This is a genomic window from Gordonia sp. QH-12, assembly GCF_001578675.1.
GTDB classification, from domain to species: domain Bacteria; phylum Actinomycetota; class Actinomycetes; order Mycobacteriales; family Mycobacteriaceae; genus Gordonia; species Gordonia sihwensis.
In genome coordinates, this window is the sequence record NZ_KQ969300.1 from 1 (window position 1) to 57,311 (window position 57,311).

A 57,311-nucleotide genomic window follows, 5' to 3' on the forward strand; every position below is an offset into this window, starting at 1 on the left:
TCCGGATTCAACCCGACGGCAGCCTCGGCCAACTCCGCCTCCGCGCGGGCTTTGACTTCCGGTGAGATGCAGCCGGGCACTTTCGCCAGCACCGCGGAGATCACCAGTGCGTGTTCTGCGCCGACGGTCCCGGCCGCCACTGCCGCGGCGGTGGCGGGCTTCCGTGGCGGCAGCGTTTCACCTTGGAAGTTGGAGAACTCGCCGATGGTCTCGGCCATCCGCAGCCGTCGGCCGGCCTCGCGGGTTCCCAGCCGCAGCCCTTGTGACAGGTATTGGTGTGGCTTCAGGTAGCCGGCGGTGCGGTGCGCGTTGCGGTCGGAGACCTCCACCAACAATCTGGACGAAACGCCGTCCCAGCGTCGCCGGATGCGTTCGGCGGTCTGTGTGTGCGCCAACAGGTCCGGTTCGGTCTCCGGCGACAGGGAGGTCTCGGCGAGTTTGACCGCCGCGGCATCGATCAGGGCGAGTAGTTCGGCGGGCCGCGCCGGCAGCGCGCCGGTGGCGACGACAGTGGCGATCGAATCGGTGATCGGATCGGTCATCGCTGTCACCTCCCCCGAGTGTTTCAGCTGTTCACACCATGTTTTCTTGACCTACCAGAACTCTACCAACGGGGTATGACATTGATGATGGTTGGTAGTTCCACGACGGTCGTGACTCCGGGTACGACTGACTCCCTGCTGGGTTGTCCACGAATTGGTCTGTCCGGTCGGTGTGGGGCGTCGAATGTTCACGAGCGGCGGTGGCCATGACCTGATCAGGAGCTTGGCCGGTTGCCTAACCGATGTCTTGTCTGACCGCCGCCGCCCGCCGAGCGCCGTCGCAGTCATCACCTCGGTCGGCGGCGAGCCGGCCGAGGCGAGAGTTCCCGGCGACCTCGGCCGGGTACCGGGCGGTGACTTCGTGCCTCGATGGTCACGACGTCAGTGCCGTCGGGGTGGAATGCACCAGCAGCTACGGGCGGGGAATCACCAGCGTGCTCCAGGCGGCAGGGCTGTCGGTGGCCGAAGTGTACGGCGGCGGCAAGGACAAGAAACGAATCAAGGGGCAAGTCCGACCCGCTTGATGCTGTCGCCGCGGCCCGCGCGGTCCTGGCCGGCGACGGTATCGCGATCCCGAAGGACGAACGCACCAACATGGTCCGCGCCCTGCATCTGACGCAGCGCGGCGCCGGTCCCCGCATCTTCGGGGAAGACCTCGCGTCATCGAGGTCTCCGTGACCTCGGCCCGCGACTCATCCGGCAGCAGCAGTGCCGAACATTCCGGCCGACCCGAGCACGCGCGCGATGTCCATCTCAATCACGACGCGGCGGGGATTCGGCTTCGGAGTCCGGTAGCGAGCCGCGTACCGTGCCTCGGCGTCGGCCACGGAGACCGGATCGCGGCGGACGGTCACCGGACCCTCGAGGGTCAGCCACCGTGGGCCGTCCACGTGCGTCAGCGCCGCGTATCCGCCCCGATCGGCGTTGCGCACCTTCTGCGAGCCCTCGAAGGTGATCACCCGTGCCTTCTGCGCGTCGCCGTCGAAGGTGAAGCCGACTGCCACCACATGCGGCGTTCCGTCGGCTCGGGTGGTCGCCAGCGTCGCGAGGTGGTACTCGGACAGCATCTGGGCGGCTTCGGCGGACAGTTCGGCGACGGTTCGGCTCATGGTCCCCACGGTATCGGCGACGTCGCGCCGTCATCGACCCGGCCGCGTCGCGGTCCGGCAGCACCGGCGATACTGGTCCGGTGGGAACGATCGTGGTCTTCGGTGGACGCAGCGAGATAGGGGTGGCGACGGCGGCGCGCCTGGCCGAGGGAAATCGCGTGGTCCTCGCCGCGCGCCGACCCGACGACCTGGCCGGTGAGACGCAGACATTGCTGTCGGCGGGCGCGACCGCGGTCGACACCGTGGCGTTCGACGCCGACGACATCGCCTCGCATACCGCACTCGTCGAATCGCTGTTCCGCGACGGTGCCCGGGTGGACGTCGCGATCGTGGCGTTCGGGATTCTCGGCGACGCGGCCCGGTCGGAGACCGATGTGGCCCACGCCTTGCAGATCGCCCACACCGACTACTACGCGCAGATAAGCGTGATGACTCCTCTCGCGGTGGCCCTGCGACGCCAGGGGTCGGGCACGATCATCGTGTTCTCGTCGGTCGCCGGTGTCCGCGTGCGCCGCGCGAACTACGTGTACGGCTCCACCAAGGCCGGGCTCGACGGCTTCGCGAGCGGGCTGGCCGACGCGCTGCACGGTTCCGGCGTCCGCCTCCTCCTCGCGCGGCCCGGATTCGTGGTCGGTGCGATGACACGCGAGCTGATGGCCTCCGGAGTCGAGCCCGCTCCCTTCGCCAGGACCGCGGATCAGGTCGCCGACGCCGTCGCCAAGGCCTATCGCAAGGGAAGAGGCGAGGTGTGGATCCCCGGTGTGCTCCGGCCCATCTTCTTCGGCATGCGCCTGCTTCCCCGCCCCGTCTGGCGGAGGCTGCCGCGATGACGGGAGAGTCCGAGGCGAAGCAGCCCGCCCGCTTCGTCGTGGTGGGAATCGGAGCCGACGGATGGAGCGGACTGAGCGCCCGCGCCCGAGCAGCGCTGGACGAGGCGACGACGGTGTACGGTTCGGCGCGCCAACTCGACCTGGTCGCCGAACACCTCACCGCGGACACCGTGCCCTGGCGTTCGCCGATGTCCGAGCACCTGCGCGAAGTGCTGCGCGACAGTTCGGCACATGGCACGATTCACGTGCTGGCCAGCGGTGATCCGATGTTCCACGGCATCGGCTCCACCATCGTCCGACAGGTCGGTCGCGACCGCGTCACCATCGTCCCGGCACCGTCGAGCGTCTCGCTCGCGGCCGCCGAACTGGGCTGGGACCTGGCATCCACCACCATCGTCAGCACAGTCACCGCACCCGCCTCGGCGGTGGTTCCCGAACTCGGCGACGGCATCCGCCTTCTGGTCCTGTCCAGAGACGGCTCCACACCGGCCGAAATCGCGGAGCTGTGCCGGGCGCACGGGTACGGCTGGACCACGATGAGTGTGCTCGAGAATCTCGGAGCCGCGACGCAGGCCGTCCGGACCGGACTGGCTCGCTCATGGGACGACCGCCCGTGCGCGCCACTGAACATCACCGCGCTCGACTGTGTGGGCCCGAGTTCGTCGCACTGCCCGGGACTGCCCGACGAGGCGTACGAGCACGACGGCCAGCTGACGAAACAGACCGTGCGGGCACTCTCTGTCTCGGCCCTGGCTCCCGCCGCCGGACAACTGCTGTGGGACGTCGGCGCGGGCGCCGGAAGCATCGGTATCGAGTGGCTGCGGTGCACGCGCGACGGCCGGGCCGTCGCCTTCGAGGCCGACCGGCTCCGGGCCGCCGCCCTGCGACGCAATGCCGAGAAGCTCGGCGTCGGTCACCGGCTCACGCTGGCCGGCGCGGTGCCCGAGGCGCTGGCCGGAGCCGCCGACCCCGACGCGGTCTTCCTCGGGGGCGGCGTCGACCGCGACGTCCTCGACACCGCCTGGGATGCGCTGATGCCTGGCGGACGCATCGTCGGAAACGCGGTCGCGATCGAGACCCAGCACTTGTTCATCGACGCGCAGGAGCGGTACGGGGGGAGCCTCACCCGCCTGTCCGTGGAACGTGCCGCACCACTGGGCCGCCTCACGGCGTGGCGACCCGCTCTGCCGATCGTCCAATGGGTCGCGGTGAAAGACGACGCCGCGCGGGAGGACACATGACCGTCTACTTCATCGGCGCCGGCCCGGGGGCCGCCGACCTCATCACGGTTCGCGGCGCCGAGATCCTCAGTCGATGCACGGTGTGCCTGTACGCGGGATCGCTGGTGCCGGACGAACTCCTCGGTCGTCTGCCCGACGGTGCCGAGATCGTGAACACCGCGCGAATGCCGTTGACGGAGATCCTGAGCAGACTCGCACGCGCCGACGCCGCCGGTCACGACGTGGCCCGACTCCACTCCGGCGATCTCGCCCTGTACTCGGCGTTGACCGAGCAGCAGCGCGGTCTGCGCGAACTGGGCATCGCCTACGAACTGATTCCCGGGGTGCCCGCGTTCGCGGCGGCGGCGGCCGCCCTCGACACTGAGCTCACCGTCCCGGGAGTGGGGCAGAGTCTGATGGTGACGCGCGTCTCGACGCTCTCGACCGATATGCCGCCGGGGGAGGACCTCGGTTCCCTGGCTCGCAGCGGCGTCACTCTCGCCCTCCACCTCGCCGCACACCGCACCGAGCAGATCGTCGCCGAACTGGCGCCGCACTACGGCGCCGACTGCCCGACGGCGACGGTCGCGTACGCCTCGCGCCCCGATCAGCGGATCGTGCGCTGCCGGCTCGACGAACTGCCCGCGGAACTGTCGGCGGCGCGCATCACCAAGACCGCCGTGATCTTCGTCGGGCGCGTCTTGGACGCCCGGACGCATCCCGCCGGCACCGACAGCTATCTCTACTCGCATGCCCGGATGACGAAGCTGCGTGAGGACCGCCATGCCTGAGCCGTCCGTGCTGATCCTGGGCGGAACCGGCGAGGCGCGCGAACTCGCACGCCTGCTCGATGAGTCCGGTGTTCCGGTCGTCACCTCCCTCGCGGGCAGAGTCGCCGATCCGCGTCTGCCGGTCGGTGGGGTGCGCGTCGGCGGCTTCGGCGGCGTCGACGGTCTCGCCGCGTGGATCGGCGAGGCCGCAATAACCGCGATCGTCGACGCGACGCACCCGTTCGCCGCCAGAATCACGCCGAACGCCGTCGCGGCGGCGGAACGGACCGGGGTCGGATATCTGCGCCTCGCACGACCGCCGTGGTCACCCGGGGCCGGCGAGCGCTGGACGCGCGTGCCCGACATCGCCGCCGCCGCGACCGCGGTCGCCGAGAGGGGCGGGAGCCGGGTATTCCTCACCACCGGAAGACAGGACGTGTCCGAGTTCGCGGAGATCGACGACGCGTGGTTCCTGATTCGGGTGGTGGATCCGCCCGAGGGGCCGCTGCCGCCGCATCACCGGGTTCTCCGCTCCCGCGGCCCGTACCGTCTCGCCGATGAGACGGCGCTGCTGCGCGAGCACCGCATCGACGTGCTGGTCACGAAGAACAGCGGGGGAGAGATGACCGTCGCCAAACTCCGCGCCGCCGCGCGGCTCGGTGTCGAGGTGATCGTCGTCGACCGTCCCGCGGAACCCGACGGGATCGCGCGCGTCGACACCCCGAGCGAGGCCCTCGACTGGCTGTCCGGGCCGGCCGGCCGAGGAGAGATCCGCTAGGCGTAGCGCCGCGGGGTGTACACGAGGTCGCCGCCCGGCCTGCGGGCGAGGGTGGTCATCGACGAGCCGATGATCAACAGCGTGCGCATGTCGACTGTCGCCGGATCGAAGTCCGCGGCCGTGGTCACCGTCAGGCGCTGTCCCGGGCCGCCCACGTCACGGCCCGCGATCACCACGCGGTCGGCCGGAACCAGTTCGGTCAGGAGTTCCTTGAGACGTTTGATCTGCTCCACGCGTTTCGGCGACGCCGGATTGTAGATCGCGATCACCAGGTCGGCGGCGATCGCGTGCCGGAGCCGCTCCTCGATGACCGATCCGGGCTTGAGCAGGTTCGACAGGGAGATCACGGCGAAGTCGTGGCCGATCGGCGCACCGACAGCGGCCGCCACCGCGTGCGCGGCGCTCACCCCCGGCGTCACTCGCACCGGCACATGCGCCCACCGTTCCTCCGCAGCAGCCTCCGCCACCGCAGTCGCCATGGCGAACACCCCCGGATCGCCCGACGACACGACGGCCACCCTGGCGCCGCGCGAGGCCAGGTCGAGGGCGAACTCCGCGCGTTCGGCCTCGACTCGATTGTCACTGGCGTGGACCCGCTGTCCGGGGCGCGCCACCACCCGGTTCAGGTAGGTCTTGTATCCGACGAAATCGGTCGCCGCCGCCAACTCCGCGGCCACCTGCGGCGTCGTCTGGTCCACCGGTCCGGGACCGAGGCCGACCACCACCACTTCACCGCGCGGACGGTCGCCTCCCGCGGCGAGCGGATTGTTGCGTCGCCCGGGTACCACGATCAGGGAGAAATAGGGCACCGACGACGGGTCGACGTCGGCCACGCGCTCCACGCGCTGGCGGTCGGTGGACGCCCTTTCGACGTACCAGGCCTCGTCGAGACGCCCGGCGGCGGCCAGAGCGTCGCGCACCTTCACGAAGGTGCGGCCGAGTTTCATGATCGCCAAGGCCTCGCCGGACCGGAAATGCGCGATCAGCTCGCCGGCCTCGGCGGTTCCGGGCAGGACCGTCAGCGTCTCCTCGCCTTCGACGAGCGGGATGCCGAGCGCCGCGGACGCCGCATTCACCGACGTCACCCCGGGAATGATCTGCGCCTCGAACCGGTCGACGAGCCGCTTGTGCATGTGCATGTACGAGCTGAAGAACAGCGGGTCGCCCTCGGCGAGCAGCGCCACATCGCGTCCGGCGGCCAGGTGCCCGGCGAGGAGTTCGGCACTCTCGGCGTAGAAGTCGGCCATCGCGCCCGCGTAGCCGCCGGGATGATCGGTGGTCTCCACGGTGAGCGGGTACATCAGCCGTTCTTCGATCTGGCCTTCGCGCAGATACGGTTCCGCGACCGAGCGGGCAATCGAATTACCGTGCCGTGCACAGTGATACGCGATCACGTCGGCCTCGCCGATGATCCGCGCAGCCTTCACCGTCACCAGTTCGGAGTCGCCCGGCCCCAGGCCGACACCCCACAGTTTTCCGTTCACAGCGGAGTCCGCTCCCGTCGTCGACATCACCGGACCGCTCATTCCGCCGTGCTCGCGAGAGCGTTGACCGCGGCCGCGGTGATCGCCGAGCCGCCGCGTCGGCCGGTGACGGTGATGAACTCCAGATCAGTGCGTTCGGCGAGCGCCGCACATGATTCGGCGGCCCCGACGAAGCCCACCGGTGCGCCGACGATCGCGGCCGGACGAGGCCAGCCCTGGTCGATCAGGTCGAGGAGCGCGAACAACGCGGTGGGAGCGTTGCCGATCGCGACCACGGCGCGGTCCAGGTCGTCGCGCCAGTACTGCAGCGCCGCGGCGGTCCGAGTGTTGCCGATCCGCTCGGCGAGATCGGCGATCCCCGGCTCCTTGAGGTGACAGCGGACCGCATTGTCGGCGGGAAGCCGCAGCCGCGTGATACCCGACGCGACCATGTTGGTGTCGCAGAGGATCGGCCCGCCCGCTGCCAAGGCGGCGCGAGCGGCCGTCACCACTCCCGGGGTCGCCACCACGTCGTCGGTGAGGTCGGTCTGTCCGGACGCGTGGATCATCCGGACCACCACCGGCTCGAGGTCGGCGGGAAAGCCCGTCAGATCGGATTCGGCGCGGATCATGGCAAACGACTGACGGTAGATCTCGGCTCCGTCGCGGACATACTCGGTCATGGTGTGCCCAAGATTACGCACCCGAGGCGGCGGCGGTGGACCCGGTACGGCCCCGCGCCGTGCCGGTGAGAATCAGCCGCCCGGGACGCGACGGTCGGTGCGGTAGCCGTCGCCCGTGGCGATCCGCCGGACGTGCGGACCGTTCGGGGATCCGCACCCGCGGTCGCAGCCGAGCCAATGCTCGCGTTCGCGACCGGGCGCCGCATCCGGGGCACCGAGGTGCGCGAGCAGGTCGCCGCGGACGTCGGCATGCGACCGACCGCATCCGGGCGAGCCGGTGCATGCGCTGAATCTCGTCCACGGACTGGCCGAATCGAAGATGAACCCGAGCGGGGCGAGCACGCGCACCACGGTCTCGGCCACGGCCTCGGTGAGGTCGGGAATCAGGATCTCGCGCTCGGGCGTGATGAGGATCGGCGTGCCGATGGCGGCGGCGAACTGCGCCTGCCGTGCCGAGAGCCGGCCGAACTCGGTGACGGCACCGAGCAGCACCCGTCCGTCCGATTGCTCGAACCATCCGACGATGGGCTCTCGGACGTCCGGCCGGCCGCCATTCGCGGAGGCCGCGGCTTCGGTCGGTGCCAGACGCCCGAAGCCCGCCACGGCGTCCGACACCGCAGCGCGGGCCCGATCGTCGAGTTCCCGGATCCGCCACTCGTCGGCACGGTGCTCGTGGAACGACGCCGCGGCGGCGACCATCGCGGCGGGCAGTTCGGGCAGCGGCACCACCCGGCCGGTCGGGACGCCGCCGAGATGGATCGCCGCCTCGTCGGGACTCACGGCCGCGCCGAGCACGTCGACGTCGCGGACCGTGACGTCACCGCGGCCGTCGTCGAAGCCGAACCAGAACCGGCCCGAGAGGTCGCGGGTCCACTGATGCCGATGCAGTTCGGCCTCCAGTTCGCGAGCAGCGGGCCGGACATCGGCCAGACCGCCGATCCGACCGCTCAGAGGCGACACCACGATGTTCCGGACGCGGTCGTGAGCCCGGTCGGTGGCGAGTCCGGCCGCCAGGATGCGGTCGGCGAAGGCGTCCACGCGGTCGTCGGCGATCCCGCGCACCTGCAGGTTCGCGCGGACGGTGATCTCGATGTGGCCGTCGCCGAACTCCTCGGCGGCCAGGGCCAGCGCCTCCAGCGCGGCCGGTTCCACCTGCCCGCCCGACAACCGGATCCGGGCCAGCCGGCCGTCGTCGGCCGGATGGGTGCGGAAGACGCCGGGACAGCGGTCGGCGGGTTTGTTCACCCCTCCAGGATATGGCCTACAGTGAAGCCCAGCCTGCCCGCGCGGAAGCCGGTTCGAGTCCGGCACGGTCGCGCCACTGTGTGGGACACCGCCCGCCACTGCCGGCGTGTGTCCTGAGTCAGACCCGCAGCGTCAGGCGACCTTCGGTCCACCGGGCCGATGTGACCGTACGACGCCGGGCGCGCACTCCCGGCGAGGAGTATCACCGTGATCACCCTGTTCTCCACTTCCGACACCGACCTGCGCACGGCCGCCACCTGCGGTGCCGACTTCCGGGTCGCGAATCCGGCCCGCACGCTGATCGACGATCTGCCCGGCCTGCTCGACGGCGCCGACCTGGTGGTCGTCCGGCTGCTCGGCGGAAAGCAGGTGTGGGAGGACGGGCTGGCAGCGGTCCTCGCCGGCCGGGCGCCGGTGGTCGTGCTGTCGGGGGAGCACAATCCGGATCCGGATCTGATGGCACTGTCGACGGTGCCGGCCGGCGTCGCCGCGCAGGCGCACGCGTACTTCGTGGCCGGCGGCCGCGAGAACCTCCTCGCGGTGCACAACTTCCTCTCCGACACCGTGCTGCTCACCGGGCTCGGCTTCGACAGCCCGACGCAGACACCGGACTGGGGGGTACTCGAGCGGCCGGCGGCCGCCGTCCCGGACGACGCGCCCGCGGTGGCGGTGCTGTACTACCGCGCCCAGCATCTCGCGGGCAACACCGACTACGTCGCCGCCCTCTGCGATGCGATCGAGGCCCACGGGGCCCGCGCCACCGGAGTCTTCTGCGCCTCCCTGCGCAGCGCACCCGATGAACTGATCGAGCATTTCGCCGAATACGACGCGCTCGTGGTGACGGTGCTGGCCGCGGGCGGGTCGACGCCGGCGCTCGCCTCGGCCGGCGGCGACGACGAATCCTGGAACGTCGAGCGCCTCGCCGCGCTCGACATCCCGATCCTGCAGGGGCTCTGCTCCACCAGTTCCCGGTCCGACTGGGCAGCCAACGACGACGGTCTGACCCCACTCGACGTCGCCAGCCAGGTGGCCGTGCCCGAGTTCGACGGCCGCATCATCACCGCACCCTTCTCCTTCAAGGAATTCGACGACAACGGGCTCCCGTTCTACGCACCCGACCCCGAACGATGCGCGCGCGTCGCCGGCATCGCCGTCGCCCATGCGCGGCTGCGGCACGTGACACCGGCGGAGAAGAAGGTGGCCCTGCTGCTGTCGGCGTACCCCACCAAGCACGCCCGCATCGGCAACGCGGTCGGTCTCGACACACCGCGCAGCCTGGTCGGAGTGCTGCGCGCCCTCCGGGATGCGGGCTACGACATCGGTCCGGCCGGCGGCGACGCGGCCGTCCCGGGCTTGGGATCACGGCCCGACGACGACGATCCGGACGCCCTGATGCACGCGCTGATCGACGCCGGCGGGCAGGACGCCGACTGGCTCACCGAGGAGGCGCTCGCGGCGAACCCGATCCGCGTCGGCGCCGCCGACTACTCGCGGTGGTTCCAGACGCTGCCGGAGCAGTTGCGCTCCGACGTCGTCGAGCACTGGGGTCCGCCTCCGGGCGAACTGTTCGTGGACCGCTCTCACGACCCCGACGGCGAGATCGTGATCGCTGCGATGGTCTTCGGGAACATCGTGCTGCTGGTGCAGCCGCCCCGCGGGTTCGGTGAGAACCCGGTCGCGATCTACCACGATCCGGACCTTCCGCCCTCGCACCACTATCTCGCCAGCTACCGGTGGCTCGCGTCGCGACCCGATCGGGACGGCTGGGGCTTCGGAGCCGACGCCGTGGTGCACATCGGAAAACACGGCAATCTGGAGTGGCTGCCCGGCAAGATGGTGGCGCTCTCGGCCGATTGCGGCACCGACGCGGCGCTGGGCGATCTGCCGCTGATCTACCCGTTCCTCGTCAACGACCCCGGCGAGGGAACGCAGGCCAAGCGGCGCGCGCACGCGGTCCTGGTGGATCACCTCATCCCGCCGATGGCGCGAGCCGAGACGTACGGCGACATCAACCGTCTCGAGCAACTGCTCGACGAGCACGCCAACATCTCGGCGCTCGACCCGGCCAAACTCCCCGCCATCCGGCAACAGATCTGGACACTGCTGACCGCGGCCAAGATGGACCAGGACCTCGGGCTCTCCGAGCGGCCCGACGAGGACGTCTTCGACGACATGCTGCTGCACGTGGACGGATGGCTCTGCGAGATCAAGGACGCCTCCATCCGCGACGGCCTGCACGTCCTCGGGCAGGCGCCAGACGGCGAGATGGAGATCGACCTCGTGCTCGCGATGCTGCGCGCCCGCCAGCTCTGGGGCGGCTCGCAGACGCTGCCCGGACTGCGCGAGGCCCTCGGACTCACCGAGAACGCCTCGGCGCGCGGGGAGGTCGACCGAGTGGAGGCGACAGCCAGGCGATTGGTCAGCACCTGCGCCGAGGGGGGCTGGACCCCCGAGGCCGTCGCGGCCGCGGCCGACGGCCAACCCGACGACGTGCACCGGATCCTGGCCTTCGCCGGGGACGAGGTGATCCCGCGACTGCGCCAGACCACGTGCGAGACGGACCGGGTCCTGCATGCGCTCGCCGGCGGGTTCATCCCGGCCGGTCCGAGCGGATCGCCGCTGCGAGGCCTGATCAACGTGCTCCCCACGGGTCGCAACTTCTACTCCGTCGACCCGAAGGCCGTCCCGTCGCAGCTGGCCGCCGAGACCGGTCGGGCGATGGCTGATTCGCTTCTCGAACGCTATCTCGCCGACCACGGCGAGTACCCGGAGTCCGTCGGGCTCTCGGTGTGGGGGACCAGCGCCATGCGTACCTCCGGCGACGACATCGGGGAGGTCCTGGCGCTGCTGGGCGTCACGCCGGTGTGGGACGAGGGCTCGCGCCGCGTGGTCGATCTGGAGCTCGTGCCGCTCGCCGAACTCGGCCGCCCGAGGATCGACGTGACGGTGCGGATCTCCGGCTTCTTCCGCGACGCGTTCTCCCACGTCGTGGCGATGATGGACGATGCCGTGCAGCTCGCGGCCGACGCCGACGAGCCGGACGAGCAGAATTACGTCGCCGCGCACGCTCGGGCCGCGATCGCCGAACACGGGGACGCCCGCCGCGCCACCACGCGCGTCTTCGGCTCGCGGCCCGGCACGTACGGCGCCGGCCTGTTGCAGCTCATCGACTCCAAGCAGTGGCGCACCGACGAGGACTTGGCCGCGGTCTACACCGAGTGGGGCGGCTATGCCTACGGCCGCGGTCTCGACGGAGTCGCCGCCGTCGAGGACATGCGGGCCGCGTACCGACGCATCGCGGTGGCGGCGAAGAACACCGACACCCGCGAACACGACATCGCCGATTCGGACGACTACTTCCAGTACCACGGCGGGATGGTCGCCACCGTGCGGGCGCTCACCGGCACCGCACCGGAGGCCTACATCGGCGATTCCACGCGCCCGGACTCGGTACGCACCCGCACCCTGCACGAAGAGACCTCCCGCGTGTTCCGCGCTCGGGTGGTCAACCCGCGCTGGCTCGCGGCAATGCGCAGGCACGGATACAAGGGGGCCTTCGAGATGGCCGCCACCGTCGACTACCTCTTCGGATACGACGCCACCACCGATGTGGTGGCCGACTGGATGTACCAGCAGCTCACCGAGCAGTACGTGCTCGACGAGACCAACCGCGAGTTCCTCGATGCGGCCAACCCCTGGGCCCTGCACGGCATCACCGAAAGGCTTCTCGAGGCGGTGGAGCGGAAGATGTGGCACGAGCCACCCGCCGACATGCTGACCGAACTCCGCCGCGTGTACCTCGAAGCCGAGGGCGACATCGAGGCGCGCTCGGAACAGGAGTGAGCCGCCTGCGCCGAGGTCGCTGAGCAGCGGGGGAGCAAAACCGGGTCCTCGTTCGTTGAACTCTGTGTGAGCGCCGGTGACTGCACCGGCGCAGAGAGGACCTGACATGCGATACCTGTTCGTCGGCTATGTGATCGCCGAGATCGCGGCCTTCTGGGCGATGGCGCACTTCCTCGGATTCGCCTGGGCATTCCTCATCACCGTGCTCGCCGCCGGCGTGGGGTTCGCGGTGCTCGGGCGCCGAGCCCGCACCTTGGGCACCGACATGCGCAAGGCGATGCGGAACGAGATCGGCGCGGGCCGCCCGATCACCGACTCCGCTCTGTTCGCGGTCACCGCCACGCTCATGATCCTTCCCGGGATCGTGTCGACGATCGTCGGACTGTTGCTGATGACTCCGCCGGCGCGCCGCCTGCTGCGACCGGTGGTCGCCGCCACCGCTGCCCGCAGAGCCACGGCGATGGCCGGCCGGATGACGGTGATCGACCTCGGGGGCCGGCCCGCCGGCGGCCGAGGCTTCGGGTTCGGCGGGCACGGTTACGTCGACGGGACGGTCGAAGGCGTGGTCGTGGACACCACGGTGCGCAACCCGGACGGCTCGGTTCACGCCGACCTACCGTCGCTGCCGCCGACCCGCCGCGACTGAGTAGTCCGTCACCTTGGCGAACCGCGACCGGCGCGGCAGAAGACCCGTCTGGGAGAATGACGGCGTGACGACGCAGCTGCTCCTCGGAGGCATGGTCTACTCCTCGCCGGCGGTACCCGACGCCACCGCGATGGCGGTGACCGACGGGACGGTCGTATGGGTAGGGACCGACGACGTCGGCCGGGCCCTGCACCCGGACGCGCACGTGATCGATCTGCAGGGACGGTTCGTCAGCCCCGCGTTCGTCGACTGCCATGTTCATCTCACCGACACCGGCATCGCGCTCGGCGGCCTCAACCTGTCCGGAGCCGCCAGCCGCTCGGAATGCCTGCGGATGCTGGCCGAGTACCTCTCCGAGCACGATGAGGACCTCGTCTGGGGGCTCGGCTGGGACGCATCGGCGTGGTCGAGTGACGAGCCGGGCCAGGACTCGCCGCCGACCACGTCCGACCTCGACGCCGTCGCCGGCGGCCGCGCCGTGTACCTCGCCCGGATCGATGAGCATTCGGCCGCGGCGTCGTCGGGGCTGCGCCGCCTGGTTCCGGGACTCGAGTCCGAGCACGGGTACTCGCCCGAACAGCCGCTCGTCGCGGACGCGCACCACCGGGTCCGCACCACAGCGCGCAATCTGATCGGTGCCACCGCGCGCAGGCGCGCCCAGTTGCGGGCCCTCGACCACGCGGCCGCCCGCGGTGTGGTCGCCGTCCACGAGAACGGCGGCCCCGACATCAGCGGGCTCGACGACTTCCGGTCGCTCGCCGACCTCGACCACGGGGTCGGCGTGCGGCGGTACTGGGGCGAGGCGGCGTCGTGCGTCGACGAGGTGCGGCACATCCTCGACCGCACCGGGGCCGATGCCATCGGCGGCGACCTGTTCGTCGACGGCGCGCTCGGCTCCCACACCGCCTGGCTGTGCGAGCCCTACAGCGACTGGTCGAGCACCAGCGGTGTCAGCTACCTCTCCGAGCAGGTGATCCTCGATCACCTGCGCGCCACCACCGAGGCCCGCGTGCAGGCCGGCTTCCACATGATCGGTGACGCCGCCGCGGCCGCCGTCGCTCAGGCGATGGAGGTGTTGGCGGCCGAACTCGGCACACCGGCCCTGGCGCGGTGCGTTCACCGTCTCGAACACGCGGAGATGGTCACCCGCGCCCAGGCCGAGATCTTCGCCCGGTGCGGCGCCGTCGCGAGCATGCAGCCGCTGTTCGACGCCGCATGGGGAGGCACCGAGGATCTGTACGCCACGCGCCTCGGCGATCGGGGTACCGGGTTGAACGATTTCGCGATGCTGGCGAAGGCCGGAGTGTCCCTCGCCTTCTCCAGCGACTCCCCGGTGTGCGACATCGACCCGTGGTCCACCGTCCGGGCCGCGGCGCACCATCGCACGGCCTCGAGTTCGATCTCGCCGCGCGCCGCCTTCGCGGCGTGCACCCGGGGCGGCTGGCGCGCCGGCGGGGTCAACGACGGCCTCACCGGAACGCTGGTCCCCGGTGCGCCCGCGCACTACGCCGTGTGGGAGGTGGACGAACTCGTGGTCGCAGCGGCCACCGAGAACGTGCAGCGGTGGTCCACCGATCCGCGCTCGCGGGTGCCGGCCCTGCCGGATGTGGCACCGGGAGCTCGACTGCCCGAGTGCGTCGAGACCGTCGCCGGAGGCCGGACCATCTTCCGTCGCGCGTGACCGCCGTCCGTTGGTGGCAGCGGGTCCCGGTCGCCGCGGCGGCCGGCGGCCTGATGTACGCGTCGTTTCCGCCTCTGCACCATGTGTGGTGGCTGGCGCCCGTCTCACTGGGGCTGCTGTACGCCGTCATGACGGTCGGCCGCCCGTCGGTGAAGAGCTGCGCTGGGTCCGGCTTCGTCTTCGGCCTCGCCTTCTTCGTCCCGCTGCTGCCGTGGATCGGGGAGTACGTCGGACCACTGCCGTGGCTCGCGCTCGCCGCCGTGATGGCCGGCTATCTCGCGCTCTTCGGCGCTCTTGCGGCGGTCACCATGCGGCTGCGCGCGCGGCCGCTGTGGTTCGCACTCAGCTGGGTCACCGTCGAAGCCGTCCGCTCCGCCTTCCCCTTCGGGGGCTTTCCCTGGGGGCGTACCGCCTTCAGCCAGGTGGACGGCTGGTACCTGCCGCTCACGTCGGTGATCGGCGTTCCCGGCGTCGCCTTCGTGATCGCGCTCACCGGGGCCTCCGCGGTGGAGGTCATCGGCAGGCTCCTGCATCGACCGACCAGGACCGCCCGATCGGCGGGTGCCGCTCTGGCGATCGCGGCGGTGGTCGTGCCCCTGGCCGCCGGTGCGGCGCTGTCGCGCATCGGAAGCCCGCTGACGTCGCCGGCCGGCACCAGCGACATCGCCGCCGTGCAGGGAAACGTGCCGAGACTGGGCCTCGATTTCGACACCCAGCGCCGCGCCGTCCTCGACAATCACGTCCGGGAGACGCTCGGGCTCGCCGCCGAGATCGACTCCGGCCGGCGCAGCAGGCCCGACCTGGTGCTGTGGCCGGAGAACGCGGCCGACGCGCCTCCGACGGTGTACCGGGACTCCGCCGAGAGCATCCGGGCGGCCGTCACGGCGGTGGGCGCCCCGGTGGCCTTCGGCACCTGGATTCCCCTCGACGGCGGCGGCACCACCAATACCGTGCTGCTCTGGGGCGAACACGGCGGATTCGCCGACGACCAGCCCTCGGGACGGTACGACAAGCACATCGTCCAGCCCTTCGGCGAATACCTCCCGTGGCGCAGCTTCTTCCGGATCTTCTCGTCGTACGCCGATCGAGCCGGCGACTTCCGGCCGGGCACGGGACCCGCGGTCCTCACCGCGCACACCCGTCACGGAGACGTGGTGATGGGCGTGTCGACCTGCTGGGAGGTGGCTTTCGACCGCGCACCCGCGCAATCGGTTCGCGAAGGCGCACAGATCCTGTTCGTGCCGACCAACAATGCGACCTTCGGCAAGACCGACATGACCTACCAGCAGCTGGCGATGTCGCAGGTCCGTGCCGTGGAGACGGGTCGCAGCGTCGTCGTGGCGGCCACCAGCGGAGTCAGCGCGCTCATCGCGCCGGACGGTTCGCTGATCGCCGAGAGCGAGATCTTCACACCCGACGTCCTGCAGGCCCGCATGGAGTTGCGGTCCGGGCAGACCCTCGCCGTCAGGCTCGGCCCCTGGCCGCAGCGGCTCGCGATCCTCGCCACGGTGGTGGCATTTTTGTACGCGCTGCGCGGACGCATTAGCCTCGATGTGTTCGCCGGTCGGAGGGGACCGGCCACGAAGAAGGAGCACGATGGCCAGCAGGCAACCTGAATCGCGCATCGTCGGGGCGAACGGCGAGGGCGCCCTCGTGGTGATCCCGACCTTCAACGAGCGCGAGAACCTGCCACACATCGTCGGTCGCCTGTTGACCGCTCAGCAGGGCATTCACGTGCTGGTGGTCGACGACTCCAGCCCGGACGGCACGGGCGAGGTCGCCGACCGGCTCGCAGCGGACGACCCGGCGGCCCGCATTCACGTCATGCATCGCACCGTCAAGGACGGTCTGGGCAAGGCCTATCTGGCCGGATTCGCGTGGGGTCTGGAGCGTGACTACGCGGTCATCGTCGAGATGGACGCCGACGGCAGTCACGCTCCCGAGCAGTTGTTCCGGCTGCTGGAGGGCATCAATGAGGGCGCCGACCTGGTGATCGGTTCGCGATACGTTCCCGGCGGCGAGCTGGTGAACTGGCCCAAGCGCCGCGAGCTCCTCTCCAAGGGCGCCAACACGTATGCGCGGCTGGCGCTCGGCGCCAAGGTCAAAGACATCACCGCCGGTTACCGCGCTTTCCGCCGAGAGGTGCTGGAGAAGATCGGTCTCGATCAGGTGGAGTCGGCGGGCTACTGCTTCCAGATCGACCTCGCGTGGCGCTCGCTGCAGAACGGCTTCACGATCCGTGAGGTGCCGATCACCTTCACCGAACGCGAGATCGGCGAGTCGAAGATGGACGGCGGCGTGATCGCGGAATCGTTCCTCAACGTCGCCCGGTGGGGAATCCGCGGCCGCCTCGACAGGCTCCGCGGACGCTAGTATTCGGCACGGGCTCGCACCCGGAAACGAATCAGCCCCCGGAGAATCGATTTCTCCGGGGGCTGACGTCGTATTGCGTCGCGGTTATGCCGAGCCGCCGCGCCGGCGCTGCTTGAGCAGGTCCAGACGCTCGGCCAGCAGCACCTCGAGTTCCTCTTCGGAGCGGCGCTCCAGGAGCATGTCCCAGTGCGTGCGCGGCGGCTTGCCCTTCTTCTCCTCGGGCACGCCGCCTTCGAGGAGCTTGCCCTCCATGCCGTTCTTGCACGGCCACGTCGCGGGGATCTCCGCATCGTCGGCGAACGGGATGTCGAAGATCTCACCGTTGTCGGTGCGGTACTGGACGAGCCGACGCGGCGCGAGGTCGTGATCACGGTCGGTCTCGTAGCTCACCGCCCCGAGCCGGCTACCACGCAGGACTCGATCAGCCATGAAGTCTTCCTCTCAAACGGTCGGGTGACGGTGTCCATTCTACGCGGTCCACGACGTGGACGGCGTTCCACGGTACCGTCGTGATGTGTCCGAATCCCCGGCTCCCGAAAGCCCTGCGAACGAACCGCAGTCTCGTCGCCGCCCGTACGCATGCGCCTGGTGCGGTCGTCAGATGGTGGATTCGGAGCGGGGGCGCAGACGCAAGTACTGCAAGCGGTCGTGCCGGCAGCGCGCCTACGAACAGAGAACGCTCCTCGAGGGCACCTCTATTCCCGAGGATGCGATCATCCTCAGCCACGCGGAGGCCGAAGACCTCGGAGACCGGATGTTCGCGCTCCGCTGCGCTGCGGAGGACTTGTCGACCGCACTCGGGGAGAAGGCCGATCGTCAGACGCTGACCGACCTGGCCGCCGAGGTCCTGCGGCTGGCGAGTGAGGCCGAACGGTTGCGTTGATCGCCGGCTGCCGAGCCGGGAGAGGCAGGTCACGGACTTCCGGAGCCGGCGGCGCGCGCGAACGCCGTTAAGATCGTCAGAGTGAACGACGAACGGCGCGACGACTCGGCCCCCGACGTCGTCTCCGTGCGTCCTCTTCACCGGGCGGGGGAACTGCTCGCGCGCACCGATGAGAGCCAGGCGGCTGTTCGGGCCGCTCAGATCGCGCGCAGGCTCGCGCCGGTGGACGGCCGACTCCCGTCCGGCGACCGCACCTCCGACCGGGTCGCCCGCCTCCTCAACGACGTGCGGCCCGACCGTCCCAGCGCGATCCGGGAACTCGGTCTGGCCTCGGTGGCCGTCTGGCAGTCGCTCATCGAACGCAGACGCCCCGACCCGGCCGGTCCGATCCCGGCCACGATTCTCTTCACCGACCTCGTCGGCTTCTCGTCCTGGGCGCTGCGCGCCGGAGACGACCAGGTGCTGGAGTTGTTGACCGCCGTCAACGCTGCGTGCGAGGAGGTGATCAGGGCGCACGGCGGCCAGGTGGTGAAAACGCTCGGCGACGGCACGATGGCAGTCTTCCTCGATCCGGGGGAGGCTATCGCCGCAGCTCACGAGGCGGTGGGTGCGGTGAGCGCGATCGTAGTCGGCGGCTTCCGGCCGGCTCTGCGCGCCGGGCTGCACACCGGCACCCCGCGAGCGGTCGGTTCGGATTTCCTCGGTGTGGACGTGAACATCGCGGCGCGGGTCTGCGATGCGGCGGGCGGTGGCGAGGTGTATGCGAGCGAGTCCGCCCTCGACCAGCTCGATCCCGATGACTATGTGCTCCGCCGCAAGCGGTTCAAGGCCAAGGGCGTACCGCGCGAACTCCAGGTGTTCCGCGTCGTTCCGCGGTACTGACGATGCCCTTCGACGACGACGAGCTGGAAGAGTTCTACCGGCGCATCGAATCGCGGACCGCGGCGGCGAATGCGCGTCCGCGCAAGCGCAGGCGCCAGGTGCCCCGCGTGCAGTTCGCCTGTCCGACGCCGGAGAAGATCGCCTATCCGTCGCAGGCGGCGGTGACCGGCGCGATCCTGGCGGTGGCTCGCAACTCTCGAGGTCGCCCCAGCCTTCGGTCATACGAATGTGTGTGCGGCGCATGGCATCTCACGAGTGCCATACCCCGCCCGCCGGGCAGCCGGTGATCCGGGTGCCCGGCGACGGCGTCACTGCCCGCGGAAGTTCGGCGGACGCTTCTCGAAGACGGCGGTGACCGCCTCGGTGAGATCGTCGCTCGGCAGGAAGGCCGCGTTCCACGCCGCGACGTAGCGGAGGCTGTCGTCGACGCGCGCGCTCCGGCTGTGATCGAGGACATCCTTGACGCCCTGCACTACGAGGGGAGCGTTGGCCGCGATCTCGGCCGCGATCCCCCGCGCGGCGGCAAGGGTGGCGTCCTTGTCGTCGTACACGTCGCTGACGAGACCGATCTTCTCTGCGCGAGCGGCATCGATGTCCTTGCCGGTCAGCGCGAGTTCACGGGTGTGACCTTCGCCGATGATCAGCGGCAGCCGGGCGAGCGAGCCCATGTCCGCGACGATGGCGACCTTGACTTCGCGCACGCTGAACTTCGCGTCGGCGCTGGCCACCCGGATGTCGGCGGCGCTGATCAGGTCGACGGCACCGCCGATGCACCAGCCCGAGATCGCGGCGACGACCGGCTTGCGGCAGTCGGCGACGGCGTCGATGGCCCGCTGCATGCGCTTGATGGTGTGGTGGAACTCAGTGCGCGGACCGGCCTTCGCATCCGGGGCCAGCACCTTGCCGAAGTCGCCCATCATCGCGGGCAGGTCGAGGCCGAACGAGAAGTGCTTGCCCGATCCGGAGAGCACCACTGCGCGCACATCCGGGTCCGCGTCGATCGCCTCGAACAGCGGGGCGGACTCGGCCCAGAAGTCGGGGCCCTGAGCGTTGCCCTTGCTGGGGCCGATGAGCGTCACCTCGGCGACGTGATCGGCGACGGTCACCTCGAACGCCTTGTAGGGATGCGTCCGGTATGCGGGGGAGTCCGTGAGAGTCTTGTCCTGAGTCACGGACCCGATGCTACCCACCCGGGGTTACTCATGAGTAACCCCGGGTGGATCCGGCAGTCGTCAGTCGCGATGCAGCCGCGGCAGCAGTTCGGCGGTCTTCTGATCGGTCCACCCTTCGGGGGTGAGGATCGCTGCCCACGCCGTCGGGATCTCTCGCAGATAGTTGTGACCGTGTCCGTCTGGGACGTCGACGGCCACCGCCATATCGGCGGCGACCTGCAGGAAGGTGACGAACGGGATCCAGTTCACCGCTGAGAGCACGTCGGAGCCACGGGGCTCCTTGAGCCAGTCGGGCTTGTTGAGCACGAGATCCGGATTCCACCACGAGATGGGATCGGACGCGTGCTGTAGGTAGACGATGCGACCGCGGTCCCATTCCACACCGGCCGGGCGGTCGAGGTCCTTGGCCGTGTTGATGAATCGGACCTGCTCACCGTCATTGAAGATCGGCAGCACTTCCGGGGTACCGGCGTCACGGTCGGCGGTGGTGTCCACCCACGTCTGGTTGCTGAACGTGGGGCCGGTCAGCAGGGCGCCGTCGGTCCGGGCGCTCATCGTCGCGACAGAGCCGAACGGGGCCTCGGCGCCGAACGATCCGAGGCTCTCGCCGAAGACCACGACCTTGGGCCGTTGCGCCTCGGGGATACGCCGCACCAGCCGGTCGACCGCCTCGAACAGCGCGCGTCCGGCCTGGCGCGCGCGCTCCTGGTCGACGAGGAACGAGAGCCAGCTCGGCAGCATCGAATACTGCATGGACACCATCGCGGTGTCGCCGTTGTACATGTACTCCAGGGAGTCGAGGTTGGCCTGATTGACCCAGCCGGTGCCCGTCGACCCAGCGATGCCGATCAGTTTGCGCTGCAGACCGCCCGTCCGGACCAGTTCCTGGGCCGCCAGTTCAGCGCTGTCTTGGATCGAGTCCGCCGAATCGAGCCCGGCGTAGACCCGGATGGGTTCTTTCGCCGGCGCCTTGTTGAACGCCTCGAGTTCGGCGACCGTCGGGCCGGTCGAGACGAAGGTGCGACCCATGCGGCCCAGGCTCGCCCAGCTGACCACCGACTCCGGTCCGCCGGAACGCAGTGTGGAGGTCGGGGGAGCCGAATCGGGATTGGTCTCATTGTTCAGCGCCGCGAAGGAGTTGTTCAACGCCGACATGCCGTAGTCGGCGACCGCGCCGTTGAGGATCAGGACGCTCACGACGACCATCACCGTCGCCGCGGTGATCCCGGCGATCCGGGGTGGGATGCGCCGGCTCATGCGGCGCGCGAGCATCCGCAGCAGCGCACCCCACGCCTGCCCGACGCCGAGCAGGACCCCGAAGACCACCACCGCCACCACCACGATGATCGGGTACGCGGTCCAGTTGAGGTGTTCCACGCCCATCAGGTCACGCAGTTCCTCCTGCCAGCGGTGATACCAGTAGAGCATGAAGACGGTGCCTGCGAGGAAGACGATCGTGAGTCCCACCCACCACCATCCGCGCGGACGCGGCCAGGGTTCTCGACGGGACACCAGGTATCGAGCCAGCCATGTGAAGAAGGCTCCGATCGCGTAGCCGATCGCGGCGGCAGCGGCGCTGACGAGGCCTTGGAACAGGGGTCCGCGCGGCAGCAGCGACGGTGTCACCGACAGCCACAGCAGGACCGTCGCGACGACCAGACCGCCATACGACAATCGTCTGGAGTACCGCGACCACAGACGCACCACGGCGTTCGGAGACGAGGCGTCCGATTCCGCATCGCCGGCGTGCGCGGCGTCGGCGCGGGTCTCTTCGACGGCGTCGGCTTCGGTCGCAGGCGGCGCGTCGGTCGGTTCTTCAGCGGCCATGAGCCTGCCTTCCATGTGCCTGATGTGACCCCTCACTTTAGAAGCAGGAGTGCCGAGATCGCGTGTGCCACGATGGTTTCGTGAACTCGATCCCTGATCCGCTGTCCATCGCCGACGTCCACGTGAGCCTGCCGGTGGCCGATCTCGACGCCGCGTCGCGGATGTACGACCTTCTCCTGGGTGAATCCGAGGGGCTGCGCTGGGCGGCGTCGAATGCGACGGTCGCACTCCGGGACGGGCGGACCGACGCCGACGCGCACGCCGTCGAACCGACGGTCGACTTGACTGTCGCCGATTACGACGGTGCCGCAGCGCTCCTGCGTCGGCGGGGCCTGACCCTGGACGATACGGACGGCGCTGCGGCGATCGTCGGCGCCTCGCCGCTGCGCATCACCGCCGGCCCGCAGGTCCGGCCCACCGGCCGGATGCTCGACCACATCGTCCTCACCGCGCCCGATGCCGACCGGGCCGTCGCGCTCCTCGGCGGCCGGCTCGGGATCAACCTGCGCCTCGTCCGCGAGCTCGGCGACGGGATGTGCCAGCTCTTCTTCCGGACACGCACCGTCGTGATCGAGGTCGTCGCCGGAGCCCCGGACGCCGGCGACCGCCTCGGACTCATGGGACTGGCCTGGCGCACCGACGACATCGTCGCCGAACGGCATCGCCTGGCGGGCGCCGGCCTCGAAGTCAGCGATGTCCGCACCGGCCGCAAGGGAGGCACTCGCGTATGCACCGTCCGGGAACCGGCACTGGGCACGGCCACCCTGCTCATCGAGCAGTAGGCATCGCGCAGTAGTCAGCCAGCAGCAGCGACTTCCGCGCCGAAGGCTCAGTCCGCTTCGAGCGCGGACACGCGGTGCCACCGGCTCCGGTAGAAGACCAGCGGATCGACAGTCGGGTCACCGGAATGTCGATCGACGGCGAGCACCGCGATCACATGGTCGCCCGCGGTGACGATCTGCCGCGGCCGGGTGACGAACACTGCGGCGGCTCCGTCGAGCAGAACGGCGCCGCCGGCCTCACGGCGCCAACCAAGACCGTCGAATCTGCGCGGAGCCGCTCGACGGAAGGCGTCGGCCACCGGCGGCTGGTCCGCGGCGAGCACGCTCACTCCCCACTGCGGCACAGCCGAGAGCCGCGGGAGCGTGGTCGACGTCGCAGCGATGTTGACCGACACCAACGGCGGGTCCAGTGACACCGAGGTGAACGAACTCGCGATCAGGCCGAACGGTCCGTCCGCATCGACGGCGGCCACGGTGACCAACCCGGTGGGGTAGCGGGCCATGGTTGCCCGCAACGTCGGCTCGGTTTCGAACGCGGTGGTCATCACCAGAGTCCTCCCCGCGGCGTCAGTGTGCGGCCGTCAGAAAAGGCGCGGCAGCGACGCGTCCGGGACTGTTTCCCGGCACCGCGAACAGACCGCGCAGCACCAACTGCGGTATCACGCCTTCCCCGAACCAGTACAGCTCTTCCAAGTGCGGGTAACCCGACAGGACGAACTCATCGATGCCCAGCGCGGCGTACTCGGCGATGCGGTCGGCCACCTCGGCATGACTGCCCACTAGCGCGGTGCCCGCGCCTCCGCGCACCAAACCGACACCCGCCCATAGGTTCTCGGCCACTTCCAGAGCCCGCGGATCGCGCCACGATCCGTCACCGCGGTGGGCGGCGTGCAGATCGCGCATCGCCGCCTGTCCCGCCGACTCGCTGCGTGCCAGGCCCTCCTGGGCGGCGCGAACGGTGTCCTCGTCGAGCGCTGCGAGCAGGCCGGCTGCCGCGGTCCACGCCTCGTCCGCGGTGTCCCGGGAGATGACGTGCAGCCGAATGCCGAATCGCACCGTTCGGCCCCGCTGCGCGGCGAGGCCGCGGATCCAGTCGATCTTCGCCGCCACCGCCGCTGGCGGCTCGCCCCAGGTCAGGTAGACGTCACTGTGCCGCGCGGCGACGGGACCGGCCTCGGGAGAGGATCCGCCGAAGTAGATCGGGATCTCCTCTGCGGGCAGCCGATGCAGCGCTGCGTCGTCGACCTGCAGGTGCCTGCCGCGGTGCGTCACCCGTTCGCCGCGCCACAGTCCGCGGACCACGGTCAGGAACTCGTCGGTGCGGGCGTAGCGCGAGGGTTTGTCGAGGAAGTCGCCGAACGCCCGCTGTTCATGGGGCTCGCCGCCGGTGACCACGTTCAGCAGGAGCCTGCCGGGCGCGTGCCTGCTGAAGGTCGCAGCCATCTGTGCGGCAAGAGTCGGGCTCACCAGCCCCGGACGGAGGGCGACCAGGAATCCCAGGCGCTCCGATTCCCGCGCGATCATCGCCGTCGTGAGCCAGGCGTCCTCGCACCAGGCACCGGTGGGCGTGAGTGCCGCGGTGAATCCGAAGTCCTCCGCCGCGCGGGCGATCGAACTCAGGTAGCCGATCGAGGCGGGCCGATCGCCGCGGGCGGCCCCGGCCGGAAGCCCGTGTCCGCCGCCGACGATGAACCGGGAATCGCCGTAGGTCGGCAGAAACCAGTGGAGCTTCAGTGCGGGGCGCTCGGTGTTCGACTGCTCTGACGGACTCGCGACCGGAGCTGTCGGGATCGCGGACCGGTTGGCCGTCACGGTGGTCGAGGAGGGGGTCTGTGCCATGTCTTCTTCCTGTGGAGGATCAGATGTTGCCGTGGGCGGGGGGCCGGGTGCCCGCGAGCGCCCATCGGCCGAGATGAGCGAGCTTCCATCGCTCGGGATCGTGAAGGGTGTGGGTTCGCGCGTCGCGCCAGTACCGCGAGAGGTTCGACGCCGCCGCGGCCGCCCTGGTGCCGCCGAAGTCGAACAGCGCCTCGCCCGCATGCCGGGCCGCACGCCCCGCGGCGACCTTGGCCGCGGCCGTGGCCAGCGACGCCTCTGCGACGAGTTCGGGCGGCTCGCCTGCGACTTCGGCCGTCTCGATGGCCCGGACCGCGGCGTCGAGCAGAGCCCGCGCCGCGCGGACCGTGAGTTCGAGTTCGCCGGCCGAGGCCAGCAGGAGGGGATCGTCGACCGCGCGCTCCACGCCGGCCTCGAACCAGGGACGAGCGCGTTGCGCGGCCTCGGCTCCGGCCGCCAGCGCACCGGAGGCCAGACCGGCGTCGACGGCGGCGTGCAGCAGCTGCGCGCGAGCGCCATACGTGCTCGGTCTCTCGAACAGCTCGTCGAAAGCCACCACCTGCTCCGGCTCGACAGGAACATCGTCGAACTCGACCGTCCCCGATGCGGTGGTCCGCTGGCCGACCGCGTCCCAATCGTCGAGGATCGACACGCCTTCGGTCTCGGCCGGCAGATAGACCAGAACGCGACCGCCGTCGGGGCCGAGGGCGCGCACCGCCAGCAGATCGGCGAGGACCGCACCGGTGCAGTAGAACTTCTTGCCCGACAGGCGCAGTCCGCGCGCTGTCCGAACCACGCTCGTAGCGTCGTCCACGGCTGTCGCGCCGCCGCGCTCGCTCTGGGCGTTGGCCAGGCGCGCACCGCCGGCGACCCGTCCGAAGACCTCCTCGGCGAGTCCGGGCGGCGCGAGCCGCGCGAGGGCGTCGAGGAAGGTGAAGTGGCTCTGGGGGATCTGCGCCAGGCTCGGGTCGACGGCGGCCAGTGCGGCGATGAGCCCCGCCGCCGACCCGATGCCCAGACCGTGTCCGCCGTACTCCACCGGAACGGTGACCGCCAGCAATCCCGCCCCCGCCAGGAGATCGAGCTCCGCGCGGGGAAGTACGCGGTCGCGGTCGCGGTCCGAGGCGGTGCGCGCGATCTCCGGCAGCAGGCCCGGCAGAACGGTGGCGATTGGATCGGCTGTGACGGCGGTGGTCTCTGCGGCTCGACTCGAGACGGGACTCATGGTGGAGAGGACCTCTGGGTTCGACGGCGGACGGTGGTCGGTTCAGCTGTACAGCGTGAACTGCGGGGCGCGGCGGTTCAGCGTCCAATCGCCGACCTCGCGGGCCTTGTATGCGACCGGATCGTGCACCGTGTGCGTTCGCAGGTTGCGCCAGTGCCGATCGAAGCCGTAGGAGGTCGTCGTCGCGCGAGCTCCCTGGATCTCGAACAGCCGCGAAGCCACCTCGAGGGACACCTTGGTCGTGACGTACTTGGCCTCGGCGATCGCGATCGCGGCTTCGGCACGCTGGTCGGGCGTGAGGTCCGGGCCGATGTCGAGTGCGCTCTGCAGCGCCTCACCCGCGTGGTCGGCGAGCAGCGCCGCGGCGGTGACCTCGGAGCGCAGCGCGCCGACCAGCTCGAGGATGTACGGATCGTCGGTCGCGCTCTCCAGACCGGAGGTCTCCCACGGTGAGGCGTGCAGGCGAGTCCAGTCCAGTGCCTCCTCGAGTGCACCTTCGGCGGTGCCGATGTAGAAGTTGACGAAGGCCAGCTGCCAGTGCGGGGTCACGAGAGTCTGATATGCGCTCGGCACGCGTCCGGTCAGCGGATCCTCGCCGAGGATCTCGCTGCGCTCGATGCGCACACCGTCGAAGACCACTCCGCCGGAGTCGGTCAGTCTCTGGCCGATGTTGTCCCAGTCGTTCAGCGGTGTGAACCCTTCGCGCCGGGCCGGGATGGACAGGAACACCAGGTCGCCGTCGAGTTCGGCGGTCACCGACAGCTGGTCGGCGACACCGGCTCCCGAGGCGAAGGTGCGCCGGCCGTCGAGCCGGAAACCGGACCCGTCACGGGTGAGCGTCAGACCGGATGCGCCGCGCGGATTCTGCACGCCGCCCCAGAAGGGCTTGAACTGTGCGTTGCGGCGCGAGAGTTCGTCGGCCTGATCGGCGGTCCCGAACAGGTGCGGTATGCGCTGCTGTGCGTAGTGGTAACCGAGCAGGTGCGCGATCGAGGTGTCGCCGCGGGCGACGTGTCGGGTCAGTTGCTGCGACTGCGAATAGTCCAGTCCCGAGCCTCCGTACTCCACCGGCTCACCGACCTGCAGCAGGTCGGCTTCGCGAAGCAGTTCGATCTCGGCCAGCGGCGGCTTGTTCGCGCGGTCACGCTCGGCGGCGGTGGCCCGCAATTGCGCCGCGACGAGATCGGCGCGGCGCAGTGCGGCGTCGAACCGGGCCAGGTCGTCGGACGCGGGCGGTGCGGTGTGGTCGGTGACGGTCATGGGTTGCCTTCTTTCGATCCGGATGGAATGAGGAGGTGGGAGCTCACCGGGCGGCGAGGACGCCGTGACGGGCGAGCTCGGATTCGAGGCGGCCGCTGACGGCGAGGTCGTTCTCGAGATCGCGAACGATCGGCAGGATCTTCTCGCCGAAGTAGACGACGTCCTCGTGGTAGTGCAGAAAGCCCAGGAGCAGCAGATTCACGCCGCGGGTCTTGTAGGCGACGATGCGCTCGGCGATCTGTTCGGGTGTGCCGATCAGTCCGGTGCGGAAACCGTCGTTGTACTGGACGAGGTCGGCGAACTCCGAGTCCTGCCACATGCCCTTGCCGTCCGAGGTGGACGAGCCGGCCTGCTTGACCGCGGATCCGAATCCCTCTACCGCCTCGCGGTCCGCCTTGTCGACGATCTCTCGGAGCACGTCGCGGGCCTCGCTCTCCGTGTCGCGTCCGATGAGGAAGCCGTTGAGGCCGAACTTGACCGTGCGGTCGTGCAGTGCCGCTTCGGTTAGCACGTCGCTGACCTGCTCGCTGATACCGTCGAAGTCTCTACCGTTGCTGAAGTACCAGTCCGAGACCCGACCGGCCATCGCTCGAGCCGCGGTCGAGTTGCCGCCTTGGAAGATCTCCGGATGCGGGCGTCCGGGCAGGTCGAGCGGCTTCGGCTTCAGATCGAAATCATGGAGACGATAGAAGTCGCCCGCGAGGTCGGCGTGGTCGTCGGTCCAGATCCGCCGTAGGTAGGTGATGAACTCCTCGGCGCGGCGGTAGCGTTCGTCGTGCTCGAGCCACGGCTCGCCGAGCTTGGTGAACTCATCCTTGAACCAGCCGCTCACGACGTTGACCGCGGCGCGGCCCCCGGACAGATGGTCGGCGGTGGCGAGGAACTTGGCGAGGACGCCCGGGTGCCAGAGCCCGGGATGGACCGCGGCGATGACTTTGAGCCGCTCGGTGGCGAGCAGCAGAGCGAGCGAGAAACTGGTCGACTCGTGCTGGTACGCGGCACCGTACGAGGCCGTGTAGCGGACCTGGCTCAGTGCGTAGTCGAAGCCGTTGTTCTCGGCGAGCCGGGCGAGAGTGCGGTTGTAGTCGTACCCCCAGTCGGTGCGCTGTTCGATACGGGAGACGACCAGACCGCCGCTGACGTTCGGCACCCAGTACGCGAACTGGAGCGGCTGATACGCGGTCTCGAGACGACGGTCGGAACTGTTGGTGGACATGACGAATAGACCTCCGGTGAGGTTGGTGACGAGAGTTCGGTGAAGCAGGACGGGGCCGGATCGGGCGGAGCGGATCAGGCGGGACCGATCAGCGACATCGGCGGGGTGAGTACATCGGCGCGAGCACGTTGACAGTGTGCTGTTCGCACGGGAAGGCCGACAACCATTCGAATCAGGGTGGGTCTGACCGACCGCGGGTAGGGTGATCGGCGTGAGGGAGATGCCGATGTTTCCGCTGGGCGCTGTGCTCCTGCCAGGGGAGCAGCTGCCTCTCCGGATCTTCGAACCCCGTTATGCGGCAATGCTTCCCGTGGTGGAGAAGAACGGCGGCGAGTTCGGTGTCGTGTTGATCGAGCGCGGCTCGGAAGTCGGCGGCGGCGACGTGCGTTCGATGGTGGGCACCGTGGCGAGGATCGACCGCCTCACCGACGCGGGACCTGGCCGCTACTCCTTGCTCTGCAGCGGAACCTCGCGCATCCGGGTGACCGAGTGGCTGCCCGACGATCCGTATCCGCGTGCTCTGGTCGAGGATCTCCCCGAGCCGGACACCGGCCCCGTCGAGTGGTCGGACGTCCTGGAGAAGCGGGCTCAGCTGCAACTGCTCTGCGGGCAGGGCGGCCGGAAGGATCCGCAGTTGCGGTGGATCGCCTCGCAACTCGCCGCGCCGGTCGACTACGGCGACGGCGACCCGGTCACGGAGACGTTTCGCGCCGCCTCGGATCTTCCACTCGGACCGGCCGACCGGCAGAGCGTGCTGGAGAGCCCCGATCCGGGATCGCGGATCGATGTGATCGACGCCGCGCTCGACGACCTGATCGCAGCGCTCAGATTCAGATTGAGGGGTTGATCGATGAGCAACATGGAGGCACAGCCCGCCGAGGTGGAGTGCGGTGCGACGCCCGCGGCCGGCGTGGAAGTGATCGAACCTCGCCTGGTGCCGCTCGGCGGCATCCGGGCGATGAAGGTGAACCGGACGTTGCCGACACGTGATCGATCGATGATCGGCGCCTGGTGCTTCGCCGACCATTACGGTCCCGAGCCGGTCTCGCACTCGGGCGGGATGCGGGTGCTGCCGCATCCGCACACCGGACTGCAGACCGTGAGCTGGCTGTTCGAAGGAGAGATCGAGCACCGCGACAGCGCGGGGGTGCACGCGATGGTGCTGCCGGGAGAGATGAACCTGATGTCCGCCGGCCGCGGGATCAGTCACTCCGAGGTCTCCACACGCCGGGTGGAGACGCTGCACGGGGTGCAGCTGTGGGTCGCGCTGCCCGACGGCGCCCGCCACGGGGAGAACGGCTTTCAGCACTATCGTGCACCCTCGGTGGACCTGACCGATGCGTCGGGAGCCGTGGTCGGCAGCATGAAGGTATTCGTGGGCGACTCGGGCGGATCGTCGGCGGAGATCGACACGGCCACACCGCTGCTCGGCGCGGAACTGTCGATCGACCCGGGCGCGTGTGCGGTCTTGGAGGTCGACGAGTCCTTCGAGCACGGTGTTCTGCTCGACACGGCCGCCGCGGAGGTCGGCGGAGTCCGGATCGGGCGCGCTTCGCTCGCCTATGTGGGACCGGGGTCCAGCCGGCTCGAAGTGCACAATCCCACGGACCGACCGGCACGCGCGGTGCTGCTCGGCGGCGAGCCCTTCGCCGAGGACATCGTCATGTGGTGGAACTTCGTCGGCCGCGACCACGACGAGATCGCCGAGTACCGCGAGGAATGGCAGCGGCGGTCGGAACGTTTCGGAACAGTGGGCGGCTGGGGAGCCGACGAATGGATCCCCGCGCCGCCGCTGCCGAACACTCGGCTGAAGCCGCGCAGGCGGACTCGACCATGACGAGAGGGGACGGGCGATGACCGACGCAGAACGCACCGACGCAGAACGCACGGACGCAGAACGCACGGAGGTGGTCCGGAACGACGCGCTGGGCCGTTACGAGATCCTGGTGAACGGTGAGACCGCCGGATTCACCCGATTCATCGACCGTGGAGACCAGCGGATCTTTCCACACACCGAACTCGACGACCGGTTCTCCGGTCGCGGTCTCAGCTCCGTCCTGGTCCGTGAGGCGCTCGACGACACCCGGGCCGCGGGCCGGCGGGTGGTGGCCGTCTGTCCGCTCGTGGCCAAGTATGTGAGCAAGCATGAGGAGGTGGCCGATCTCGTCGATCCGGTGACCCCGGACATCCTGCAGTTCCTGCGGGGCGAATAGGCCACCGGGCCGGGGCAGCGCTGCCCCGGCCCGGTGGCCCGTCAGTGATCCCCCGTCAGTGATCCCGGTCGGGCTCCGCCGGCGCGGCGCGCCCGCTTCCGTCGGTATCACTGGTCCCGAGGTCGGACAGCATCTGCGCGACGTCGATACCGGTGGCGCCGCGGATCAGCTCCATGGTGCTCACCAGACTCGATCCCGCGCCCTTGGCGACCGGGCTCACCGAGTCGCCGACCAGTGTGATGTTCGCATCGGCCAGCGGTGCCGAGGCCGCGCGGACGATGTCGGGGAGCTTGCTCAGCACCAGTTCCAGCTGGCCGACCTCGTCGAGCTTGCCGAGCGCCTCGGCGCGCTTCTCCAGGGCGTCGGCCTCGGCCTCGCCGGTGATCCGGATACCCTCGGCCTTGGCCGCCGCCTCGGCGATGATCTCGGCTTTACGGGCCTCGGCCCGCTGTTGCGCCGCATACAGCTCGGCTTCGGCGGGGCGGCGCACCTCGGCGTCGAGCTGTGTGTCGCGCAGTCGTGCGGTCTGCTCGGCGACCTCGTTGTCCTTCTCCACCTGAATGCGCCGGCGTTCGGCCTCGACCAGCGGGCGGACCGCGTCGGCCTCGGCCGCCGCACGGTCGGTGGCCTGGCGGGCGGCTTCCCGCTCGATGTCGAGCTCGCGCTGCTGCTCGATGATCGCCTGCTCGTTCTCGATGCGGCTCTGTTCGGCCACGCGGTGGGCCACGGCGCGCGACCGTGCTGCGATCGCGGCCTGATCCGATCGCTCCTTGGCGGCGAGGTCGGAGAAGTACTGGCCGTCCGAGTCCTGGACGTCGTTGATCGAGAAGCTGTCGAGGATCAATCCCTGGTTGCCGAGGATCTCCTTGATCGAGCGCGCGACCTGGTCGACGAGTTGCTGCCGATCGACGAGGATGCTCTTGGCGGTCATTGTGCCGACGATCGACCGCAGCTCACCGGAGAGCTGCTCGGTGACGAGGGCCTTGACCCGGTTGAGGTCGTCGCCGAAACGCGGACCCGCCTTGAGGATGGCTTCCGGCGTGTCGCCGACCTTGACGACCGCGACGCCTCGGACCTTCAGCTCGATGCCGTCGTTGGCCGGGGTCGAGGTGTCCAGATCGGCCTTGACCGATGACAACTGCACCCGGGTCGCGCGCTGCACCACCGGAAGCACGAAGGTTCCGGTTCCGCGGTACACCTTGCCCTCGTGCCCCTTGCCGGTGCCGGTGACGATGAACGCCTCTTCCGCTCCCGGCACGCGGTAGCGCGACAGCACGAGCAGGACGATGAGGACGAGTAGCACCACGATGGCCACTACGGCGCCGATGACGGCTCCCATCTTGCGGGTTCCTTTCGTTGCCCCGGTTCTGCAGGGAACCGGGTGGGGATCAGTCGGTGAGGGAGATGCGGGCGACGACGTAGTTGTCGCCGCCGTCGATGCGGTCCACGATCACGGCCTCATCGTTGTGTTCGAGCGGGGCGTCGGAGGTGACCGTCACCTGGCGGGTGCCGAGCGGCGTCCGTACCTCACCGATCCCGAAGCGGCCGGGAGTGACGGGTTCCACGATGCGTACCGCCGAACCGATGAGGTCGACGTTCGGCAGTTCGGCTTCGGCGCCGACGAGGTACCCCAGAACGACGACGGCCGCGACCGAGAGCACCACGCCGGCGAGCGCACCGACCAGCAGTGCCGGCCAGGTCCCCGTCTCGGTGAACGTCAGGAGCCCGCCCGCGAGCAGGCCGAACCCAGTGGCGAACGGGGTGACGATGGACAGCAGTCCGGCGCCGGAGTCGCCGAGGTGAACGTCCACGCCGCCGGCATCCACACCGAGGACGGACAGCAACGTCAACACCAGACCGACGCCGCCGACGATCAACAGCACGATTCCCAGCACGCATACCCCCGCAGTCACCTGTGCCCCAAGTGTGACACACCGTTCAGAGCCGACCATTCGGACGGGCGACCGGCGCGTGCGGCCGGAACCGCGGGACGCCGGCCTCAGGAGGAGAGCACGAAGTCGTCCCAGTTCGTCGACAGGTACTCGAGAAACGCCGGACCGACGGACTCGGCGCGCATGTGATCGGCAGACACGGGCTGCGGCGTCGACGTGAACGCAGGGTCGGCGACCACTCTGGCCGCGAAATCGTGGTGCAGGATCCCGGCGGTCCCGATCAAGACGAAGTCGGCGCCGGCGTCGAGGCTCTCGCGCACTTGAGCACCGGTCAGGATCTTCCCGGCGACGCCGAGACGGGTGCCCCCGCGCGGCAGATCGGTGAAGTGTTCGAGCAGAGTGCGGTCGCGGTGCTCCTCCTCGGCCGGGTGTTTGAACGCGTCCCACATCGACATGTCGAGGTAGTCGAGCCGTCCCGAGGCGAGAACCTGAGCCGCCAGCTCGCGCGACTCGGCGAGCGGAACGCCGTAACGCTCGGGCGAGAGTCGCAGGCCCAGCTGAAAATCCGGTCCTGTGGCGCGACGGACCGCATCGACCACCTCGTGGATGATGCGGAATCGGTTGTCGGCGCTGCCGCCGTACTTGTCGGCGCGGTGATTGCTGCGCGCGTCGAGGAACTGGCAGAGCAGGTAGCCGTGGGCCCCGTGGATCTCGGCCCCGTCGAAACCGGCCTCGGAGGCGAGGACTGCGGCCTCGGCGAACTCCTCCACGATCGCCTCCACCTCGGCGGTGCTCAGTTCCACCGCCTGCTTGGCGGCATCGTTCCACGGCGCCACCCGGACGGGGTCGAACTGTCCGTCGCCGCGTCGCCCTCCGTGCTGCAGCTGGATCGATGAGACCGCTCCCGCCGCGCGCAGCCCGTGCGCCAGCCGGGTCAGTCCGTCGAGGTGCTCGGGGCCGGCGACGCCGAGCTGTCCGGAGAACGAGTGCCCCCGGCCGGACACCCATGCCGCGCATGTCATCACCATGCCGAAGCCGCCCTCGGCTCTCCTCACGAGCCAGTGGTACTCGTCGTCCGAGAGAGTGCCGTCGGCATTGCTCTGCAGATTCGTCAGCGGAGCCAGGGCGATGCGGTTGGCCCAGGCGGGGCCGCGTGCGAAATCCAGGGGAGAGGCGGGTGTGATCACCGACCCAGGCTACCGGGGTGCCTTCCACTGTCCCGATTCAGTTGCGGATCACCCGCATCGGCCCGGGAGTCCAGAGACCGGTGTGGTCCTCGTGGGTGACGGTGAGTTCGGCGTCGTGCTGCGGCAGGAGCGGGGTGAACCGCTGCAGTGAACCCCAGTCACGGCCCCAGTCGTTCTCGAGGTAGGCCGGGACCTCCGTCTGTCGCAGCTCGTTCTCGGTGATGCCCAGCGGGCCGCCGTAGTCGCCGGCCATCCACTGCGCCGAGTTCACCCGTTCACCGACCGCATCGGGGGTGATGCGCCACTTCGGCGTCTCGAGGATGCCGTGCACCACGCCGGCCGGGCGCTGGCAGGGGAACGCGAACGCGACTTCCCAGTCGAGCAGTACCGGATCATCGCTGCCGACGAGCGAATTGAGCGTCTGCAGTCGTGTGGCACGCGGTGGTGTGACGGCCAGCCAGGCATCGTAGCCCGGCGAGGTGTCCTCGGCGACGATCCGGACGACGGACGCGCCGGGAGGAATCTCGGCCATCGGGAACCGCAGATTGCGCCACTGCGGTGCTCCGCCTGCGTCGTACGGGGTCAGGGACGCGACGGTTGCAACGGTGCCGTCCGGCTGCACCCGTCCGGCTTCGAGCCGCAGTTGCTGGCCCGGATGCCGGACCGCCAGTTCGTCGATCGACTCCACCGCACCCGCGGCCGACAGGGTGATCAGAGGCCGATCGTCGGAGCGTTCGGGCAGCTGGTACCAGTCCGAGGTCAGGCGGCCGGTCCCGGCGGGCGCACCGAAGCTCCCGAGCACCGGCACCCGCTGCGGGTCGAGACCGAAGGGCAGCTTCACCGACGAACCGTTGACACCACGGCTGACCGTGGTGCCGCCACTGGTGTCGGAGGTGGTGTCGGCGGTCGTCGAATCACCGGTGGTCGACTGCCCGGTCTGATCCTGGTCGACCGCTTGGGCGGGATGAGCGTCGGTGTCACTGCTGGACGTGTCGCTGTCGTCGGTCTCCAAGTGCGTCGGCACGCCGTCGGGTGAGAACCCGGCCGGGGGCGTCGCTCCGCCCGCGAGGGCCTGGCCGGCGCTCGCGGGCCGCTGGCCGGCCAACTGCGCCGGCGCGAGAAGACCCGTGTTCGGATCGGCCTCCACCAGCACGGCGTCGGCGAGTGCGCACGGGCGCCCCTGCAGGGACGCGATGTTGGAACTCGCCCAGGTCCACGAATCCGATTGCGTCCTGGCCGCTTTGCCGAACGAGATCATGTTGAAGGCCAGGATCACCGCGGAGACGATCACGAGGGAGTACATCGGCAGGTCGGCCATACGGCTCGGCTCCGGGCGCCGGAAGGGTTCGGCGGCGTCGGCGAACTGTGCTCGGCCGTCGTCCCGGTAGTACTGCCACAGTCCGACGGCCGTCAGCAGTACGGCGACGGCGAAGATCGGCCAGAAGAAACCGATGCCGGCGATATGCGGCGTGTCGTCCGACCACGGGATGCCGTAGCTGCCCACATACCACCACTGGTTGCGGCCGGCGAAGGCCACCGCGAGCGCGTACGCCGACGCCGCGGCGAAGAACGTCCGGTTGCATGGGCGCCGAAGCACACTCGGTTTCAGGAAGGCGGTCGCGGCCGCGGCCAGCGGCCCGGCCAGGCAGGCGAAGATGCCCATCTGGTGGGTCGCCTTGGTCGGGACGAAGGCCAGCACCGCCACGGCGCCGCCGGTGACGGCCACGAGCCGCCACAGGGCCGCGGTCGCCACACCCGGCACGCTGTGCTTGCGGACGAGGACGAGGACGACCAGCAGCACCGACAGGATCGTCACGAAGATCCCGACCCGGCGCGCGATGGAGCCGTCGGGTGTCGGATTGAGCAGGATGTAGTACCGCATCGCCTCGGTCCACCAGTGATTGGTCGGACCCACGATGCCCTGAGCCTGCACGCCCTCGACGATCGTGGCGAGCGGCTGGTCGGCGAAGATCTCGTACAGGACGGCCAGACCCGCCGCCACGAGGGGCACCAGCATCGGCGCCAGCCCGTCGCGACGCCGCCGGTACAGCACCCGCTTGAGCATCGGCCGGAGCCCGGCCAGCAGCGCGACCGCCGCGACCGCGCCCACCGGGTGGATGGTCAGGGTGAAGGCGGCCGAAACGATCGCGAGACCGAAGGGGAGCAGTCGGCCGGTGGCGATCGCGCGTTCGACGAGCACCCAGGTCAGCAGGATGCCGACGGTGATCACCGGTTCCACGCGCAGGCCGTTGTTGAACGGCAGCCACACGGCGAGGAAGGCCAGGGCCGCGGCCCAGCGTGCGACACCGGAACCGGCGATCGTCCGGCCCAGGCGCGGGATCGCCACGCGGCTGATCAGGAACCATCCGACGATCGCGAACAGGAACGGCAGCAGGCGCAGCCACGGGATCGCGGTGCTGACCTCCATCCATTTGGCCAGGTACTGGTAATGCCAGCCGAACGGGTCTTGGGGGACACCGAAGTACCGGTAATAGTTGTCGAGGTAACCCGCGCCGGGCGCCACGCGCCCGACCGTCACCTGATAGCCGTCGTCGGCGGTGTTGCCGCCGATCATCAGCCAGATCAGCAGCACCGCGGTGACGAATCCGTCGAGCACGGTCGGTCGCCACCAGCGCCGAGGCAGCAGTCGGCGCAGGCGTCGCCCGTCCCGGGCATCGAGCACGGCGAGCGCGATGAGAGACAGGATCGTCGCGACCACGCCGACGATCAGCAGGGTGCGTTTGAGCGGGGTGGGGCTGGTGCTGAACCGGGTGTCGACGGTGGAGCGGAAGCTCAGCCCGGCGGTGGGGGCGGTGGCCGGCAGGTCGGTGTACACGCCGATGATCTGCGGCCGCGCGTTCGGATCGCGGATGTCGAAGGCCGAGTCGGGGACCGTCAGTCCCTCGACCTCGCCGCGGGTGCCGGCGGTGTCGGCGTGCACGACGATGCGGCATTCAGGAGTGCGCTGCGCCTGCTCGCGCGGGATCGTCATCAGCACGGCGTTGCGCTGGGTGACCAGGAGGTTGTCGTGGGTGGCGCTGATGAACAGGCCCACCTTGCGCGCGTCGACACCGGATTTCGGCACGGTCGAGAGCAGCACGCCGCCGTCGGCCGGCAGCAGCGATGCCAGCGAGCAGGGCACGGTCGCATCCATCGACACGGGGTTGTACGAGACGTTGGGCGCCGCGATGTTCGCCACGGTCGGCGCCGACGTCGACGACGTGGCTTGCGGCCAGGTGATCTCGGTCTTGGCGTACGTGACCGGCAGGAACGGCGACGCGAGGGCGAGCAGGATGCCGATGGCGCCGGCCACGACGGCGACGATCCGTGCGATGCGGACCGTCCGGGGGCTCGGTGTCCGATCACTCATCGGTACCTCCAGCCACGATTGTGCTCGGATTGCGCCAGCCGGCCTGCCGGACTGTCGCGGTGGTCAACGCAGCGGCCGGTGCATCCGGCACGAGCGGTTCGAGTCTCACGAGGTTGCCCCAGTCTCGGTACCAGTCGTTCTCCAGGTAGGTGGCCATCGTCGACGGCCTGGTCAGCGACTCCGACACCGACAGGATTCCGCCGGAGGACGCGGCCTGCCAGCTCTTCGACGTCGAATAGGTCGTGGTCCGGTCGGGTGTGATGCGCCATCGGGGAACGTCGTACACCCCGTCGCGCGCGGTCACCGGCTGCTGGCAGGGGAACTGACTGCCGACCGACAGGTCCAACAGCACCGGTTCCCGGCTGCCGACGACGTTCTGCAGGGTCTGCAGCCGCGGGGCACGCGGCGGGGTGATCGCCAGCCACTCGTCGGGACTCAGGTTCGAGTCGACGGCGACGATCCGCATCGCGGTCGCCGACGGCGGGATCGCGGCCATCGGGATCCGCAGGTTGCGCCACGGCCGGTTGGGGTGGTCGGGACCCGGATCGATGGGAACGAACGGCGCACCCACCGGGGTGAACTCCCCGTCGGTGTCGACGCCGAACTCGACATGCAGATCGCGGCCGGCGGTCACGGCCCCGTCCTGTCCCACGGAGAAGACCGAACCCGCCGTGGTGATGACGATCAGCGGAGACGTAGTCCGGTCGGGGAGCCGGTACCAGTCGGTGGTCAGTTCCGCCCGGCCGTTGTCGAAGCCGTAGCTGCCGAGCACCGGAGTGGTGGCCGGATCGAGACCGAAGGGCAGTGCCACGGTGCCGCCGTTCGCGGTCTCCGGACCGGTACCCCCGGTGGTACCCGCTGGAGCGCCGTCGCCGGAGTACGAGTGGCCGGGCGTCGCGGTGCGGAGGGTGCCGGCGCCGAGCCGGACCGGATCGGGTGTCAGATCGTCGGCGACGCCGTCGGGGGAGAACCCCGTCGACTCCCCGGCGAGCGCCCGCGACGCGTCGACGGCCCCGACCGGCTGCAGCATCCCGACATTCGGATCCTTCTCGACGAGCACGCGGTCGGCCATCCCGCAGGCGCTCCCGGTCAGGGCGCGCGCGTTGGCGCTGAACGCCGTATAGGTGTCCGAGCGGCTCAGCGCAGCCTTGCCGAAGAGTGCGAACTCGGCGAGCACCAGCGCTGCGGCGATCAGCAGGACCGGCACCGCCGATACGATGCGGCGCCGGCGGACCGCTGCGGCCGACGGGGGACGTGCGGTGTGCGGCCGCACGCTGACCCAGACCAGCATGAGGAACGAGAGCGCGGTCAGCACGAGGAACAGCGTCGACACCGGTCGTCCGGCGAGGACGGGAGCCTTGTCGAACCACGGGATGCCGTAGTCGTACGACCATCCCCAGGCGTTGTCGCCGGCCGTCGCGACGGCACACGCGCCGACCAGCACGGTGACGTACGTCCAGAGGGTGCGCGGCGCATGCGCCGACACCCGGATCATCGCCGCGGTGGCAACGGCGGCACAGGCGGCGGCCAACCCGGCGAAGATCCCGAACTGGACGGTCCACTTCATGGGCACGAACGAGAGCAGACCCATCGTGAGGAGGACGCTGCCGATCAGTCGCCACACCGGGCCGCGTGCGAAGCCCGGCAGGCGGCCGCGCCGCATCATGACCGCGGTCGTCAACCCCAGTGTGGCGAGCAGGAGCAGCACCGGTACACGACGGGCGAGGGAACCGTCCGGGGTCCCCAGCGTGAGGAAGTAGTACCGCATCAACTCCTGGTACCAGGACAGCGTCGGGCCGACGACGTACCGGACCCGGATCGCCTCGACGACCGCGCCCAGGGTCTGGGTGCGGAAGACCAGAAAGCAGATGAGGGAGACGGCCGCGGCGACGGGCGCGAACAGCGGCAGCAGACGGTACTGCCCGCGCAGTGTCCGGACCACTCGCAGCATCGGCCGGGAGCCGACGATCAGAACGGCGACGGCGATGACGCCCTGCGGTCCGGTGGCGAGTGTAAGCAACGCGACGAACGTCGCGAGCGCCGCGGGCAGCAGCCTGCGCGTCGCGATCGACGTCTCGACCAGCCACCAGGTCGCGAGCGATCCCGCGACGATGATCGGCTCCGGCCGCAGGCCGCTGCAGAAGGCGATCCAGAACGCGACGAACACCGCGGCGGCGCTGAACACCGCCCACCGTGAGGACCGGACGGCGGCGCCCAGACGGGGTAGCAGGACGCGGCTGAGGATGAACCACGACACCAGCCCGGCCACCAGGCCCGGCAGACGCATCCAGACGCCCGCGGAACTCACCGTGGCCCAGTGGGAGAGGAAGGAGTAGTACCAGTCGAACGGCGCCTCGGAGACACCGAAGTAGCGATAGTAGTCGGACAGATACCCGGCGTCGGTCGCGTTGCGGCCCATCACCATCACGTAGCCGTCGTCGGCGGTGCCCGCTCCGAGGACGTGCCAGATCAGCAGGGCGGCGGTGACGGTGAGATCGGTGACGCTCGGTGCGACGAGCCTGCGGAGCGGTCGGCGCCCGGCGGTCGGCGCCCGGAAGCGCGACACGGCGTCGAGGCGGCTCAACGCGAACAGCGCCACCAGGGCGGCCAGAACACCGATGACGATGACCGCGGTCTTGAGCGCGGTTCGGGCGACGTCGAAGGCGTTGTCGACGTCGACGTGCACGGTCAGACCCTGCTGTGCCCGTCGCACGGTGTCCCCGGACAGATCGGTGAAGACTCCGGCGACCGCCGGCCGGGTGGCGGGATCACCGTGCACCGTTGCGCCGGCCCCGACGAACTGAGCTCCCAAGGAGTCCTCCGACGCCCAGAAGCGCAGCTGCGAACAGTTGTTCAGGCCCGCGCGGTCGATGCTCGTCAACGCCGATCCGCGCACGTTGACCGTCGCACCGGAAGAACCGGACGTGACCACGAGGGCGGTGTCGCGGATGTCGCGCGGTGCCGAAGCGGGAACCGTCGACACGACGACCGCGGTGGAGCCCTCCGCCCCCGCCTCCCGGAGCACCCGGCAATTCACCGTGACGTCGAGCCGCCGGGCGGTCTGCGTCGCCAGGGGCGCCGTGACCGACGCATTGTCGGCGGAGATGCTCTGGCCCCGCGGCCAGTCGAACGACGATGTCCGCTCGGTGACCGGCAGGAACGGTGTGGCGATGGCAGCTACGAGGGCGACCAGACCCGCGACGGCGGCGATGACCGCGTACCCGCGCGCGGTCACCCTGTGTGAAGTACTCATCGGGAGTGAGGATAGGCGCTGTCTCTTAACCTTCACCAAGAGCCGCACGGGGCGAGCCGCACCGGCGGTGCGGCCGAAGGCACTGTCGCGGGACGCGATCCCGCTCAGTGGGCGCACGGACTCGCCGCGACTGATAGATGTGGTGTGTCCTCTGGACAGACGAGTTTCGATCGACGATCCGGACGCACGTCCGGCGGCAAGGAGACGGCATGGACGACTTCAGCAATCGCGTGGCATTGGTGACCGGAGCCGCACGCGGTCAGGGACGTGCGCACGCGATCGCGTTCGCCGAACGGGGCGCGGACGTCGTCGTCTGCGATCGGTGTGCGGACAGCCCCGCGATCGCCTACCCGATGGGCACCGAGGAGGATCTCGCCGAGACGGTCCGACTGGTGGAGGCCACCGGGCGGCGATGCATCGCGGTGAAGGCGGACACCGCAGATCGGGCGGCGATGGAGGCGCTGGTCGCACGCGCCGAGAACGAGCTGGGCCGCGTCGACGTCGCAGTCGCCAATGCAGGCGTCTCCGGCACGTCGCCGATCACCGAGGCGTCCGCGGCCGTCTGGGAGGAGGTCATCGGCAGCAACCTGACCGGTGTGTACAACACCCTCGCCGCGGTAGCGCCCGGGATGATCGCGCGCGGCTACGGGCGCATCGTCACCATCTCCTCGATGCTCGGGCGGAGCGCGGCACAGGGTCAGGCCGCGTACGGCGCGTCCAAATGGGGCGTCATCGGCATGACCAAGAGCGTGGCGCTCGATCTCGCCGCTCACGGGATCACGGTGAACGCCATTGCGCCGGGCAATATCTCGACGCCGATGGTGCACAACGACGCGCTGTACTCGGTGGTGCGGCCAGACCTGGACGCACCCACGCGCGCGGATGTGGAGCCGGTCATGGCGATGCTGCACGCGCAGCCGATCGCCTTCCTCGAACCCGAGGAGGTCACTCGCGCAGTCCTGTTCTTCGCCGCGGAGGCCAGCGCCCACATCACCGGCACCGTGCTTCCCGTCGACGCGGGCGCCGCCGCCCGGGTCTCGAGCTGACGTGCGGGAATCATTCGGTCCACGGTGATCGTTGACCCAACCGTGAACCACATCGAATTCGGCCTGGACACCTTCGGCGGAGTGACCCGCGACGCACACGGAGAGCCGGTGCCCCACCCGCGGGTGATCCGTGATCTGGTGGACGATGCGGTGGTCGCCGATGCAGCGGGCCTGGACTTCTTCGGCGTCGGTGAACATCACCGGCCCGACTTCGCGGTGTCGAGTCCGGAGATGGTCCTGGCCGCCATCGCTTCGCGGACCGAACGGATCCGGCTGGGTTCGGCCGTGACGGTGCTGAGCTCCGACGATCCGGTCCGCGTCTTCGAGCGGTTCGCGACGCTCGACGCGGTCTCGAACGGCCGAGCCGAGATCGTCGCCGGCCGCGGGTCCTTCACCGAGTCGTTCCCGCTCTTCGGGTACGACCTCCGCGATTACGAGGTGCTGTTCGAGGAGAAGCTCGCCCTGCTCTCGGCGCTCTTGACCGAGGAGCCGGTGACCTGGTCGGGCAGCACCCGCGCCTCGCTGTCGGACCAGCGCGTCTACCCGGCCACCGCCCACGGCATCACCGCGTGGGTGGGCGTCGGCGGCAGTCCCGAATCGGTGGTCCGGACCGCACGATACGGCTTCGGCCTGTTCCTGGCGATCATCGGCGGACCCGCCGACCGCTTCGCCGGTTACGTCGACCTGTTCGAGCGCGCGCAGGATCAGTTCGGCGTTCCACGCAGGCCGGTGGCGGTCCACTCGCCGGGCCTGATCGCCGATACGGACCAAGCGGCCCGGAATCTGGTGCGCGACGGCTGGTTCGAGATGCGGGAACGGATGGGGCGTGAGCGGGGATGGCCGCCGCCGGCCGCGGGCGACTTCGAGCGCGAGATCGAGACCGGATCGCTGTACGTCGGCTCCCCCGAGACGGTCGCAGAGAAGATCGCGGCGACTGTTCACACGTTGAAGGTCGACCGCTTCGACCTCAAATACGACCAACCGGTCACCCATGACGACCAGCAGGAGTCCATCCGGCTGTACGGCGAGAAGGTGGTGCCCGCGGTGCGTAGGATTCTGGCTGACCTTGCCTGAGATTGCACGATAGCGACGACGAATCGAGCGACCCGATGTCAGTGCCCGCAGCCGAACCCGTCACCGAACCCGATCCCCGCCGCTGGAAGGCCCTGGTCTTCATCTGTCTCGCACAGTTGATGGTGGTTCTCGACGGCACGGTGGTCAACATCGCCCTGCCCGATGCCAAGCGGGATCTGGGAATCAGCACCGCGAACCAGCAGTGGGTGATCACCGCGTACGCCCTCGCCTTCGGCGGACTGCTGTTGTTCGGCGGCCGCGTGGCGGACATGTGGGGCCGCCGCCGGGCGCTGATGATCGGCCTGGTCGGATTCGCCTGCGCATCCGCGGTCGGCGGCGCGGCGGTCAATGAGGCGATGCTCTTCGCCGCGCGAGCCGTGCAGGGGGCCTTCGGAGCCCTGCTGGCGCCCGCGGCGCTCTCCCTCCTGACCGTGATGTTCACGCAACCGAAGGAACGTGCACGCGCGTTCGGCGTCTTCGGCGCGATCGCCGGCGGCGGCGCCGCCGTCGGCCTGCTCCTCGGCGGCCTGCTGACGCAGGTGCTCGACTGGCGCTGGACGATGTACATCAACGTCGCGATCGCGGCCGTCGCGCTGCTCGGCGCGGTCTTCGAAATCAAGGAGCCGCCGAGGAACACCGACCACGTCGTCAAGCTCGACGTACTCGGCGTGGTGCTGGGCGGCTCCGGGCTGGCGCTGGTGGTGTACGGCTTCAGCCGGGCCGCGGAGAAGGGCTGGGCCGACGGCGGGACGCTGACCTGTCTGGTGGCGGCGGTGGTGCTGCTCGCTCTGTTCGTCGGCTGGCAGTGGAGGTACTCGTATCCGCTGCTTCCGCTGCGCGTGGTCGCAGACCGTTCGCGCGGCGGCGCGTACCTGACCGTCGCGCTGTCCGTGATCGCGATGTTCGGATCGTTCCTGTTCCTGACCCTCTACATGCAGACTGTGCATCACTACACTCCGCTGAGTGCCGGGTTCGCGTTCCTGCCCATGGTGTTCGGCATGCTCATCGGGTCCACGCAGGTGGCGGCCCGCTTGATCACCCGCGTCCCGCCGCGGTACCTGCTGGTGCCCGGCGCCTTGCTCGGGTCGTGCGCCATGCTGATCCTCGCGCAGGTCTCGGCCGACTCCACCCGATACTGGAGCGTGATCTTCCCCGGTCTGCTCATTCTCGGCTTCGGCATGGGAACGGTGTTCATGACGTCGATGAACCTGGCGACCTTCGGAGTCGCACCGTACGACGCGGGTGTCGCTTCGGCGATGGTGAACACCTCGCAGCAGGTCGGCGGCGCCGTCGGGACGGCGTTGCTGAACACGGTCGCCGCGAACGCGGCCGCGCGCTACATCACCGATCACCGGGACTCGGTCCGCGGCCCCGCGGACATTCCTCATTTCCAGGCTCTCGCCATGGTGCACGGAGACAGTGTCGGTTTCTATGTCGCGGCCGCCATCCTCGCGTTCGTGGCAGTCGTGGCGGGATTGCTGATCAACGTCCGACACCCGCTCGGGCTGAACACCGCGAGTCCGGAACCGGCCGCCGCACCGGTCTGAGCGGGCCGCAGGGCCGCCGCCGACTTGGAATCGATTCCACCGTTGGAAGTCGATAGGGTGGGTCCGTGACTCCCAGTGGCGTACGGAAGCAGTCGGCGTCGAAGCCGGGGGACGGGCAGGCGCCGATGACGCGTACCCAGCGGCGCGCCGCGGCGACGCGTCAGGCGATCGTCGACGCCGCGCGCGAACTCGTCGCCACCCGCGGCACCGATGCGCTGACCCTCGATGCGGTCTCCGAAAGCGCGGACGTCGCAGTCCAGACCATCTACAACAGGGTCGGCGGGCGGTCGGCGTTGCTCACGGCGGTGGCTGAGCAGGCGATGAGGGAGAGCCGGGTCTACATGGACGCCGCCTACGACGCGGAGGGGACCGCAGAGGAACGCCTCCTGCTGGCGGCCGCCGCCTACGCCAAGTTCGCCAGGGAACGGCCGCACGAGTTTCGCATCCTTGTGGAGCCGCCCGACGAGCCGGACGCCGTCGCCCACATCGCGGAGCTGACGGGGGAGCAGAACGCCAAGCTCGCGGCGACCATCCGCGCGGGCATGGCCGACGGCAGCGCACGCTCCGATCTCGATCCGGACGATCTGGCGACAGCCTTCTGGGCCACCCTCAACGGACTGCTGGCACTGGCCTGGCGTCCCGGGGCGCTGCGTGCCGACCACGATCGGCTCGACCGATTGCTCGCGACGTACATCGCCACCGTCGCCGACGGGCTTCGCTCGCGCTGAGCGACCGGCGCGGCGTACGCTGATAGGCCCGAGCAGCCAGGAGACGACGATGTCGATGCGCCCCAGCCCCACTGTCGTTCGGACCGCTGTCGTTCGGACCGCCGCGATCGCGGCGGGGATCGGAGCCATGGCGCTCTTCGGCTCCGCCGGCCAGGCGGCCGCGGATGTCGCTCCGGGCTCCTACACGTCAACGACCTCGTCGTCCGGGATCGTCCTTCTGCAACGTGATGCCCGCGTCGAGGGCGATCAACTGGTACTCATCGGGCGGTACCCGATTCATCGGACTGCCACCGGCGGCTATGTCGACCTCTTCCCGGGACATCGCGTCATTCTCAACAGCGACGGTCACGGCGGCTACCGGGGCCCGGCCTATTTCGGCGGCGCCGTCATCGGCGCGATCACTCTCACGCCCCACCGCTGACCGGACACAACCACGGGGTTCGTCGAGATTCCTACTCTGAGGCGATGAACTCGGCGATCTTCGCCTCCACCTTCTCCTGGATCCGCTCCGCCCGCGTCTCCGCCGACTTGAGCGGATCGATGGTCTTCGCAGCCTCCGCTACGAGTTCGCCGATCAGCTCACTCTGCTTCACCGAGACGAGGTGAAACTTGCGGTGCTTCTTGAACTTCTTGGTGACGTTGCCGGAGAGGCCGTGTTCCACTTCGAGGTGGTCGACCAGGTTCAGCTTCCACTCACCCGAACCCTCACTGAAGTCGAGCTCCGCCAGATCGACCCAGACGGTGTTCGGTCGCGTGGTCGATTCGAAGACATAGCGGAGATTCGTCAGATCGATCACCACCTGCCAGAGGGTGGTGGAGGCGTCCGGCTTCCCCGGCTCGGGGTTCCGGAAGGGTTGCGCACAGTTCCGGATGATGCTGCCCATCGCGGCGACGGCTTCCAGCCGCGAGGACGGCCGCGGCTGATTCCGCACGTAGTACAGGGCACGTGCGAAGCGGTCCTCGGCGCGGCAGGTGCCGGGGATCGGATCCTCACCGCCGAGTCCCTCGTACTTCTCGACGAGCTCGAGTTGCCGGTCGTATGACGGTGAGTTCGTCATCACCCAGTAATCCCTGCTGTGGAAGACGTTCAGCTTCCCGTCGATGTACTCGAAGATCACCGAGTCGCCGTCGGCGTCGTCGAGCGCGAGGTGGATCGCGGGCTTGCTGCCTCCGGTCGGGTCGGCCATCGGAACCACCTGGGGGTCGTTGGCCCGGGTCCACTCGACGGCCTCGGCCACGGTGGCGAAGTTGTCCAGGTAGTACTGCATCCACACGGACATGGCGAGCTGCGGGCGCGCCGGATCGGGCGTGCCGTAATCCGACTCCGCCAGCCACAGGACGTGTCCGGCCAGACCCTTCTCGTTGACCCCGTCGGCGGAGATGATGTCGTACACTCCGGCGACCACGCTGCCGTACTTCGCGGTCCACGAGAGGCCTCCGCCGACCCGGTCGTCGCGCTTCACACCGCGGGGGAGCTTCCAGAGGTTGGTGTGCAGATCGCGCGCGAAGTCCATGTTGCGTCCGACGACCACCGAACCACCCGCGTCCGGCCATATAACACGTGTACACATACGTCAATCGCTTTCGTCGCAGTTCAGGCGCGGTGAGCAGTGGGCTCAGGCGTCACTGTCAGCCTAAGGTGCCCCCGTGGGGTCCGCGTCGCGCAAGGCCGTGGCGGCACGGATCAGCCCGGTTTCTGCACGGAGCGGAGCCCCTGCGCCGAAGTCGGCGATCGATCGGGTCTCAGACGCCGTTCGGATCGAACGGCGTCTCCTGGTAGACGCAGTAGTTGAGCCAGTTGGTGTACAGGAGGTGACCGTGTCCGCGCCAGCGGTTGAGCGGGAGCGCGGTCGGGTCGTCGCCCGGGAAGTAGTGTGCGGGCACCGCGACGTCGCTCTGCTGGTCACTGTCGCGCCGATACTCGCGGGCCAGCGTGTCCGCGTCGTACTCGGGATGCCCGGTGACGAAGACCTCGCGACCGTCGGGAGTGGCCGCCAGGAAGACGCCTGCCTCGTCGCTCACGGCCAGCACCTCGACCGCACCGGTCGCCTCGATGTCACGGGCGTGGACGTCGGTGTGCCGGGAATGCGGGGCCAGGAACTCCTCGTCGAAACCTGTGACGAGCGGCGACTTCGCGCCGGTGAGGCGATGGGTGAACACGCCGGAGATCTTCTGGCGCACTTCGTACTTGCCGACCCCGTAGTGCCGGTAGAGCGCAGCCTGCGCGCCCCAGCAGATGTGCAGCGTCGACTGCACGTTGCTGCGTGTCCAATCCAGGATTCTGGTCATCTCGGGCCAGTAGTCGACGTCCTCGAAGTCGAGCCTCTCGATCGGGGCCCCGGTGACGATCAATCCGTCGAAGTGCTTGTCTGCCACATCGTCGAAGGTCGAATAGAACGACTCGAGATGACCGGGCGGCGTGTTCCGCGAGACGTGGCTGGACATGTGCAGCAAGGTGATCTCGACCTGCAGCGGGCTGTTGCTCAGCAGTCTCAGCAACTGTGTCTCGGTCGCGACCTTCATCGGCATCAGATTCAAGATCGCGATCCGCATCGGGCGGATGTCCTGATGCCCCGCGCGCTCGTCGGACATGACGAAGACCTTCTCCGCCTCCAGGACGGCCCGGGCGGGGAGATCGTGCGGCACTGTGACGGGCATAGCCGATAAGTCTAGTCTGGATGCCCGTGGCGCGCCCCGGACCGGTGCGGGAGCCGACCGCGCCGGCCCCGACGGTCATCGCGACATCGACGGGCTCGCGAGCTCGATGACCGTGTCGGCGAATCGAATCTCGTCGCGATCATGCGACGCCACGACCACCGTCTTACCGGCGTCCGCGTGTTCCCGCAGCAGGGTGCAGAGGAGCTCTCGCGTCCCGGCGTCCAGCGCCGTCGAGGGCTCGTCGAGGAGATAGAGATCAGCCCGCTGAACCAGCGTCTGCGCGATCAACACCCGCTGGCGCTGCCCACCCGAGAGGTCGCGCATCCGGGACTCCCGCAACGGCGTCATGCCGACTCGTTCGATCATCTCCTCTGCCGCGCGCCGCTCACGCCGTGCCGTCGGGCGCCAGCACGGCACCTGTCCGAAGGTCCCGATTCGCACGCAGTCCCGGACGGTCAACGGCAGTCCGTCGATGAGCTCGCTGCGCTGTGTCAGCAGTGCGGGGCGTCGCGGTCGGGGCGTGATCTCGCCGGCGTCCGGTGTGCGCACTCCGGCGATCAGTTCCAGCAGCGTGCTCTTGCCCGTGCCGTTGGCGCCGACGAGGGCGGTGACCGCCCCCGGCCGCAGAGTCGTCGTCAGATTCTCGAGGACCGTCGTCGCGCCATAGCTGAAGCTCAGCCCGCGCACGGTGTAGCCGGTGGCAGTCAATCGGGACCCCTTCGAGTTAATGAAATTGATAACCGTTACTGTTAACGCGTGATCCCAACGATACTGGAGCCGTTCTCGGTCGCGTTCATGGCGCGCGCGCTGTGGGCCGGCGTGGTGCTGTCGGCGCTGTGCGCACTCGTCGGGGTGTGGGTGATCGCCCGCGGCATGACCTTCCTCGGCGAGGCGATGGGACACGCCATGCTTCCCGGGGTCGCGGTCGCGGCGCTGACGGGGGTCGACCTGATCGTCGGCGCGGCGGCGAGCGCGGTGGTGATGGTGCTCGGGGTCGAGTCCATGCGCACCCACCGCGACTTCGGCCGGGACACGAGCATCGGCTTGCTGTTCGTCGGACTGCTGGCGGTCGGGGTCATCATCGTCTCGCACTCCTCGTCGTTCGCGACCGACCTGACCGGCTTCCTATTCGGTGACGTGCTGGCCGTCGACGACGGCGACCTCGTGCGGCTGTGCGTACTCGTCGCGGCGGTCCTGGCGGTGACAACGCTGTCCTACCGGGGATTCCTCGCGGTGACCTTCGATGTCCGCAAGGCGCGCACGCTCGGTCTGCGGCCGACCGCGACCAATCTGCTGATGGTCCTGACACTCGCCGTTGCGATGGCGGGCGCCTTCAGCGTGGTCGGCACCCTGCTGGCCTTCGGCATGCTGGTGGCGCCGTCGGCGTCCGCACTGCTGATCGTGCGCCGGGTTCCCGCGGCCATGCTCATGGCGTTCGGATTCGGCGCCCTCGCCACTTTCGTCGGGCTGCTCGTCTCCTGGCATCGGGCCACGGCGGCCGGTGCCACCATCGCCGCGACCGCGGTCGTCCTGTTCTTCCTCACCCTCACACTCCGCGCCATCGGACGCGCGGTGCTGCGGCGCGCCCGTGGCATCGCCGACCCGACGACATGAAAGGCGAACACTCTTGCCCAACCGAACGCGAACAGTCCGAACAGCGATGACGGCGCTCGCGACGTCGACCGTCATCCTGGCCGCCGGCTGCGGCGCCGACGAACCGGCGCCGGAGAACGGCCTGGCCGGCACCGAGCGCCCGCACGGCTACGTCGAAGGAGCGAAAGAGAAGTCCGAACCCCAGATCGCACTCGCCGTCGCCGCCCGGAACGGGAAGAAGCTGAGCTTCCTCGACCCGGCGGAGGAGAGCACCGTGACGGTGGACCTGACCACGGCGGCGCAGCGTCTGGACGAGGACGGCCGTTTCGTCTACGTGATCGACGGCGACACTCTGGAAGTGGTGGACAGCGGCGGCTGGACCGTCGATCACGGCGATCACGTTCACTACTACCGGGCGACGACCAAGCCGCTCGGCACGCTGACCGTGCCCGCGGCCGTCACGACCGTGTCGGGAGCGGACGAGATCACCGCGGTGGGCGCGCGCGGAGGCTCGGTGACCGTGCTGGACCGGCGGGGTCTGGAGAACGGTTCGGCCCCGCGCCCGATCTCGACCATCGACACCCGCAGCAGTGCGGGTTTCGCCGTGCCCTACGCAGATGGCCTGGTGTTGGGCTTGGGCGACGGTCCGGACCGCCCCGCCTCAAGAGTCGTCTTCACCGATCGGGACGGAAATCCCCGCCGACCGGCCCAGCCCTGCGTCGACCCGCAGGGCCCGGCGCTGCTGCGCAACGCGGTCGCGGTGTCCTGCGCCGAGGCGATCATCCTCTTCACCGACAGGGGCGGCGAGGTCGCCGCACAGGTACTCGACTACGGACGCAGGGGACCGCGGGCGGGTGCGTTCGGCGTTCGGCCACGCAGCAACCGGGCCGTCGCGGCCACCGCGGCCGGCTCGTGGCTGCTCGACTCCTCGGCAGGGTCGCTTCGGTGGGTGCCCTCGGCCGACCGGCTGTCCGCCGCTCTGGCCCCGGGGCGCGACGAGACGCTGATCGTGCTCACCGACGACGGTGAACTGCGCACCCTGGCCGTCGACCCCGCAACCGGCGCCGGGCGGCCGGTCGCGACGGCCGGTGCGTCTGCGGGCATGGCCGGGAAGGTGCTGACCGCCGACACCGGCCGGGCGTACCTCTCCGAGCCCACGGCCCGAGCCGTTCACGAGTTCGACTACGGCGACTCCCTGCGCAGGACACGCACCCTCCCGGTCGACGTCGAGCCCGAGCTCATGGTCGAGGTCGGTCGATGACGCCGCCGCGTCGCCTCGTGGCGACACTGCTCGCAGCGGTGATCGGGACCCTGCTCGGGACAGTGGCGCTCACCGGCTGCGGCATCGCGCACGACGACCAGCCGCAGGTGGTGGCGACCACCAACATTCTGGGTGACGTCGTCGGTCGGCTGGTGGGTGATCAGGCGACGGTGATGACCCTGATGAAGCCGAACGCGGACCCGCATTCGTTCGCCGTCTCGGCCCGCGAGGCGGGCGCCATGCGCAATGCGGACCTGATCGTCTACAACGGGCTGGGCCTGGAAGAAGGCATCGAGCATCATGTGCGCGCCGCGCACGACGACGGGGTCCCGATCGTCGAAGCCGGCGGGGCCGCCCGACCGATCACGTTCCGCACCGGTGAGACCTCCGGAGCCGCGGACCCGCACTTCTGGACCGACCCGACCCGGATGCGCGACGCGGTCCGTGCCGTCTCGCACCGGCTCGCGGAGATCGATGGCGTCGACCGGGCCCGGCTGAGCGCGAACACCGAGGCGTATCTCTCGGAGCTGAACGATCTGGACGAGTGGATGCGCGGGCTCTTCGCGGCGATTCCCCAGGATCGCCGCAAGCTGGTGACGAATCACCACGTATTCGGCTATCTCGCTGATCGCTACGGCTTCGAGGTGATCGGCGCCGTCGTGCCGAGCGGTACCACCCTCGCGTCGCCGAGCAGCTCCGACCTGGCATCGCTCGCGACGGCCATCCGGACCACCGCGGTGTCGGCGATCTTCGTCGACACGTCCCAGCCCGACCGCCTCGCGAAGGCCCTCGCAGCCGAGACCCGGACGGCGGTCGCCATCGTTCCGCTGTACTCGGAGTCTCTCGACGAGCGGGGCACCGAGGCAGACAGCTACATCGCCATGATGCGAACCAACGCTTCTCGTATCAGTTCAGGTCTGTCGCGTTGACCCGTCCCGGGCCTCGACGGACACCCATGTGAATGAAAGGTGACAGTGAATGATGCTCAGCAACCGAGAGTGGGTGCGGCACAGCAGGGTAGTGCTCACGCTGGCGGCCGCGGCCGCCCTCACGATGACCGCGTGCTCGTCGGCCGATGACGAGTCGGCGTCGTCGAGCACGCCTCCCGACGGAACCGAAGTCGCCGAACCGATCGCCGTCACCTACGACGGAGGCATCGCGCTCCTCGACGGCACCAGCCTCGACGTGGTGAGCAAGGTTCCGATGGACGGATTCACTCGCGTCAATCCGGCGGGAGACGACGACCATCTCATCGTCTCCGACGAGAAGGGGTTCACGGTGATGGACGCCTCCCATGCCGAATTGACCGATCTCGTCTATCCCGGGGAGAAGCCGGGTCACGTCGTGCTGCACGGCGGTAAGACCGTGCTGTTCACCGACTCCACGGGGTCGGCGCTCTCGTTCGATCCGCACGAACTGTCGGACGGCGCACCGACCACACGCGAATACACGAGTGCGAGTCCGCATCACGGCGTCGCCGTGGAACTCACCGACGGGACTATCGTCGCCTCGGTGGGCGACGAGGAGAACCGGCGCGGAGCGCGGGCCGTCGACGCGCAGGGCAGACAGATCGCTCACAGTGATCAGTGCCCGGGAGTCCACGGCGAGGCGGTGGCGTCCGGGGAGGTGGTCGGGCTCGGCTGCAAGGACGGGGTCCTCCTGTTCAAGAACGGCGCGTTCGTGAAGGTGCCCTCCGTCGATCCGGAGTACGGCGCCACGTCCACTCAGGTCGGCAGCGACGCGTCGCCGGTGCTCGTCGGCGACTACAAGACCGACCCGGATGCCGAGCGCGAATTCCCCACGCAGTTCGCTCTGATCGATACCGCTGCCCAGAAGCAGCGGTTGGTCCAGATGCCGGGCGGCGCCAGTTACAGCTTCCGCTCGCTCGGCCGTGGACCCGGCGGCGAAGCTCTGATCCTGGGCACCGACGGACATCTGCATGTCTTCGACGTCGTCTCCGGCGCGAACGTCAAGTCGATTCCGGTCGTCGGCAAGTGGCAGGAACCGATGGACTGGCAGGAGCCGCGGCCGTCCCTGTTCGTCCGTGACGACACCGCCTATGTGACCGATCCCGCGACGAAGACGATCAAGCGGGTGTCGTTGTCCACCGGCACGGTGAGTGCCGCGGCGTCGCTCGACGTGACACCGAACGAGATCAGCGGAACCCTCCACAAGCACTGACCGTGGTGTGAGGCTCGGCGCCCCGGCTGTTCCGGTCTCGGAACAGCCGGGGCCTCAAGCGTTTTCGGCTTCGTCTCCGTCCCCGGGAGCGTCGGCGGCGAACCGTCTGCGCAGTGCGAGAGACACGTACACGAGCGCTACGAGGACCGGGACCTCGATCAGCGGGCCGACGACGCCCGCAAGAGCTTGGCCCGATGTGGCGCCGTACGTGCCGATGGCCACCGCGATGGCGAGCTCGAAATTGTTGCCTGCCGCGGTGAAGGCCAGAGTGGTGGTCCGCGCGTACCCCAGTCGCATGGCCGCGCCGAGAAGGTAGCCGCCGCCCCACATGATCGCGAAGTAGGCCAGCAGCGGCAGGGCGATCCGAGCGACGTCCCACGGCTTGGAGGTGATCTGGTCGCCTTGGAGGGCGAAGAGGATCACGATCGTGAACAGCAGACCGTAGAGAGCCCACGGTCCGGCCTTCGGGAGAAAGGACTCCTCGTACCACTGACGACCTCGTCGGCGTTCGCCGATCCGGCGAGAGAGGTAGCCGGCCACCAGCGGGATGCCGAGGAATACCAGAACCGATTGAGCGATCTGCCACGGCGAGCTGTCGATTCGCGTCTGCGGCAGTCCGAGCCAGCCGGGTAGGACCGACAGATAGAACCAACCGAGCACAGCGAACATGACCACTTGGAACACCGAGTTGATCGCGACCAGGACCGCGGCGGCTTCGCGGTCGCCGCACGCGAGGTCGTTCCAGATGATCACCATGGCGATGCAGCGCGCCAGGCCGACGATGATCAGGCCGGTGCGGTATTCGGGGAGGTCGGGCAGCATCAGCCACGCGAGGGCGAACATCAACGCCGGCCCGGCCACCCAGTTGAGGAGCAGCGAGGCGACGAGGAGCTTGCGATCGCCGGTCACGGTGTCGAGCCGGTCGTAGCGGACCTTGGCCAGCACCGGATACATCATGATCAGCAGTCCGACAGCGATCGGCAGGGACACGCCGTCGATCTGTATCTTCTCGATAACCGTGCCGAGCCCCGGGACCGCGCGGCCGAGCAACAACCCCGCGGCCATGGCCGCCCCGATCCAGATCGGCAGAAAGCGATCGAGTCCGGAGAGCCGTGCGGCCACCGGTTCCGTAGAGGTGCCGGTCATGACGCGCACGGGGCGCCGGTGGGCTGGTCCACCGGAGAGAGGACCGCGGTAAGCGTCGCCAGCGCTTCGGGGACGACGCGGTAGTACACCCAGGAGGCGCGGCGCTCGGATGCCACGAGGCCGGCCGCCTTGAGCACCTTGAGGTGATGCGAGATCGTCGGCTGCGCGACATCGACGGCGGGGGAGATGTCACAGACGCACGCTTCGCCGCCGGCGTGGCTGGCGATCAAGCTGAAGAGGCGCAACCGTATCGGGTCGGCGAGCGCCTTGAACACCGACGACACCTCGCCGGCGTCCTCGACGCAAAGCGGCTCGCGGACGAGAGGGGAGCACCGCTGCATCGTTCCGGTCGCGACGGCGGCCGTTGACTGATTCGACATACTTCGATATTGACGTCCATCGATACTGTGGGCAAGTCGGGTGAGCGCTCCCCGGAAGCTCCGGCCGGGCCGACCGATCAACCACGCAGACCGAGCTCAGCGAGAATCAACTCGGCGCGCTCGGCGACGCCCACTTTCGGCAGGACGGTGACGCTGTAACCGAGTTCGTCGTACCTGCGCAGTAGACGGCCGTATTCACTGACTGCCTCGTCGAGCCCCAACTGCCGTTCGTCGTCCGCTGCGTACAGCTCTGGCCATGGCGGTGTCATGAACACCCGCGCGTGATAGCTCTGCAACTCCTCGATCGAACACGCTGATCGGCCCGCGTAGTGACGCAACGCGGTGTCGGCGTCGACCAGCCCGCGATCGAAGAAGGTCCACCGGTCGGCGACGACGTCCTCGCGATCCCAGCGCGCGAGGTCGATGCACGCTCGCGCGAACCGGTCTGCGTCCTCCCACGGCAAGGCGTGCCCGCCGGTGCGGAGTTCTTGCCGGACGATTCGGCGACCGGGCTCGTCGACTGTGCGGTATCCGTGAGCCGCCAGATGCTCGAGCACGGTGGATTTGCCTCCACCCGAGCACCCCGACAGAACCACTGCGCGCGATTGACGGCCGTACATGTCTTCTCCTCTGCTCTGAATTCGCTTGGACTTCGTCTTGGCACGGAACGGAGTCCGCCATGGCACTGAAGGGTCTGACACCACCGATAGAGTCAGTTCACACCCCGTGCTGCTCGGCACAAGGAGTCCCGGTGCTGTCCCCGATGCGTTCGCTCGCCGACGATCCTCGATGGTCCTGGATGCGCGAAACCGTACGCGTTCGTCCGGCGGAATTCCCCGTGGGACATGCGATCCGGTCCGGAGCGGCGGTCGGCGTGCCGTTCATCGTCGGAGCGCTCACCGACCACATCGTCACCGGGATGTGGATCGGTCTGGCCTGTCTGCTTCTCGCAGCGGGCGAGCGCGAAGGAACCTACCGGCTGAACTTCACGATCATCGCGGTATCGACACCGATCGCGGCGGCCGGATACATCCTCGGATACTCGCAGGACATGCCACTCGTCGCGCTCGCCGTCCTCATGGCGATGCTCGCACTCCTGATGGGTCTGCTGGCAGGACTCGGGCCTGCTTTCTCGGTGGGCGGAATGCAGTTCTTGCTCACCTCTTCGATCGCGATCGGTGTCGACGGGATTCACAATTGGTGGGTGCCGCTGGGGCTGTACTGCGCCGGCGCAGCGCTCTATGCCGTACTGCTCGGGCTGGAGGCGCTGATCGTCCCAGACCGACCGCAGCGCAAAGGGCTACAACCGCTCTTGGAAGCTCTGGCGGAACTCGCCCGGGCTCGGCACGGCGATCTGCTGGTCGGGGGCGCGCAGACCACGGATGCACGTATCCGCACCGACGCCGCCTACTATGCCGCGCGTGACCGACTTGCGGAACTCCCGCTGCGCCGGCGCACGAGGTGGTGGTCGCTCACTGACGACGTCCTCGACGCAGCGGAGGGGGTTCAGGCTCTTCTGGTCGGCGAAGAGGACCCGGACGTCGCGGAGGCCGCTGCGCGACGCCTCGAAGCGTTTGCCGACGGCATCACCCGCCACGAGTTGATCTCGACACCGGTGCCGGTGCGCACCGACGGCGCGTCGGCGCTCACGCTGCGCATCGACCGGTTGCAGGACGCGCTGACCGCACCGCAGCGCACAGAGGCGCGTCGCCCGGTCACGCCGGTCTCGGCGACGATCGATTCCGAGGTGATCCGCGCTGCGGTCAGGCTGGCACTGTGCTTCGGTATCGCCGTCGGGGCCAAGTGGTACTTCCCGTTCAGTCACTGGTTCTGGGTGCCGCTGACGGTCTGTCTCGTGATGAAACCGGACTTCGGTTCGGTGTTCTCGCGCGCGATCCTGCGTATCATCGGGACTCTCATCGGTGCCGGCGTTGCCACCGTGATCATCGTGCTGGTACCGAAGGGCGTCGGCTTCGGCGTCGCCATCCTGCTGATCTCCGTGTTCATTCCGTGGCTGATGATGCGCTCGTACTCTCTACAGGCAGTCGCCATCACGCCGGTGGTGATTCTTCTCGTCGCCGCGATCACTCCCGCAGAACAGGACAACTACTCTGCACAACGCATCGCGGCGACCGCCATCGGCGGAGCTGTTGTCATCGTCTTCGGCTACCTTCTCTGGCCGCACTCCAGGAGAGTGTGGGTGCACCAGGTCTTCGCCGAAGCGATGGGATCCATCGCGACCGAACTGACCTATGCCGGAACTCCGATTCCGCGTGACGATGCGGGTCCTGTCGGACGACGGCACGACGGCGTTGTCCGTGCTCGACGTGCGGCCGCCGCCTCGCTCACCGAGCTGAGCGCTCGGCTCCACCGAGCGCTGGCTGAGCCACCGCCGAGCGACGCCGTGGCCGCGGCCTGGTTACCGGCCGTCGATGCGGCGCAGCAGTTGGCCGACGAGGTCGCCCGGTACGCCGCCGACAGGCTCTCCAACCGTGCGCCGGCGAATCCCGACGGTGCACGCGATGTCGCCGACGCCGTCCGAGCCGCCGGGCGGATCCCAGAACAGGGGAGCGACCCCCGCGCCAGTGCTGTCGATCAGCAGAATCTGCGTACAGGCGACGGTCTGGGTGCGATTGTCGACAGACTCGCTGAAGTCATGGGGCTGGTTCCGCACGGACGCTGACCCGGTCGCTGTCCGTCATGAGACGTTCGTCTAAGTCGCACGATGCTCGGTCATCGAGAGACACCCGTGCAATCGGGAACGCGATCGCGGCGATCACGAGCAGTCCTGAACACGCTCGGGGCGACAGTCTCGTGTGCCACAACATCATTCCGAGTAGCAGGAGTGCGAGCGGGAACGTCGGTCCCGCCAGTAGGAACATCACCGTACCAGCCGCCGGGTAGCCGTCGAATGCCGCGAGAGCGGATGCGTCGTCGACTCCGAACACGTCCTCGAAGAACCCCTGCAACCCGAACGCGACTGTCCCGAACATGCCGATCAGCACCAGCAGGAGCCACAGTCCGGCCGCCAGAGGAAGTCGCGAGCGTACCCGGTCGTACTGGCCGATGAGTCCGAACACCCACGGCACCGTCGACACTGCGATCAGCATGCCGCCCACCGCGCCGTAGTGTCCGTCCTTCCAGAATGCCGGCGACAGTGCGAACAGTGCCGGCCCGATAACCAGCCCGAGGTCGTTCAATCGGGACACCCGCATGCGGCCAGCGTAGCCGCCATGGGCGTTGTGCAAGCGGGCATCGCGTGGCTTGATGGACCACTCGTCGTACGACCTCCCGAAAGAAGATGGGCAGGAGGGTATTAGAGGTTCACTCGGCTTCGAAGTCCGACCCGTAAGTGCCAAGCCGGATGTTGACTCGTGTCGTATGGGCTGCCGGATTCTAGTGGACACCCTGCGTATTGCATCCGTGCGTATAGCGGCCGAGACCGGAACCGAGTCAGCGTTGCTTCCGTCGTCTATTGAACGAGGGCTTACTTCGTAAGTTCATTGCTGAGGTTTC

52 protein-coding genes and 1 riboswitch (1 of these 53 running past the window's edge) are annotated in these 57,311 nt (G+C 69.2%); of the genes, 26 read left to right on the top strand and 26 right to left on the bottom strand.

Annotated features, from left to right (window positions below; all coding sequences use genetic code 11):
- On the bottom strand, positions 1-542 hold a 542-nt coding region (locus Y710_RS15365; RefSeq protein ID WP_156479456.1), incomplete at its 3' end, for a DUF222 domain-containing protein.
- A 692-nt stretch (positions 543-1,234) separates the two neighbouring features.
- The gene (locus Y710_RS15370; protein ID WP_006894947.1) at positions 1,235-1,651 is read right to left on the bottom strand and encodes a TIGR03618 family F420-dependent PPOX class oxidoreductase; all 417 of its coding nucleotides are present in this window, start codon (positions 1,649-1,651) and stop codon (positions 1,235-1,237) included.
- Between the two features lie 92 nt (positions 1,652-1,743).
- Here Y710_RS15370 and Y710_RS15375 point away from each other — a divergent pair, with 92 nt between their 5' ends.
- From Y710_RS15375 to Y710_RS15390, 4 genes are read left to right on the top strand one after another with little or no spacing between them, the layout of a single operon-like run.
- Positions 1,744-2,481, top strand: coding sequence for a decaprenylphospho-beta-D-erythro-pentofuranosid-2-ulose 2-reductase (locus Y710_RS15375; RefSeq protein WP_006894948.1), 738 nt, complete (start codon positions 1,744-1,746; stop codon positions 2,479-2,481).
- Positions 2,478-3,722, top strand: a complete 1,245-nt coding sequence (locus Y710_RS15380; RefSeq protein ID WP_045537378.1) for a bifunctional cobalt-precorrin-7 (C(5))-methyltransferase/cobalt-precorrin-6B (C(15))-methyltransferase — start codon at positions 2,478-2,480, stop codon at positions 3,720-3,722. Before Y710_RS15375 ends, Y710_RS15380 begins: the two co-directional genes overlap by 4 nt.
- On the top strand, positions 3,719-4,492 hold the full coding sequence (cobM, locus tag Y710_RS15385; RefSeq protein ID WP_006894951.1) for a precorrin-4 C(11)-methyltransferase: 774 nt from the start codon (positions 3,719-3,721) through the stop codon (positions 4,490-4,492). Before Y710_RS15380 ends, cobM begins: the two co-directional genes overlap by 4 nt.
- Positions 4,485-5,249: a cobalt-precorrin-6A reductase gene (locus Y710_RS15390; RefSeq protein WP_062367843.1), complete on the top strand. Its 765-nt coding sequence runs from the start codon at positions 4,485-4,487 to the stop codon at positions 5,247-5,249. The genes cobM and Y710_RS15390 overlap by 8 nt, the downstream gene beginning before the upstream one ends.
- Here the strand turns inward: Y710_RS15390 and Y710_RS15395 are convergent.
- From Y710_RS15395 to cobG, 3 genes are all read right to left on the bottom strand, one after another.
- The gene (locus tag Y710_RS15395) at positions 5,246-6,760 is read right to left on the bottom strand and encodes a precorrin-2 C(20)-methyltransferase (RefSeq protein WP_062367863.1); all 1,515 of its coding nucleotides are present in this window, start codon (positions 6,758-6,760) and stop codon (positions 5,246-5,248) included. The two genes, Y710_RS15390 and Y710_RS15395, sit on opposite strands and share 4 nt — an antisense overlap.
- A gap of 11 nt (positions 6,761-6,771) precedes the next feature.
- A complete protein-coding gene (locus Y710_RS15400) occupies positions 6,772-7,395 on the bottom strand; it encodes a precorrin-8X methylmutase (RefSeq protein WP_006894954.1) in 624 nt (207 codons plus the stop codon).
- Positions 7,396-7,467: 72 nt separating this feature from the next.
- Positions 7,468-8,640: a precorrin-3B synthase gene (gene cobG, locus Y710_RS15405; RefSeq protein WP_045537372.1), complete on the bottom strand. Its 1,173-nt coding sequence runs from the start codon at positions 8,638-8,640 to the stop codon at positions 7,468-7,470.
- Positions 8,641-8,683: 43 nt separating this feature from the next.
- Positions 8,684-8,764: riboswitch (cobalamin riboswitch) on the top strand.
- A gap of 83 nt (positions 8,765-8,847) precedes the next feature.
- Here cobG and cobN point away from each other — a divergent pair.
- The 5 genes from cobN (at position 8,848) to Y710_RS15430 (ending at position 17,183) form a co-directional block, all read left to right on the top strand.
- Positions 8,848-12,483: a cobaltochelatase subunit CobN gene (cobN, locus tag Y710_RS15410; protein ID WP_062367844.1), complete on the top strand. Its 3,636-nt coding sequence runs from the start codon at positions 8,848-8,850 to the stop codon at positions 12,481-12,483.
- 106 nt (positions 12,484-12,589) lie between these two features.
- Positions 12,590-13,129, top strand: coding sequence for an FxsA family protein (locus Y710_RS15415; RefSeq protein WP_045537368.1), 540 nt, complete (start codon positions 12,590-12,592; stop codon positions 13,127-13,129).
- Between the two features lie 64 nt (positions 13,130-13,193).
- Positions 13,194-14,810, top strand: coding sequence for an amidohydrolase (locus Y710_RS15420; RefSeq protein WP_062367845.1), 1,617 nt, complete (start codon positions 13,194-13,196; stop codon positions 14,808-14,810).
- A gap of 53 nt (positions 14,811-14,863) precedes the next feature.
- Positions 14,864-16,426, top strand: coding sequence for an apolipoprotein N-acyltransferase (lnt, locus tag Y710_RS15425; RefSeq protein WP_231650054.1), 1,563 nt, complete (start codon positions 14,864-14,866; stop codon positions 16,424-16,426).
- Positions 16,407-17,183 carry a polyprenol monophosphomannose synthase gene (locus tag Y710_RS15430; RefSeq protein WP_045537362.1) on the top strand — a complete coding sequence of 259 codons (777 nt, stop codon included), beginning with the start codon at positions 16,407-16,409 and terminating at the stop codon, positions 17,181-17,183. Before lnt ends, Y710_RS15430 begins: the two co-directional genes overlap by 20 nt.
- 84 nt (positions 17,184-17,267) lie before the next feature.
- Here Y710_RS15430 and Y710_RS15435 read toward each other — a convergent pair whose 3' ends face one another.
- Entirely contained in the window at positions 17,268-17,612 is a 345-nt protein-coding gene (locus Y710_RS15435) for an RNA polymerase-binding protein RbpA (protein WP_006894962.1), read from the bottom strand.
- 172 nt (positions 17,613-17,784) lie between these two features.
- On the opposite strand from Y710_RS15435, the gene Y710_RS15440 reads away from it, so the two are divergent.
- The 3 genes from Y710_RS15440 to Y710_RS15450 all read left to right on the top strand — a co-directional run bounded on the left by Y710_RS15440 (position 17,785) and on the right by Y710_RS15450 (position 19,235).
- The gene (locus Y710_RS15440; protein ID WP_006894965.1) at positions 17,785-18,066 is read left to right on the top strand and encodes a hypothetical protein; all 282 of its coding nucleotides are present in this window, start codon (positions 17,785-17,787) and stop codon (positions 18,064-18,066) included.
- A gap of 81 nt (positions 18,067-18,147) precedes the next feature.
- Positions 18,148-18,948: an adenylate/guanylate cyclase domain-containing protein gene (locus Y710_RS15445; protein WP_006894967.1), complete on the top strand. Its 801-nt coding sequence runs from the start codon at positions 18,148-18,150 to the stop codon at positions 18,946-18,948.
- Positions 18,949-18,950: 2 nt separating this feature from the next.
- Complete coding sequence (locus tag Y710_RS15450) at positions 18,951-19,235, top strand: hypothetical protein (protein WP_006894968.1); 285 nt, start codon at positions 18,951-18,953, stop codon at positions 19,233-19,235.
- Between the two features lie 21 nt (positions 19,236-19,256).
- Here Y710_RS15450 and Y710_RS15455 read toward each other — a convergent pair whose 3' ends face one another.
- Positions 19,257-20,120, bottom strand: a complete 864-nt coding sequence (locus Y710_RS15455; protein ID WP_051999595.1) for a crotonase/enoyl-CoA hydratase family protein — start codon at positions 20,118-20,120, stop codon at positions 19,257-19,259.
- A gap of 60 nt (positions 20,121-20,180) precedes the next feature.
- Positions 20,181-21,947, bottom strand: coding sequence for an alpha/beta hydrolase (locus tag Y710_RS15460; protein ID WP_062367846.1), 1,767 nt, complete (start codon positions 21,945-21,947; stop codon positions 20,181-20,183).
- A gap of 80 nt (positions 21,948-22,027) precedes the next feature.
- Between Y710_RS15460 and Y710_RS15465 the strand changes: the two genes are divergently transcribed.
- Positions 22,028-22,729 (top strand): VOC family protein, encoded by a 702-nt coding sequence (locus tag Y710_RS15465; protein WP_231875761.1) that lies wholly within the window; start codon positions 22,028-22,030, stop codon positions 22,727-22,729.
- Between the two features lie 47 nt (positions 22,730-22,776).
- On the opposite strand, the gene Y710_RS15470 is transcribed toward Y710_RS15465, so the two are convergent.
- From Y710_RS15470 to sfnG, 5 genes are read right to left on the bottom strand one after another with little or no spacing between them, the layout of a single operon-like run.
- Positions 22,777-23,274 carry a flavin reductase family protein gene (locus tag Y710_RS15470; protein ID WP_062367848.1) on the bottom strand — a complete coding sequence of 166 codons (498 nt, stop codon included), beginning with the start codon at positions 23,272-23,274 and terminating at the stop codon, positions 22,777-22,779.
- A 22-nt stretch (positions 23,275-23,296) separates the two neighbouring features.
- Positions 23,297-24,568 carry an LLM class flavin-dependent oxidoreductase gene (locus Y710_RS15475; protein WP_231875762.1) on the bottom strand — a complete coding sequence of 424 codons (1,272 nt, stop codon included), beginning with the start codon at positions 24,566-24,568 and terminating at the stop codon, positions 23,297-23,299.
- 19 nt (positions 24,569-24,587) lie between these two features.
- Positions 24,588-25,790 (bottom strand): acyl-CoA dehydrogenase family protein, encoded by a 1,203-nt coding sequence (locus Y710_RS15480; protein ID WP_062367849.1) that lies wholly within the window; start codon positions 25,788-25,790, stop codon positions 24,588-24,590.
- Between the two features lie 42 nt (positions 25,791-25,832).
- Positions 25,833-27,050 (bottom strand): acyl-CoA dehydrogenase family protein, encoded by a 1,218-nt coding sequence (locus Y710_RS15485; protein ID WP_062367850.1) that lies wholly within the window; start codon positions 27,048-27,050, stop codon positions 25,833-25,835.
- 43 nt (positions 27,051-27,093) lie between these two features.
- Positions 27,094-28,266: a dimethylsulfone monooxygenase SfnG gene (gene sfnG / locus Y710_RS15490; protein ID WP_006894983.1), complete on the bottom strand. Its 1,173-nt coding sequence runs from the start codon at positions 28,264-28,266 to the stop codon at positions 27,094-27,096.
- Positions 28,267-28,486: 220 nt separating this feature from the next.
- Here sfnG and Y710_RS15495 point away from each other — a divergent pair, with 220 nt between their 5' ends.
- Genes Y710_RS15495 through Y710_RS15505 form a run of 3 tightly spaced genes read left to right on the top strand, consistent with a single transcriptional unit; the run spans position 28,487 to position 30,479 of the window.
- Positions 28,487-29,113: an LON peptidase substrate-binding domain-containing protein gene (locus Y710_RS15495; RefSeq protein ID WP_039866865.1), complete on the top strand. Its 627-nt coding sequence runs from the start codon at positions 28,487-28,489 to the stop codon at positions 29,111-29,113.
- Positions 29,114-29,116: 3 nt separating this feature from the next.
- On the top strand, positions 29,117-30,103 hold the full coding sequence (locus Y710_RS15500; RefSeq protein WP_062367851.1) for a pirin family protein: 987 nt from the start codon (positions 29,117-29,119) through the stop codon (positions 30,101-30,103).
- 16 nt (positions 30,104-30,119) lie between these two features.
- Positions 30,120-30,479, top strand: a complete 360-nt coding sequence (locus Y710_RS15505; RefSeq protein ID WP_062367852.1) for a GNAT family N-acetyltransferase — start codon at positions 30,120-30,122, stop codon at positions 30,477-30,479.
- A gap of 55 nt (positions 30,480-30,534) precedes the next feature.
- Here Y710_RS15505 and Y710_RS15510 read toward each other — a convergent pair whose 3' ends face one another.
- The 5 genes from Y710_RS15510 to Y710_RS15530 form a co-directional block, all read right to left on the bottom strand.
- Positions 30,535-31,818: a flotillin family protein gene (locus Y710_RS15510; protein ID WP_062367853.1), complete on the bottom strand. Its 1,284-nt coding sequence runs from the start codon at positions 31,816-31,818 to the stop codon at positions 30,535-30,537.
- Positions 31,819-31,867: 49 nt separating this feature from the next.
- Positions 31,868-32,392: a hypothetical protein gene (locus tag Y710_RS15515; protein WP_231875763.1), complete on the bottom strand. Its 525-nt coding sequence runs from the start codon at positions 32,390-32,392 to the stop codon at positions 31,868-31,870.
- 86 nt (positions 32,393-32,478) lie between these two features.
- Positions 32,479-33,558 carry an NADH:flavin oxidoreductase gene (locus Y710_RS15520; protein ID WP_006894991.1) on the bottom strand — a complete coding sequence of 360 codons (1,080 nt, stop codon included), beginning with the start codon at positions 33,556-33,558 and terminating at the stop codon, positions 32,479-32,481.
- Between the two features lie 37 nt (positions 33,559-33,595).
- Positions 33,596-36,928 carry an arabinosyltransferase domain-containing protein gene (locus tag Y710_RS15525; protein WP_062367854.1) on the bottom strand — a complete coding sequence of 1,111 codons (3,333 nt, stop codon included), beginning with the start codon at positions 36,926-36,928 and terminating at the stop codon, positions 33,596-33,598.
- A complete protein-coding gene (locus Y710_RS15530; RefSeq protein WP_062367855.1) occupies positions 36,921-40,181 on the bottom strand; it encodes an arabinosyltransferase domain-containing protein in 3,261 nt (1,086 codons plus the stop codon). Before Y710_RS15530 ends, Y710_RS15525 begins: the two co-directional genes overlap by 8 nt.
- A 209-nt stretch (positions 40,182-40,390) precedes the next feature.
- On the opposite strand from Y710_RS15530, the gene Y710_RS15535 reads away from it, so the two are divergent.
- The 5 genes from Y710_RS15535 to Y710_RS15555 all read left to right on the top strand — a co-directional run bounded on the left by Y710_RS15535 (position 40,391) and on the right by Y710_RS15555 (position 44,997).
- Complete coding sequence (locus Y710_RS15535; RefSeq protein WP_006894994.1) at positions 40,391-41,227, top strand: mycofactocin-coupled SDR family oxidoreductase; 837 nt, start codon at positions 40,391-40,393, stop codon at positions 41,225-41,227.
- 42 nt (positions 41,228-41,269) lie between these two features.
- Complete coding sequence (locus tag Y710_RS15540) at positions 41,270-42,301, top strand: Atu2307/SP_0267 family LLM class monooxygenase (protein WP_062367856.1); 1,032 nt, start codon at positions 41,270-41,272, stop codon at positions 42,299-42,301.
- A gap of 35 nt (positions 42,302-42,336) precedes the next feature.
- Positions 42,337-43,848 carry an MFS transporter gene (locus tag Y710_RS15545; protein WP_062367857.1) on the top strand — a complete coding sequence of 504 codons (1,512 nt, stop codon included), beginning with the start codon at positions 42,337-42,339 and terminating at the stop codon, positions 43,846-43,848.
- Between the two features lie 125 nt (positions 43,849-43,973).
- Positions 43,974-44,576 carry a TetR/AcrR family transcriptional regulator gene (locus tag Y710_RS15550; RefSeq protein WP_039866831.1) on the top strand — a complete coding sequence of 201 codons (603 nt, stop codon included), beginning with the start codon at positions 43,974-43,976 and terminating at the stop codon, positions 44,574-44,576.
- A gap of 127 nt (positions 44,577-44,703) precedes the next feature.
- A complete protein-coding gene (locus tag Y710_RS15555) occupies positions 44,704-44,997 on the top strand; it encodes a hypothetical protein (RefSeq protein ID WP_231875764.1) in 294 nt (97 codons plus the stop codon).
- 31 nt (positions 44,998-45,028) lie between these two features.
- Here Y710_RS15555 and Y710_RS15560 read toward each other — a convergent pair whose 3' ends face one another.
- From Y710_RS15560 to aztA, 3 genes are all read right to left on the bottom strand, one after another.
- On the bottom strand, positions 45,029-46,147 hold the full coding sequence (locus Y710_RS15560) for a linear amide C-N hydrolase (protein WP_062367858.1): 1,119 nt from the start codon (positions 46,145-46,147) through the stop codon (positions 45,029-45,031).
- Between the two features lie 172 nt (positions 46,148-46,319).
- Positions 46,320-47,234 carry a homoserine O-acetyltransferase MetA gene (gene metA / locus Y710_RS15565; RefSeq protein WP_045538208.1) on the bottom strand — a complete coding sequence of 305 codons (915 nt, stop codon included), beginning with the start codon at positions 47,232-47,234 and terminating at the stop codon, positions 46,320-46,322.
- Between the two features lie 75 nt (positions 47,235-47,309).
- Entirely contained in the window at positions 47,310-47,942 is a 633-nt protein-coding gene (gene aztA / locus Y710_RS15570; protein WP_062367859.1) for a zinc ABC transporter ATP-binding protein AztA, read from the bottom strand.
- 48 nt (positions 47,943-47,990) lie between these two features.
- On the opposite strand from aztA, the gene aztB reads away from it, so the two are divergent.
- From aztB to aztD, 4 genes are read left to right on the top strand one after another with little or no spacing between them, the layout of a single operon-like run.
- Positions 47,991-48,848, top strand: coding sequence for a zinc ABC transporter permease AztB (aztB, locus tag Y710_RS15575; protein WP_006895002.1), 858 nt, complete (start codon positions 47,991-47,993; stop codon positions 48,846-48,848).
- 46 nt (positions 48,849-48,894) lie between these two features.
- Entirely contained in the window at positions 48,895-50,088 is a 1,194-nt protein-coding gene (locus Y710_RS15580; protein ID WP_006895003.1) for a hypothetical protein, read from the top strand.
- Positions 50,085-51,017: a zinc ABC transporter substrate-binding protein AztC gene (gene aztC / locus Y710_RS15585; RefSeq protein ID WP_006895004.1), complete on the top strand. Its 933-nt coding sequence runs from the start codon at positions 50,085-50,087 to the stop codon at positions 51,015-51,017. Before Y710_RS15580 ends, aztC begins: the two co-directional genes overlap by 4 nt.
- Positions 51,018-51,066: 49 nt before the next feature.
- On the top strand, positions 51,067-52,269 hold the full coding sequence (gene aztD / locus Y710_RS15590; RefSeq protein WP_062367860.1) for a zinc metallochaperone AztD: 1,203 nt from the start codon (positions 51,067-51,069) through the stop codon (positions 52,267-52,269).
- A 54-nt stretch (positions 52,270-52,323) separates the two neighbouring features.
- On the opposite strand, the gene arsB is transcribed toward aztD, so the two are convergent.
- From arsB to Y710_RS15605, 3 genes are all read right to left on the bottom strand, one after another.
- Positions 52,324-53,415 carry an ACR3 family arsenite efflux transporter gene (gene arsB, locus Y710_RS15595; RefSeq protein WP_039866870.1) on the bottom strand — a complete coding sequence of 364 codons (1,092 nt, stop codon included), beginning with the start codon at positions 53,413-53,415 and terminating at the stop codon, positions 52,324-52,326.
- Positions 53,412-53,795: an ArsR/SmtB family transcription factor gene (locus Y710_RS15600; protein ID WP_039866836.1), complete on the bottom strand. Its 384-nt coding sequence runs from the start codon at positions 53,793-53,795 to the stop codon at positions 53,412-53,414. The genes arsB and Y710_RS15600 overlap by 4 nt, the downstream gene beginning before the upstream one ends.
- 77 nt (positions 53,796-53,872) lie before the next feature.
- On the bottom strand, positions 53,873-54,415 hold the full coding sequence (locus Y710_RS15605) for an AAA family ATPase (RefSeq protein WP_062367861.1): 543 nt from the start codon (positions 54,413-54,415) through the stop codon (positions 53,873-53,875).
- Between the two features lie 218 nt (positions 54,416-54,633).
- Here Y710_RS15605 and Y710_RS15610 point away from each other — a divergent pair, with 218 nt between their 5' ends.
- A complete protein-coding gene (locus Y710_RS15610; RefSeq protein WP_197462949.1) occupies positions 54,634-56,478 on the top strand; it encodes an FUSC family protein in 1,845 nt (614 codons plus the stop codon).
- Here Y710_RS15610 and Y710_RS15615 read toward each other — a convergent pair.
- Both Y710_RS15615 and Y710_RS15620 read right to left on the bottom strand, forming a co-directional pair.
- Positions 56,450-57,010, bottom strand: a complete 561-nt coding sequence (locus Y710_RS15615; protein ID WP_231875765.1) for a hypothetical protein — start codon at positions 57,008-57,010, stop codon at positions 56,450-56,452. The genes Y710_RS15610 and Y710_RS15615 overlap by 29 nt on opposite strands.
- 272 nt (positions 57,011-57,282) lie before the next feature.
- On the bottom strand, positions 57,283-57,311 hold the end of the coding sequence (locus Y710_RS15620) for an arsenate-mycothiol transferase ArsC (protein ID WP_009678368.1). It continues 373 nt past the right edge of the window; 29 of the gene's 402 nt are visible here — the last part of the coding sequence; its start codon lies beyond the right edge, outside the window — the gene reads right to left on this strand; it ends in the stop codon at positions 57,283-57,285.

Bases quoted from the DNA above. Each gene is read 5' to 3' on its own strand.
- Y710_RS15545 (WP_062367857.1), top strand. From the start codon at position 42,337: ATGTCAGTGCCCGCAGCCGAACCCGTCACCGAACCCGATCCCCGCCGC.
- metA (WP_045538208.1), bottom strand. From the start codon at position 47,234: ATGCCCGTCACAGTGCCGCACGATCTCCCCGCCCGGGCCGTCCTGGAG.
- Y710_RS15510 (WP_062367853.1), bottom strand. From the start codon at position 31,818: ATGGGAGCCGTCATCGGCGCCGTAGTGGCCATCGTGGTGCTACTCGTC.
- Y710_RS15495 (WP_039866865.1), top strand. From the start codon at position 28,487: ATGCCGATGTTTCCGCTGGGCGCTGTGCTCCTGCCAGGGGAGCAGCTG.
- Y710_RS15395 (WP_062367863.1), bottom strand. From the start codon at position 6,760: ATGTCGACGACGGGAGCGGACTCCGCTGTGAACGGAAAACTGTGGGGT.
- Y710_RS15555 (WP_231875764.1), top strand. From the start codon at position 44,704: ATGGCGCTCTTCGGCTCCGCCGGCCAGGCGGCCGCGGATGTCGCTCCG.
- Y710_RS15530 (WP_062367855.1), bottom strand. From the start codon at position 40,181: ATGAGTACTTCACACAGGGTGACCGCGCGCGGGTACGCGGTCATCGCC.
- Y710_RS15580 (WP_006895003.1), top strand. From the start codon at position 48,895: ATGACGGCGCTCGCGACGTCGACCGTCATCCTGGCCGCCGGCTGCGGC.
- Y710_RS15415 (WP_045537368.1), top strand. From the start codon at position 12,590: ATGCGATACCTGTTCGTCGGCTATGTGATCGCCGAGATCGCGGCCTTC.
- Y710_RS15440 (WP_006894965.1), top strand. From the start codon at position 17,785: ATGGTGGATTCGGAGCGGGGGCGCAGACGCAAGTACTGCAAGCGGTCG.
- Y710_RS15535 (WP_006894994.1), top strand. From the start codon at position 40,391: ATGGACGACTTCAGCAATCGCGTGGCATTGGTGACCGGAGCCGCACGC.
- Y710_RS15460 (WP_062367846.1), bottom strand. From the start codon at position 21,947: ATGGCCGCTGAAGAACCGACCGACGCGCCGCCTGCGACCGAAGCCGAC.
- Y710_RS15615 (WP_231875765.1), bottom strand. From the start codon at position 57,010: ATGCGGGTGTCCCGATTGAACGACCTCGGGCTGGTTATCGGGCCGGCA.
- Y710_RS15430 (WP_045537362.1), top strand. From the start codon at position 16,407: ATGGCCAGCAGGCAACCTGAATCGCGCATCGTCGGGGCGAACGGCGAG.
- aztC (WP_006895004.1), top strand. From the start codon at position 50,085: ATGACGCCGCCGCGTCGCCTCGTGGCGACACTGCTCGCAGCGGTGATC.
- Y710_RS15390 (WP_062367843.1), top strand. From the start codon at position 4,485: ATGCCTGAGCCGTCCGTGCTGATCCTGGGCGGAACCGGCGAGGCGCGC.
- Y710_RS15400 (WP_006894954.1), bottom strand. From the start codon at position 7,395: ATGACCGAGTATGTCCGCGACGGAGCCGAGATCTACCGTCAGTCGTTT.
- Y710_RS15370 (WP_006894947.1), bottom strand. From the start codon at position 1,651: ATGAGCCGAACCGTCGCCGAACTGTCCGCCGAAGCCGCCCAGATGCTG.
- Y710_RS15435 (WP_006894962.1), bottom strand. From the start codon at position 17,612: ATGGCTGATCGAGTCCTGCGTGGTAGCCGGCTCGGGGCGGTGAGCTAC.
- aztD (WP_062367860.1), top strand. From the start codon at position 51,067: ATGATGCTCAGCAACCGAGAGTGGGTGCGGCACAGCAGGGTAGTGCTC.
- Y710_RS15600 (WP_039866836.1), bottom strand. From the start codon at position 53,795: ATGTCGAATCAGTCAACGGCCGCCGTCGCGACCGGAACGATGCAGCGG.
- sfnG (WP_006894983.1), bottom strand. From the start codon at position 28,266: ATGTCCACCAACAGTTCCGACCGTCGTCTCGAGACCGCGTATCAGCCG.
- lnt (WP_231650054.1), top strand. From the start codon at position 14,864: ATGTACGCGTCGTTTCCGCCTCTGCACCATGTGTGGTGGCTGGCGCCC.
- Y710_RS15380 (WP_045537378.1), top strand. From the start codon at position 2,478: ATGACGGGAGAGTCCGAGGCGAAGCAGCCCGCCCGCTTCGTCGTGGTG.
- Y710_RS15500 (WP_062367851.1), top strand. From the start codon at position 29,117: ATGAGCAACATGGAGGCACAGCCCGCCGAGGTGGAGTGCGGTGCGACG.
- arsB (WP_039866870.1), bottom strand. From the start codon at position 53,415: ATGACCGGCACCTCTACGGAACCGGTGGCCGCACGGCTCTCCGGACTC.
- Y710_RS15525 (WP_062367854.1), bottom strand. From the start codon at position 36,928: ATGAGTGATCGGACACCGAGCCCCCGGACGGTCCGCATCGCACGGATC.
- Y710_RS15470 (WP_062367848.1), bottom strand. From the start codon at position 23,274: ATGACCACCGCGTTCGAAACCGAGCCGACGTTGCGGGCAACCATGGCC.
- Y710_RS15485 (WP_062367850.1), bottom strand. From the start codon at position 27,050: ATGACCGTCACCGACCACACCGCACCGCCCGCGTCCGACGACCTGGCC.
- Y710_RS15505 (WP_062367852.1), top strand. From the start codon at position 30,120: ATGACCGACGCAGAACGCACCGACGCAGAACGCACGGACGCAGAACGC.
- cobM (WP_006894951.1), top strand. From the start codon at position 3,719: ATGACCGTCTACTTCATCGGCGCCGGCCCGGGGGCCGCCGACCTCATC.
- Y710_RS15475 (WP_231875762.1), bottom strand. From the start codon at position 24,568: ATGGCACAGACCCCCTCCTCGACCACCGTGACGGCCAACCGGTCCGCG.
- Y710_RS15605 (WP_062367861.1), bottom strand. From the start codon at position 54,415: ATGTACGGCCGTCAATCGCGCGCAGTGGTTCTGTCGGGGTGCTCGGGT.
- Y710_RS15560 (WP_062367858.1), bottom strand. From the start codon at position 46,147: ATGTGTACACGTGTTATATGGCCGGACGCGGGTGGTTCGGTGGTCGTC.
- Y710_RS15550 (WP_039866831.1), top strand. From the start codon at position 43,974: ATGACGCGTACCCAGCGGCGCGCCGCGGCGACGCGTCAGGCGATCGTC.
- Y710_RS15480 (WP_062367849.1), bottom strand. From the start codon at position 25,790: ATGAGTCCCGTCTCGAGTCGAGCCGCAGAGACCACCGCCGTCACAGCC.
- Y710_RS15450 (WP_006894968.1), top strand. From the start codon at position 18,951: ATGCCCTTCGACGACGACGAGCTGGAAGAGTTCTACCGGCGCATCGAA.